Raw genomic sequence first — 45,466 nt, 5'->3', positions numbered from 1 at the left:
CCGCCGCGTGCGCGGCTCCGCGTCGCGCAGGAAACGGCGGAGACAACACAGCAGTGATCGAATAGTGTCAGGGATCAACCCGGTCGGTCACGGGCGAGGCTCAAAGTGACGAGCGCAGACCTCTAGCCATCAGCGGCAATCATGACCGCCGGCGGCTGTCAGCTGCCGGTCCGAGTAAACCAACAAATTCCGCATCCGTGGCCCCCCCAACCCCTCCCCGCAAGGGGGAGGGGAGCGGACCGCCGTTGTGGGAAGAGGACGCGCCAAAACCACCCACCCGCGTCGCTTTACCGGTTCTTAGCCATCCCCCCTTACCTTGCGCCCGCGGCGCCGGTTGCGCGCCGCGCATGAATGGAGGTTGCGATGGCAGAGCGGATGAAGGGCGAACGCGTCGTCTTCGAGCGCGGCATCCCGGCTTTCATGATGGGCATCGACGGCACCTGGCGGCGCAACTGCACCATTGAGGACGTCTCGGAGACCGGGGCGAAGCTGACGGTCGAGGGCTCGGTCGAAGGCCTGCACCTGAAGGAGTTCTTCCTGCTGTTGTCGTCGACCGGCTTGGCCTACCGGCGCTGCGAGCTGGCCTGGGTCAATGGCGACCAGATCGGCGTCACCTTCCTGAAGCAGGGCAAGAAGAAGACCAACAAGCGCGCCACAGCGGAGGCCTGACGGCGTACCGGGAGACACCTGCGGCATCCTGCATCGGGACGACGGCGCCGCCGTCGCACATTCGTCATCGCGCCGGGCTATCGCAACCGACCGAGACGATAGATGTTTTTGCGTGGTATGATTCGTGCGTACCACCTTTGATCGAGATTGCCTGAGATGCCCGTCAAGCCGCACAAAGCCATGGTCCTCGCCGCCGGTCTCGGATTGCGCATGCGCCCACTGACGGAGACGATGCCCAAACCGCTGGTGCGCGTCGCCGGCCGCCCGCTGCTCGACCATGTGCTCGACCGCCTCGCCGAAGCCGGGGTCACCGAAGCCGTCGTCAATGTCCACTATCTCGCCGACCAGATCATCGCGCACACGGCCGCGCGCAGCACGCCCCGCGTGATCATCTCCGACGAGCGCGACCAGGTGCTCGGCACCGGCGGCGGCGTCGTCAAGGCGCTGCCGCTGCTCGGCCACGAGCCGTTCTTCCACGTCAACTCCGACACGATGTGGATCGAGGGCGTGCGCCAGAACCTCTCGCGTCTCGCCGACGCGTTCGATCCCGAACGCATGGACATCATGCTGCTGATGGCGCCGACCGCGACCTCGATCGGCTACGCGGGTCAAGGCGACTACGCGATGCTCGCCGACGGGACCTTGCGCAACCGGCGGGAGCATCAGGTGGTGCCGTTCGTCTATGCGGGAGCGGCCATCATCTCGCCCGCGATCTTCGATGGCGCACCATCGGGCGAGTTTTCGCTGACGAAGATGTTCGACAAGGCGAACGAGCAGGACCGCCTGTTCGGCCTCCGCCTCGAAGGCGTCTGGATGCATGTCGGCACGCCGGCCGCGGTGGCGGAAGCGGAAGAGGCTCTGATGGAGAGTGCGGCGTAGCGGACTGCCCGTCGGGCGAATCAAGTCGGCGCATTGCGCGATTTGCTCCGCCTCGTCGGCGCCGACCCTGCGCTGGCATCGCTCAAATTATCTGCGTCGAGAAGCTATTTTCGTCCGCACATTCAACCCGATCCCGCTCGTCGCATTCGACGCGCACAAAATTCTTCTTTCGCTTTTGCAGAATTCGTGTTCTCTCATGCGCATCCCGCCTCGTTGCGAGGGGCGTATCGCGGTCGTCACGAACGTTGAGCGCGGGATGCGATGGCCTGTCAGAACCGCAGCGCGCTCATGCGCGCCGACGAACGGTTTTGGCAGGACGGCGAAATCGTAAGGTCCCGGCATCCCGATGCTGATGCCAAGCTCGCGCCGCTGCTGACGCCGCGCGCGGGCGACGGTGGCTACAAGCCGGCACACCGAGGAGAGGACGTATAAGCCGTCAACCCATCGCGCAGGGAAGGCCGGGTCGTTCCGGCTGAACCTGTGGTTCCTGCCCCGTGCACTCTTTCACGCACGGGGGCCACGGGCCTCAGCCGAGGCCCGGCCTTCCCTGCGCCCTTGCTTCGGATGAGGGCGAACGATTTGCATCACTCGGGCGCGACGGCGTCGCGGGAATGAGGACGCATGAGGCGCGGTCGGTGGCCTGCCTAAGATGGCGAATCGGGCGAAACTGCTTCCTCATATTCAGTGTCGTCCCGGCCAAGCCTGGCATCGCGCAGCGAGGCCAGGGCTTGGCCGGGACCCATATCCACAGGGGGGCGTGTTGCGTAGGCTAGCCATGACCATCGCGCCACAAACATCAGCCTGGGGCTATGGATCCCGGGTCGGCGCCTCCGACAGCGCTGACGCGCCGTCAGAGGCTTGCCCGGGACGACGGCGAATATGCGGAGGTCGCGTGATCACCTCACTTCATCCGAGTGGCGAACGTCATCCCGGACCGCCGCTTCACGCCGCGAACTGCCCCACCCGCAAGTTCTAGGCAGCCGCACCTGTCAACACCCATCCACACCCCCGATATGACCTGCGGCCGATCGCTCCCTATATAGACGCCTCGAGCAACCCGAATCGCAGGCCATGCGCGTCTTCACCGTTCCCATCTCGGCGCCGTTCCTGCGCAGCGTGATCGCGGCGCTGGTCGACGGCCGGCTGGTCGACGGCTTCGAGGCGCGCAGCGATCCCGCCCGGCTCGCGACCGCGACGCTGTATCTGCCGACGCGGCGCTCCCTGCGGGTGGCGCGCGAGATGTTCCTCGACGAGCTGAAGACCGATGCCGCGGTGCTGCCGCGGCTCGTGGCGCTCGGCGACATCGACGAGGACGAGCTCGCCTTCGCGGAGGATCGCGACGCGTTCCTCGGGCCGGCGCCGCTGGAGATTCCGGAACGGCTCGACGACCTGCAGCGCCGGCTCACCTTGGCGCGGCTGGTCGCGGCCTGGGCCAAGACGCCGGTCTCGGCGCCGCTGGTGATCGGCGGCCCGGCCTCGACGCTGGCCCTGGCCGGCGACCTGGCGCGGCTGATCGACGACATGGTGACGCGCGGCGTGTCCTGGGATGCGCTCGATGCGCTGGTGCCGGATCAGCTCGACAAATACTGGCAGTATTCGCTCGAGTTCCTGCGCATCGCGCGGACCGCGTGGCCTGCCTATCTGCAGGAGATCGAGCGCATCGAGCCGGCGGCGCGGCGCGATCTGCTGATCGCGGCCGAAGCGGCGCGGCTGTCGGCGCATCCCGATGGTCCCGTCATTGCCGCAGGCTCCACCGGCTCGATGCCGGCCACGGCAAAATTCCTGCTCGCCGTCGCCAAGCTGCCGCATGGTGCTGTCGTGCTGCCGGGGCTCGACACCGATCTCGACGAAGCCGCGTGGAGTTCGATCGGCGGCAGCAAAGATCGCGGCGGCCGCGTGCTGACGCCACCTGCCGTCAACCATCCGCAATATGCGATGCACCTGCTGCTCAAACGCTTCGGCCTGGAGCGGCGCGACGTGGTCCGTCTCGCCCCAACCGGCCGCGGCGGCCGCGAGGTGCTGATCTCAGAAGCGATGCGGCCGTCGGAAGCGACGGCGATGTGGCACGAGCGGCTGCGCCAGTTCGACATCGCCGCCAACATCGCCGAAGCAATGGACAATCTCGCTGTCGTCGCGGCCCCCAATCCGGAGATGGAGGCGCTGGCGATTGCGATCGCGATGCGCGAGGCGCGGCATCTCGGCAAGTCGGCCGCGCTGGTGACGCCGGACCGCGCGCTGGCGCGCCGCGTGATGGCGGCGCTGACGCGCTGGCATCTGACCTTCGACGATTCCGGCGGCGATGCGCTGTTGGAGACGCCAGCCGGCATCTTCGCGCGCCTCGCCGCCGAAGCCGCCGCGCGCGGACTGGAGCCGCCGACCTTGCTGGCGCTGCTCAAGCATCCGCTGTGCCGGCTCGGCCGCGCCGCGAATGGCTGGAGGAGTGCCATCGAGACGCTGGAGCTCGCCATGCTCCGCGGCACGCGGCCACAAGCCGGAAGCAGCGGGCTTGCGCGCGACTTCGCGCGCTTCCGCGACGAGCACACCAAGCTGCACCAGGGCGAAGCATCATCGCTGCACAAGGCCGAGCCGCGCGCGCGTCTCAGTCCCGAGCAGCTCGACCGCGCCGGCGGGCTGATCGCGCAATTGCAGACGGCCTTGGCGCCGCTCGAAAACCTCGCCTCGCCGCGCCCGCAGGATTTCGCCGAGCTCGCCGCGCGGCATCGCGAGGTGCTGATCGCGTTGTCGACCGACGATGTCGGTCTCAGCACCGCCTTCACCGATCGCGACGGCGCCGCGCTGTCGCGCTGCTTCGACGACCTGCTCGCGTCCGGCGAGCGCTGCGGCCTGATGGCGCCGCTGTCGGACTATCCGGATCTGTTCCATACCGCCTTCTCCGATCGGGCGGTGCGCCGGCCCGAGCGCCACGGTGCGCAGCTGCAGATCTACGGTCCGCTCGAAGCGCGACTGATGCAGGCCGACCGCATGATCGTCGGCGGCCTGATCGAGGGCATATGGCCGCCGGCGCCGCGCATCGATCCCTGGCTCAGCCGCCCGATGCGGCATCAGCTCGGGCTCGATCTGCCCGAGCGCCGCATCGGACTATCAGCACACGATTTCGCACAACTGCTCGGCGCGCCCGAGGTGATCCTGACGCACGCCGCAAAGTCCGGCGGCGCGCCGGCCGTGGCCTCGCGCTTCCTGCACCGTCTCGAAGCCGTCGCCGGCGCCGAGCGCTGGAAGGCGGCGACCGCGCGCGGCGAGACTTACGTCCGCTATGCCGAGGTGCTCGACCAGCCGGCTGCGGTGAAGCCGGTCGAACAGCCGGCGCCGAAGCCGCCGCTGGCAGCACGGCCGCTGCGCATGTCGGTGACCGCCATCGAGGACTGGCTGCGCGATCCCTACACCATCTTCGCGCGCTACATCCTGCGGCTCGATCCGCTCGATCCTGTCGACATGCCACTGTCGGCGGCCGATCGCGGCTCGGCGATTCACGAGGCGATCGGCGAATTCACGCAGACTTATGCTGATGCCCTGCCGCTGCATCCGGCGCATGCGCTGCGCGTCATCGGCGAGAAACACTTTGCGCCGCTGATGGAGCGGCCCGAGGCGCGGGCATTGTGGTGGCCGCGTTTCCAGCGCATCGCCGGCTGGTTCGCGGCGTGGGAGACCGCGCGGCGCGCGCAGATCGGCGCCATCACCGCGGAGATCCGCGGCGAGATCGGCATTCCCTTGGATCAGGGCCGCACCTTCATCCTGTCGGCGCGCGCCGACCGCATCGAACAGCGTGCCGAGGGCACCTACGCCATTCTCGACTACAAGACTGGCCAGCCGCCGACGGCCAAGCAGGTGCGCATGGGGCTGTCGCCGCAGCTCACACTCGAAGCCGCGATCCTGCGCGAAGGCGGCTTCGAGGGCATCCCGGCCGGCAGCATGATCAGTCAGCTCGTTTATGTCAGGCTGTCCGGCAACAATCCGCCAGGCGAAGAGCGCATCCTCGAGCTGAAGATCAACAAGAGCGACACGGCGCAGCACCCGGACCAGGCCGCGCAGGAGGCGCGCGCCAAGCTCGAAGCACTGATCCGCAGCTTCGAGGATGTCAATCAAGGCTACACCTCGCTGAACCTGTCGATGTGGGCGAACCGCTACGGCAGCTATGACGACCTCGCCCGCATCAAGGAATGGTCGGCGGCCGGCGGACTGGGAGTCGAAGAATGGTGAAGGCGCCCCGCCCCATTCCGCAGGCCGTGCGCGACGCGCAGACGCGCGCGTCGAATCCGGCGGCGTCGGCCTTCGTGTCGGCGAATGCCGGCTCGGGCAAGACGCATGTGCTGGTGCAGCGCGTGATCCGACTGCTGCTCGACGGCGTGCCGCCGGAGAAGATCCTCTGCATCACCTTCACCAAGGCCGCCGCCGCCAACATGGCCGAGCGCGTGTTCTCGACGCTCGGCCATTGGGTGACGCTCGACGACGACGCGCTCGACAGCGCGATCCAATCCACCGGCATCCCAAACCCCGACAAGAAGCTGCGGGCGTCGGCGCGAAAGCTGTTCGCCAGCGCGCTGGAGACGCCGGGCGGGCTGAAGGTGCAGACCATTCACGCGCTGTGCACGCGGCTGCTGCAACAGTTCCCGTTCGAAGCCAACGTGCCGGCGCGGTTCTCGGTGCTCGACGAGCGCGACCAGACCGAGATGATGGAGCGCGCCAATCTCAAGGTGCTGCTCGACGCCGCGCGGGCGCCCAACAGCGCGGTCGGCCGCGCGCTGCAGGTGGCGATGGCCAATGCGGCGGACTCGACCTTCAAGGATGTCGTGCGCGACGCCTGTCTCAGCCGCGATCATTTCATGGCCTGGACCGATGGCGCCGGGCGCGTCGAGGTCGCGGCGCAACAGCTCGGCGAGGTGCTCGGCATCAGCGCCGACGAGACGCTGGAAGCCATCGAGCGCGACATTGTCGACGGCCCCAATCTGCCACTGAGGGATTGGACCGACATCGGCGGCCGGCTCGACGGCGGCGCCAAGACCGATCAGAAGCAGGCCGAGCAGTTGCGCGCGGCGCTGGCGTTCTCGGGCGCCGATCAGGTCGATGAATATCTCCGCGTATTCCTGACCGAGGACAAGGAGCCGCGGAAGTCCCTGCTCACCAAGAAGTTCGCCGACGCCAATCCCGGCATCGCCGGCCTATTCGAATCGGAAGCGCGCCGGCTCGACCGCCTGATCGAGAAGCGCCGCGCCGCTGTCGTGCGCGACCGCACCGAGGCGCTGCTGCAGATCGCCACCGCGGCGGCTGCGAACTATCGCCGCGAGAAGGAGGAACGCGGTCTCCTCGATTATGACGACCTGATCGACAAGACGCTGGCGATGCTGAACCGCGTCTCGGCGGGCTGGGTGCACTACAAGCTCGACCGCGGCGTCGATCACGTGCTGATCGACGAGGCGCAGGACACGAGCCCACGGCAATGGGACATTGTCGCCCACATCATCGAGGAGTTCACCGCCGGCGCCGGGGCGCGCGACGGACTCACGCGTACGATCTTCGCGGTGGGCGACGAGAAGCAGTCGATCTTCTCGTTCCAGGGCGCCGACCCGCACGAGTTCGATGCGCGCCGGCGGCAATTGCAGAAGCGCTTCACCGACGCCGGGCTGTCGTTCGATCCGGTGTCCTTCACCTATTCGTTCCGCTCCGGGCCGACGGTGCTGCACGCGGTCGACCACGTGTTCCGCGAGCGCGAGGTCTACAGCAGCATCCACTCGCCTGACATCGGCCATCCTATCCACAACGCGCTGACCGATGCCGGACCGAGCATGGTCGAGCTCTGGAGCCTGTGCGAGCGCGACGACCGCAAGGAGATCGAGGGCTGGCGCGCGCCGTTCGACGGCGTCTCCGTCACCAGCCCCGAGGTCAAGCTTTCCCGGCGCATCCAGGCCGAGATCAAGCGGCTCATTCGTGTGGGGACGATGACCGGCCATGACGGTGCGCGGCGGCGGCTGAGCTATGGCGACATGCTGATCCTGGTGCGCCGTCGCGGCAACGCATTCGACGCGGTGATCCAGGCGCTGAAGCATGCCGGCATCCCCGTGGCGGGCGCCGACCGGCTCAAGCTGACCGAGCACATCGCGATCATCGACCTGATGAACCTCGCCGACGCGCTGCTGCTGCCGCAGGACGATCTGGCGCTGGCGACCGCGCTGAAGAGCCCGTTGTTCGGGCTCGACGACGACGATCTGTTCAAGCTCGCCTGGCAGCGCCGCGGGTCCTTGCGAGATGCGCTCGTCGCGCACGCGACAACGGACGAGCGGCTGCAGGGCGTGGTGCGCCGGCTCCAGCAATGCGAGCGCCGTGCCGCCGAGGACACGCCGTTCGCCTTCTATGCCTGGCTGCTCGGCGGCGATGGCGGCCGGCGACGCGTCCTGGCGCGGCTGGGTCACGAGGCCAATGACGCCCTCGACGAATTCCTCGAGCTCGCGCTGTCCTACGAGCGCAAGGCGCCGGCCGCGCTGCAGGGCTTCGTCGCCTGGCTGCGCGCCGCCGACACCGAGGTGAAGCGCGACATGGAGATCTCGCGCGACGAGATCAGGGTGATGACCGTGCACGGCGCCAAGGGCCTCGAGGCCTCCGTCGTCTTCCTGGTCGACACCACCTCGTCGCCGGCGGATTCGCAGCGGCTGCGGCTGATCCACGTGCCGCATGGCGAGCAGGAGATCGTGGTCTGGGCCGGGCGCAAGGCCGACGATCCGCAAGCCGTCGCGGCGGCACGCGTGGCGATGCTCAAGGAGACCGAGGACGAATATCGCCGGCTGCTCTATGTCGCGATGACCCGCGCCGCGGATCGGCTGGTCATCGGCGGCTGCATGCCGGGCAACATGAACAACGTCCGCGGCGGCAGCTGGTACGACCTGATGGCGCGCGGGCTCGATGCCGCGGGGCTGCAGATCGAGGTGATCGAAACCGAAGACGGACCGGTCAAGCGCTATGCGCGGGCCGAGGACATCGCGGAAACCGCTGCTGACGAAACGCGGCGCATGGTCGAGACGGCGGTCGAGCTGCCGGCTTGGCTGCGCACGGCGGCGGTGGAGGCGCCCGGCGAGGTCGCCGTGCTCAGGCCGTCCGATCCATCCGCCGACGAGCGGCCGGTGCGCACGGGCGAATCGCTGGCGGCGCGCAGTCTTGCGATGCAGCGCGGCACGCTGGTGCATCGCCTGCTGCAGTCGCTGCCCGACGTGCTGCCGGAGCGGCGCCGCGACGCCGCGCTGCGATATTTGATTCGCAATGCCGCCGACTGGCCGGACGACGACCGTGCGGGTCTCGCGGACCGCGTGCTCGCCGTCATCGAAGACCCGCGCTTTGCCGCGGTGTTCGCGGCCGGGAGCCGGGCGGAAGTCTCGATCGTGGGCCGCCTCGCACTGGCCGGCCAGCCGCCGGCGCTGGTCTCCGGCCAGATCGACCGACTGGTGGTGACCGAGGCCGAGGTGCTGATCGTCGACTTCAAGACCAACCAGCAGCCGCCCGCGGAGCTGGCCGACGTGCCCCCGGCCTATGTCCGGCAGCTTGCGCTGTACCGCGCCGTGCTTGGCCAATTGTACCCCGGGCGCGCCGTCCGGGCCGCCCTGCTCTGGACCGAAGCCGCTGAATTCATGGAGCTTCCGGCCTCCGCGCCGGACGCCATGCTGCCATCCGATCCCGACTGAGTGAGCCCGCTTGACCCGGCATCACGCCATTCCTACTTTGACATCCACGCTGAGGCGGCGCGTCCGCGCCGCTCCCTCCAACCGAACGAGGTAATCCCATGGCCGTTGGCAAGGTTTCCGACGCCGATTTCGAAAGCGAAGTGCTCAAGGCCGACGGCCCGGTCGTGGTCGACTTCTGGGCCGAATGGTGCGGCCCGTGCCGCATGATCGCGCCGGCCCTCGACGAGATCTCGAGCGCGATGGGCGACAAGGTCAAGATCGTGAAGTTGAACGTCGACGAGAGCCCGAAGACGGCCTCGAAGTACGGCGTGATGTCGATCCCCACCCTCATGGTGTTCAAGGGCGGCGAGATGGCCTCGCGCCAGGTCGGTGCCGCGCCGAAGGCGAAGCTGCAGCAGTGGATCTCGTCGGCGGTGTGACGCGTCGAGAACCATGATTTTTGGCGAGCGGCCGGCGGAATCGCCGGCCGTTTGCGTTGAGGGGTGTGAGTCAGCGTTTTCGGATGTCGCCATGCCCGCCCGCGCCCATCGCTCGCCCTCCCGCAAATCCGGCCTGCTGGCCATGGAGGCGCGCTCGGTGGATGCAATCCCGCGCGGCGAGGACTGGCAGTACGAGCCGAAATGGGACGGCTTCCGTTGCCTGCTGACGCGCGACGGCGCAACGGTGACGATGCAGTCGAAGGCCGGCGAGGACCTCGCGCGCTACTTCCCGGAGATTGTCGCTGCGGCGCGCGAGCTCGAGGCGACGAGCTTCATCCTCGACGGCGAGCTGGTGGTGCCGCAGGCGAAGTCGTTCTCGTTCGATGCATTGCTGCAGCGGATTCATCCCGCCGCCAGCCGGGTGAAGAAGCTATCGGTGGAGACGCCGGCGCTGTTCCTGGCCTTCGATCTGCTGGCGAGTGGCAAGAAGGAGCTAGTGACGCACACGCTGCACGAGCGGCGGCCGGCGCTGGAGGCGTTCGCGAAAGCGAACTTCGCGGATCATCCGACGTTCCGGCTGTCGCCGGCGACGAGGCGCTTCGCGACCGCGCAAAGCTGGCTGGCGCAGTCCGGCGGCGGCTCGGATGGCGTAATCGCCAAGCGCCTCGACCTGCCCTACCAGGCCGGCAACCGCGAGGGCATGCAGAAGATCAAGCGCTACCGCTCAGCCGACTGCGTGATCGGCGGCTTCCGTTACGCCACCAACAAGGGCGCCAACGGGCGCAAGCTGGTCGGCTCGCTGCTGCTCGGGCTCTACGACGATGACGGCCTGCTGCACCACGTCGGCTTCACCTCCGCGCTCAAGAAGGAGGAGAAGCCCGCGCTGACCGACAAGCTCGAGCCGCTGATCTCGCCGCCCGGCTTCACCGGCAATACGCCGGGCGGGCCGAGCCGGTGGTCGACCGAGCGCTCGGCGGAATGGTGTCCGCTGAAGCCGAAGCTGGTGATCGAGGTCTGCTACGACCATTTCTCCGGCGAGCGCTTTCGCCACGGCACCTCGATCCTACGCTGGCGCCCCGACAAGTCACCGCGGCAATGCACCTTCGAGCAGCTCAGGCAGAAGGTTGCTGATCCCTTGAAGCTGCTCGCGTGAGGTCAGCGGATCCAGCCGGTCGCGAGCGCAGCGGCAAACTCGCCGTCACCATTGGCGCGCGCGAGCGCGGCCATGGCCTGGTGATCATAGGGCACGTGGCGGAAGGTCACGCTCCAGCCGGCCGACCGCTGCTCCAGGATCGCGTAGCGCGCATCGGGCGTGCCCGCTTCGACGACATGCGGATGCGGCACGTCGTAGGAATAGCCGGGACTGCCGACGCTGCCGGGATTGACGATCAGCCGCCCGTCGCGCAGGCGCACCGCGCGGGCCGTGTGCGTATGGCCGCACAGGATCAGCGGCTGCGAGATATCAGCGGCAAGTTTCTCGATCGCATCGAGCGGCGCGCAAGTGATCGCACCGTCCTGAGCGACGCTCTCGAGCCAGTAGACGTTATCGTCATCGGGCGTCGCGTGACAAAGGAAGGCCTGGTCCCGATAGACGGCCGTCGCCGGGATCGCGCGCAGCCAGTCGAGATGATCAGCTTCGAGCTGGGCGTAGGCGGGTCGCTCCCAAGCCCCCATCTTCTCCGGCGGCCGATCGATCAGCCAGCGGTCATGATTGCCGCGCACATGCATCGCCTCGAGCGGCATCAGCAAGTCCATTGTCTTGCGCGCGTCGAGCGGACCACTGGCCATGTCGCCGAGGTTGACGATCTCGGTCACGCCTTGCGCCCGGATGTCGGCCAGCACGGCTTCGAGCGCGAGATGGTTGCCGTGGACGTCTGCGATCGCGGCAAAGCGCATGCGCTATTCCCCTCAGGTCGGCGGCGTGCCGTTGAGGTCGAGCACGTGCCCTGCGAGATAGAGCGACCCCGTGATCAGGATACGCGGCGGGACCTCATAGGCAAGCCGCGCGATGCCGGCGAGCGCGGACGCGACGTCATCGGCGATCTCGACGCGCATGCCGAGCGTGCGTGCGGCGGCGGCCAGATCAGCCGGCGCCATCGCCTTGCTCTCATTGGGTATCGGCACGACGATGATGTGCCGCGTCAGGCCCGCGAAATTGGCGAGGAACGCCGCCGCATCCTTATTGCCCATCATCCCGACGATCACGACGAGCTGCCGCGACACGCGTTCCTCGAGGTCGCCGATCGCCGCCGCAACGACGCGGCCGCCGTCCGCGTTGTGGCCGCCATCGAGCCAGATCTCCGCGCCCTGCGGGGCGATGGCGGTGAGCGCACCGCTCGACAGCCGCTGCATGCGTGCCGGCCATTCAGCGCCGACGATGCCGTCCTCGAACGCCTTGGTGGTGAGCTTGAACTGATCGACCGCGCGCAAGGTCGCGATCGCGAGGCCCGCATTGTCGAACTGATGCCGGCCGAACAGTTTTGGCGCCGGAAGATCAAGAAGACCACGATCGTCCTGATAGACGAGCCGGTTGCGCTCGACACTGACGTGCCAGCTCTCGCCGGCGGCAAACAACGGCGCGCGCTGGCGCCTGGCCTCACGCTCGATCACGGCCATGGCATCGGGCTCCTGCGCGGCCGAGATCACCGGACAGCCGCGCTTGATGATGGCGGCCTTCTCGGCCGCGATCAGCGCGCGGGTGTCGCCGAGAAATTCCATGTGGTCCATGCCGATCGGGGTCAGCACCGACGCTGCGACCTGCTCGAGCACATTGGTGGAATCGAGCCGGCCACCGAGGCCGACCTCGAGCAGCACGACATCGGCCGGATGCTTCGCGAACAGCACGAACGCCGCGACGGTCTTGACCTCGAAGAAGGTGATCGGCGCGCCGGCATTGACCCGCTCGCATTCCAGCAGCGCGGAGATCAGCACCTCGTCGTCGACGAGGACGCCGCCGCCGACCTTGCCGAGCCGATAGCTCTCGTTGATGCGCACCAGCCAGGGCGAGGTGAAGACGTGGACGCGCAGGCCCGCCGCTTCGAGCATGGCACGGAGATAGGCGACAGTGGAGCCCTTGCCGTTGGTGCCGGCGACGTGGATCACCGGCGGCAGCTTGCGCTCGGGATGACCGAGCTGGCCGAGCAGCCGGTGCATGCGTTCGAGCCCGAGCGAAATCTTGCTCGGATGCAGCACGGACAGCCGCGCGATCAACTCGTCGAGCGAGGGCGGTGACTTGGCGAGATCGTTCACGCGGTCGGCGCGACCGCCGGCGCATCCGCCGCCTCAACGGCCTTCGCCGGCGGCGGCAGCTGCGGCGCGGGCTTGGCGTGTTCGACAGCCGGCGCCTTGGTCAGCAGGCGACACAGCCGCGCCAGGGTCGGGCGCAGGTCATGACGATGCACGACCATGTCGACCATGCCGTGGTCCAGGAGGTATTCAGCGCGCTGGAAACCTTCGGGCAGCTTCTCGCGAATGGTCTGCTCGATCACCCGGGCGCCGGCGAACCCGATCAGCGCGCCGGGCTCGGCGATGTGGACGTCGCCGAGCATCGCGTAGGACGCGGTGACGCCGCCGGTGGTCGGATTGGTCTGCACGACGATGTAGGGCAGCTTGGCCTCGCGCAGCATCTGCACGGCCACCGTCGTGCGCGGCATCTGCATCAAGGACAGGATGCCTTCCTGCATGCGCGCGCCACCGGAGGCCGCGAACACGATGAACGGCGACTTCTTCTCGACCGCGAGTTCGAGGCCACGCACGATCGCTTCGCCCGCGGCCATGCCGAGCGAGCCGCCCATGAAATCGAAATCCTGCACGGCGATGACAACGCCCATGCCTTCGAGCTTGCCGAAGCCGACCTTGACCGCATCGTTCATGCCGGTCCGCGCCCGGGCATCCTTGATGCGGTCGGCATAGCGGCGCTCGTCACGGAATTTCAGCGGATCTGGCGTCACCTCGGGCAGGGCGACGTCGAACCAGGTCTCGTTGTCGAACATCGACTTCAGCCGCGCCACCGCGCCCATGCGCATGTGGTAGTTGGAGCCGGGGATGACGAACTGGTTGGCCTCGACGTCCTTGTAGAACACGAGCTGTCCGGAATCCGGGCACTTGATCCAGAGGTTCTCCGGCGTCTCGCGGCGCAGGATGTTGCGGATCTTCGGCCGGACCACGTTGGTAAGCCAGTTCATGTGTCGCTCCGTGTTGCGGTCGCCCGAATATATGGCGGGACGGCGGGGTCACGGCAAGACGGCCGCGACGCCCGGTCGAATAGTGGTTGACGGCCTATTCCGCGGCCTGTTGCGCCCCGTGCACGCCCCTTGCCAGCGCAGCGGCCAGATCGGCGACGGCGCTCACCGTCTTGGCGGTCGCGCGTCCCTCGGCATCGAGGCTGGCGCGGAGCGCGTCGACCAGGGCGGTGCCGACCACGGCGCCGTCGGCATTGGCGGCGATGGCGCGGGCGGTCTCCGGTGTCCGGATGCCGAAGCCGACGCAGACAGGCAGCGCCGTATGCCGCTTGATCCGGGCCACGGCGGCACCGACGGCGGAGGAGTCCGCCGCCGCCGCGCCGGTAATGCCGGTGATCGAGACGTAGTAGACGAAGCCGGAGGTGTTCGCGAGCACGGCCGGCAGCCGCTTGTCATCGGTGGTCGGCGTCGCCAGCCGGATGAAATTCAGCCCGGCCTTCAGGGCGGGAATGCACAGCTCGCTGTCTTCCTCCGGCGGCAGGTCGACGATGATCAGGCCGTCGACGCCGGCGCTCTTCGCATCATCGAGGAACTTGTCGACGCCGTAGATGTAGATCGGGTTGTAGTAGCCCATCAGCACGATCGGCGTGTCAGCATCGCTCTCGCGGAAGCTGCGCACCAGTTGCAGCGTCTTCCTCAGGGTCATCCCCGCCTTGAGCGCGCGCAGACCCGCCGCCTGGATCGACGGACCATCGGCCATCGGATCGGTGAACGGCATGCCGATCTCGATGATATCGGCGCCCGCCTGCGGCAGCGCCTTGACGATGGCGAGCGATGTCTCGGGATCGGGATCACCACCCATGACGAAGGTGACGAACGCCGAGCGGCCTTCCTGCTTCAACTGCGCGAAGCGCGCATCCATCCGTCTGGTCACGATGCCTTCGCCCTTCCTCGCAGGATATCGCCGACCTGCGGCACGTCCTTGTCGCCGCGGCCGGACATGTTGACCACCATCAAGTGGTCTTTCGGCTTCTTCGGCGCGAGCTCCATGACCTTGGCGATCGCGTGCGCCGGCTCCAGCGCGGGAATGATGCCCTCGAGCCGCGACAGCAACTGGAACGCCGCAAGCGCCTCCTCGTCGGTCGCCGACAAATAGTTCACGCGGCCGACGTCGTGCAGCCAGGAATGCTCTGGCCCGATGCCGGGGTAATCGAGACCGGCCGAGATCGAATGCGCCTCCTCGATCTGCCCGTCCTCGTCCATCAGCAGATAGGTGCGGTTGCCGTGCAGCACACCGGGGCGGCCGCCGGCGATCGAGGCGGCGTGCAGATGCGTCAGGCCGTGGCCCGCCGCTTCGACGCCATAGATCTCGACCGAGGGATCATCGAGGAACGGATGGAACAGGCCCATCGCATTGGAGCCGCCGCCGATGCAGGCAATCAGCGAGTCCGGCAGCCGGCCCTCGGCCTCCTGCATCTGCGTGCGCGTCTCGTTGCCGATCACCGACTGGAAATCGCGCACCATCATCGGATAGGGGTGCGGGCCGGCGACGGTACCGATGCAATAAAACGTGTCGTGGACGTTGGTGACCCAGTCACGCAGCGCCTCGTTCATCGCGTCCTTCAGGGTCTTCGCACCGGACTGCACCGGCACCACTTTGGCGCCGAGCATCTCCATGCGGATCACGTTGGGCTGCTGCCGCTCGACGTCGACCGCGCCCATGTAGACGACGCAATCGAGACCGAAGCGCGCGCACAGCGTCGCCGTCGCCACGCCGTGCTGGCCGGCGCCGGTCTCGGCGATGATGCGCTTCTTGCCCATGCGGCGCGCGACCATGATCTGGCCGAGCACGTTGTTGACCTTGTGCGAGCCGGTGTGATTGAGCTCCTCGCGCTTGAAGTAGATCTTGGCGCCGCCGAGATGCTCGGTCAGGCGCTCTGCGTAGTACAGCGGCGAGGGCCGGCCCACGTAGTTCTTTAGATAGCCGTTCATCTCGGCATGAAACGCGGGATCGGCCTTGGCCTCCGCATAGGCCTTTTCCAGATCGAGGATCAGCGGCATCAGGGTTTCGGCGACGAAGCGGCCGCCGAAAATGCCGAAGTGACCGCGGTCGTCCGGACCGCTGCGGTAGGAATTGGGAATGGCTGTCGTCATTGAACGCTCAACTCTTCAGCGGCCCGCGCCGCGCGAATGAAATCCCGGATCATGTCGCAATCCTTCACACCCGGCGCCCGCTCGACGCCCGATGACACGTCGACGCCGCCCGCGCAGGTGATCCGCACGGCCTCGGCGACGTTGTCGACGCTCAGGCCGCCAGAGACCATGAACGGGCGATCGAGCTTCAGGCCCTGTAGCAGACGCCAATCGAAGGTGGCACCGAGGCCACCGGGGCGGGTCGCATCCTTGGGCGCCCGCGCATCGAACAGGATGCGATCGCACACATCGGCATAGCCCGCCAGCGGCGCGAGATCGGCGGAGGTCGCGACCGGGATGGCCTTCATGACGGGCAGGCCGAAGCGCTGCTTGAGGTCACGGATGCGCGCGACGCTTTCACGTCCGTGCAGCTGCAGGAGATCGGGGTGCAGGGTCTCGACGATGTTCTCGACAGTCGCGTCGTCGGCATCGACGGTCAGCGCCACCTTGAGCGCGCGGCCCCTGACGTCACGACCCAGCTCACGCGCGGCCGTCAGACCGACATGGCGTGGGGACGGCGGAAAGAACACGAAGCCCACCATGTCGGCGCCCGCGTCGAGCGCCGCAGCGAGGGTGTCGGGCGTGGTCAGGCCGCAGATTTTGACGATCAGGGACATCGATGAACAACGCACGTCCGGGCGGAAAGGATCACCAGAAGCCGGCGGCTTCGAAGGCCGCCGAGCTTTGGCGCCTTCTACAACGCGGCGCCCTGCTTGTCTCGCCCATAAGGGGCGAAAAGGCGCGCCGGCGCTGCCGGAACCAGGGATTGTGCCGGCCCCTGATTTGCACGCGCCGCGGCGCTGAGCTGCGCCACCTGCGCGCGGGCCGCTTCGGCATCGGCCTGATGGCGGCGCGCGGCCCGGCGCCAGCGGCGCTGGCCGATCCAGGTGGCACAGCCACCCGCGATCACGCCCAGGATCGCGACGGCGATGATCAAGGCGAACAGCGGGACCGACGCCGCAAGCGCCGGATCAGTCGCGTTGAAGGGATCAAACGACACGGTAACGAAATGCCGATTGGCGACCGCGAAGATGACGAACAGCACCAGCAGCGGAAGGACGACCACGACAGTGAAGAATTTTCGCATGCGCTCGCTCGTGTCAGTCAGGCCGGATTCGCCTCGAAATCAGCCGCAGACGATTAGCACGGCCGGCGCGAGATGCTTCAATCGTCGGCGTCGTCAGCCGCGGCGCCGGCGGGATTGTCCCGGTTCAGCCGCTCGCGCATTTCCTTGCCCGTCTTGAAGAACGGGACGCTCTTCTGGTCCACCGGGACATGAGCTCCGGTCCGTGGGTTGCGCCCGGCGCGGGCCGGCCGATGCTTGACCGAGAAGGCGCCGAAGCCGCGCAGCTCGACGCGGTCACCGCGGGCGAGCGCCGCGACGATCTCATCGAGGATCGCATTGACGATGTTCTCGACATCCCGCTGGTAGAGATGCGGGTTGTGCTCGGCGATACGCTGAACAAGCTCGGATTTGATCATCGAGAAAATGTACCCGGGGAGACAAGTCCCATTTCCGTGAAAATATGCTGGACTGTCAAGACGCTAAATCATTCATCGCGGCCATGAATCGGGTTGCGAGGCCCGGTACGGGGCCTCGCCATGGCACACGCAAAACGGGAAGATCGCCCTGAGGATGGTCTTGGCGGGTTCAATTGCCCGGCGCGGGCGTCCAGAGCGCGAGCATGCCGTCGAGACCAATCCGATCGACCGCCTGGACCACGCCGGTGCGCTCGATCTGGCGGGCGATCCCGGAGAGGCCGACGGCATCGAGCGCGATCGAGGTCGCCGTTCGCAGGAAGGTCAGATCGCCGAACCGCGGCGTGAGCTTGTAGTCGCGCACCGGAAGGTCCTTCTTGACGTTCTTGTTGGCGACGAGCCACGCGACGGCGGCCTTCTCGTCGCCGAGCTCGTCGATGAGCTTCAGCTCGATCGCCTGCCTGCCGGTGAAGACGCGGCCGTCGGCCACCTTCTCCAACTGCTCATCGTTCATGGCGCGGCGGTCCTTCACCAGTCCGCGGAACCAGGCGTAGGAATCCTTGACCAGGGCGTCGAGCGCCGCGCGCGCTTCCGGGCTGGTCGGCTCGTAGCCGTTGGGGGCGGCCTTCAGCGGCGAGGATTTGACCTCCTCGATCTTCACGCCGACCGTCTTCAACAGCTCGCCGACATTCGGATACTGGAACAGCACGCCGATCGAGCCGACCAGCGAGCTCTGCTGCGCGACGATGTGATCGGCAGCGATCGCGCCGATATAGCCGCCGGAAGCCGCCAGGCCTTCCACGACGACGACCAGCGGCTTCTTCGCCTTCAATCGCACCAGCGAGTCGTAGAGCTGCTCGGAGCCGGCGGTGGTGCCGCCCGGCGAATTGATGTGAACGATGACGGCTTCCGCCGAGGAGTTCTCCAGCCGCTCCAGCGCCGCGACGCGCTCATGGTCGCTGCGGATCAGGCCCTCGATATTGACGCGGGCGATCGAGCCAGAGGTCGAGAGCGCGGTGCGGCCGCGCGGCGACATCGCCAGACCGATGGCGGAAAGAGCCGCAATCGCAATCAGCACCGCGACGACACGCCAGAACGTCAGCTTGCGGCGCAGCCTGCGGCGATCGACGATCACATCCGAATCAAGCGACATGGACAGCTCCTGGAAGTCTCGGCGCGTTTTGCATCCGCAGCCTGAATATCTCGTTATCCGATTACATCAATCGCGGCGCAATTTGAAGAAAGGAAGGCTTGCGGCGAAGCGGCCGGATGCCCGATCCGCCCGGAACAGAGCGCGCATCTCTGCCTCGCTGGAACAAAAAAAGCCCCGGCTTTCGCCGGGGCTTTGATCTGATCACGCGAACCGAAGGCTTACTTCGAGTCGCGGTTCTTGAGCGCGGTGCCCAGGATGTCGCCCAGCGTGGCGCCCGAATCGGACGAGCCGTACTGCGCGATGGCTTCCTTCTCTTCCGCGACTTCCAACGCCTTGATCGACACCTGCACCTTGCGGGCCTTCTTGTCGAACTGGATCACGCGGGCATCGACCTTCTCACCGACGGCGAACCGCTCGGTGCGCTGGTCGTTGCGATCGCGCGCCAGCTCGGAGCGCTTGATGAAGGTGGTGAAGTCGGTGCCGGTGATCTTGACGTCGATGCCGCCGTCCTTGACGTCGAGCACTTCGCAGGTGACGACCGCGCCCTTCTTGACATCGCCCGGCTCGGCGAAGGGATCGCCTTCGAGCTGCTTGATGCCGAGCGAGATGCGCTCCTTCTCCACGTCGACGTCGAGCACCACGGCCTTGACCATGTCGCCCTTCTTGTAGTTGTCGATGACCTGCTCGCCGGGTTGCTTCCAGTCGAGATCCGACAGATGGACCATGCCGTCGACGTCGCCTTCGAGACCCAGGAACAGGCCGAACTCGGTCTTGTTCTTGACCTCGCCCTCGACCACCGAACCGGTCGGATGCTTCTCGACGAAGACCTCCCACGGATTGCGCATCGTCTGCTTGAGACCGAGCGAGATGCGGCGCTTGACGCTGTCGACCTCGAGCACCTGCACTTCGACCTCCTGCGAGGTCGACACGATCTTGCCGGGGTGCATGTTCTTCTTGGTCCACGACATCTCGGAGACGTGGATCAGGCCTTCGATGCCCGGCTCGAGCTCGACGAACGCGCCGTAGTCGGTGATGTTGGTGACGCGGCCATGGAAGCGGGCCTGCAGCGGATACTTCGCCTCGATGCCCTGCCACGGATCGTCGAGCAGCTGCTTCATGCCCAGCGAGATGCGGTGCGTCTCGTGGTTGATCTTGATGATCTTGACCTTCACCGTCTGACCGATGCTGAGCACCTCGGTCGGATGGTTGACGCGGCGCCACGCGATGTCGGTGACGTGCAGCAGGCCGTCGATGCCGCCGAGGTCAACGAACGCACCGTAATCGGTGATGTTCTTGACGACGCCGTCGATGACCTGACCCTCTTCGAGGTTCTGCACCAGCTCCTGGCGCTGCTCGGCGCGGGTCTCCTCCAGCACGGTGCGGCGCGACACGACGATGTTGCCGCGGCGGCGGTCCATCTTGAGGATCTGGAACGGCTGCGAGTTGTTCATCAGCGGCGCGACGTCGCGGATCGGACGGATGTCGACCTGCGAGCGCGGCAGGAAGGCCACGGCACCGTCGAGGTCGACGGTGAAGCCGCCCTTGACCTGGTTGAAGATGACGCCGTTGACCTTTTCGTTGTTCTGGAACGCCTTCTCGAGCTTGCCCCAGCTCTCTTCGCGGCGGGCCTTGTCGCGCGACAGCACCGCTTCGCCGAGCGCGTTCTCGATGCGGTCGAGGAACACCTCGACCTCGTCGCCGACCTTCAATTCACTGTCACGGCCGGGCCCGGCGAATTCGCGCAGCGCCACGCGGCCTTCGGTCTTCAGGCCGACGTCGATGACGGCCATGTCCTTCTCGATCGCAACAACCTTGCCCTTGACGACGGAGCTTTCCTGCAGGTTGCCCTTGGTGAAGGACTCGTCCAGCATCGCGGCGAAATCATCGCGGCTGGGATTGTAGGAAGAAGCAGAGGTACTCGAAGCCATTTGTTCTCCAGATGCGGACATTCTCGCCAGCTTGGGTTGATCGGCGCATCGAATGGACAGTGCCTGGAGGTCCACAAATCCCCAGACGTCCGCGTGATGCGCGATAAGCGCAAACGACGCGGGCCGGCAGTGCCTGCACATGCGATACGTATGAAGTGCGTCCGGATGATCGGACTCGATTGAACCGCAATCGAGCTATCGATGGTCAAGGGCGGGAGCGGGCATTCCTCCAATGACGCCGGCGGAAATCAAACCCGCTGACGGCCCGCTCGAACGGCCTCGACGATATCGATGGCGGCCCGGACGCCGCCTTCTATATCCAAATGGGAGTTGTCAAGCAAGACAGCATCCGGGGCTTGTTTCAAGGGGGCGACGGCGCGGTTCTGGTCGCGCTCGTCACGCGCCAGGATGTCGGCCAGAATGGCCGCCTCGTCAGCCGGTTCCCCACGTGAAAGCGCCTCGAGGGTGCGACGATGCGCCCGGATGCGGGGATCGGCGACGACGTAGATCTTCACCTCGGCGTCCGGGCAGATCACGGTTCCGATGTCGCGGCCGTCGAGCACGGCGCCGGGCGGCTGGCTCGCGAACTGACGCTGGAAAGCCACCAGCGCCTCGCGCACTTTCGGCAACGCCGAGACCACGGAGGCCGCGGACCCGACCTGGTGCGACCTGAGCGCCGGGTTGTCGAAGGTCGAGGGATCCAGGGTCATGGCGACGTCCGCCGCCCGGGTCTCATCCTTGAGGTCGGTGCCGGCGGTCAGTAGCGCATGCGCGACGGCCCGGTAGATCACGCCCGTATCCAGGTGCCTGAGGCCGTAATGCGCCGCGAGACGCTTGGCCATGGTGCCCTTGCCCGAGGCAGCCGGGCCGTCGATGGCGATGATCATGCGAAATCCGCGCCCGCCTTGCACATCAGCGGGATGAAATCGGGGAAGCTGGTGGCGATGAAGGCGGTGTCGTCGACCGTGACCGGCTTATCAGACGCGAGGCCCATGACCAGCGCGGACATCGCGATGCGGTGGTCCATGTGGGTCGCAACCAGCCCGCCGCCCGGCACATGGCCCCTGCCCTCGACGATCAGATCGTCGCCGGTGATCTCGACCTGGACGCCGTTGACACGCAGCATGGCCGCGGTGGCCTCCAGCCGGTCGGATTCCTTGACGCGCAGCTCATGCAGGCCGCGCATCACGGTCGTGCCCTCGGCATAGGCGGCGGCGACCGCCAGCACGAGATATTCGTCGATCATCGACGGCGCCCGCTCCGGCGGCACCACGACGCCGCGCAGCTTGGAGGCGCGCACGCGCAGGCGCGCCATCGGCTCGCCGGCATCGCCGCGGACGTCGTCCTCCTCGATCGAGGCCCCCATCTCGCGCAAGGTCGTGAACAGGCCAGTCCGCAGCGGATTGGTCATGACGTCGGACAGCACGAGATCCGAGCCGTCGACGATCAGCGCGGCGACCAGCGGGAACGCGGCCGACGACGGATCAGCCGGCACGATTACCGGCGCGCCTGTTAGCTCCGGCTGGCCAGTCAGCGCGATGCGGCGGCCGTGGGTGCCTTCCGGCGTGGTCACGATCTCGGCACCGAAATGCTTCAGCATCAGCTCGGTATGGTCGCGGCTCGCCTCCTGCTCGATCACCGTGGTGACGCCGGGCGCGGCGAGGCCGGCCAGCAGCACGGCCGACTTGATCTGGGCCGAGGCGACGGGGGTGCGGTATTCGATCGGGACCGGGTTGCTGGCCCCCTGCAGGGTCAACGGCAGCTTGCCGCCCTCGGCGATGGCGGTGACCTTGGCGCCCATCAGCACCAGCGGGTCGAGGATGCGCCGCATCGGGCGGCTGCGCAGCGAGGCATCACCGTCGAAAACGGCCGAGATCGGGCAGCCGGCGACGGCGCCCATCACCAGCCGGCAGCCGGTGCCGGAGTTGCCGAAATCGAGCGGCGCGCTCGGCTGGGCGAAGCCGCCGACCCCCACGCCACGGACGGTCCACGCGAAGTCGCCGGTGCGTTCGACCTTCGCACCCAGGGCTCGCATTGATTGGGCGGTGTTGAGGACGTCTTCGCCCTCGAGCAGGCCGGAAATTCGGGTCTCGCCGACCGACAATGCTCCCAGGATCAGCGCCCGGTGCGAGATCGACTTGTCGCCGGGCACGCGAATCGTGCCCGAGAGGGGCCCGGAGGCGCGTGATTCCAGGGGAGTCGGGGCGATTGACGTGCTCACGGCAGGATCCTCGTGTTTCGGACGCGGCAGGTATCACAGCCCCCGCCCTCCGTCACGAGCGGTGATTTTCCCGTTGACAGCGCTATTGACAGCGGCGCGGCAACTAGCCAAGTGAGACACCGCTTTTCAGACATTGCCAGGACGCCTGCACGTGGCCAAATCCGAGCTCGGAACCAAACGCATTTGCCCGACGACGGGCAAAAAGTTCTATGACCTCAACAAGAACCCGGTGATCTCGCCCTACACCGGCGAGGTCGTGCCGATCGCGCCGGTGGCTCCGACCCGCGCGATGCGCGGCGAGGCTGCGCGTGCCGCTGCGGCGGCCGACGTGGTCGAGCCCGCCGAGGCCGAGGAGTTGGTGTCGCTCGAGGAGGCCGATGCCGAGGAGAACACCGGCAAGGTCAAGGCCGTCGTGCCGGAGACCGAGGACGACATCGAGATCGACGAGACCCTCGACGACGACGAGGATGATGATTCCACCTTCATCGCCGACGAGGAAGAAGGCGACGAGGACGTGACCGACATCATCGGCGATGTCGGCGGCGACGAAGAATAATCGTCGAAGACACTTGAGATCAGCCGCGAACTGTGGTTCACGGTGCTCCCCGGCGGTCACCCAGACCGCCGGTTCGGTTCAGGGGCCATAGCTCAGCTGGGAGAGCGCTTGCATGGCATGCAAGAGGTCGGCGGTTCGATCCCGCCTGGCTCCACCACGCTTCGCCCTTCGGGCTACGCGTGGCGCAGCCACGACGGAGCCCGAAGGGCGAAGCGTGGTGCCCGGCGAAGCCCCTTGGCGAAGCCGGGCTTTGAGAGGCCCGTCATCTTCTCCAGCTGGTGTTTTCTCGAGTCACGCCTGCCTACGGTTTACGACCTGATTTCGTACGCAGGCAGCCGGGATGACAAACTCCCTTCCCGATTGCAGAATGCCGGCCCGCAATCCTTCGCGGCGAGTGCCTTCGCATGTGGTACGTCTACATCATCCGCAGCCTCGCCTTCCCCGAGCAGGAATATGTCGGCGCGACAGCGGACATCAGACAGCGCCTGAAGGATCACAACGCTGGCCGGTCAGTTCACACGTCCAAGTTCATGCCGTGGATGCTGGTCTGGTATTGCGCCTTTCCGGACAAGCATCGCGCGTTGGCGTTCGAGACCTACCTGAAATCGCATTCTGGGCGGGCATTCTCAAAGAAGCGCCTGCTCGGTCCAGTCTGACCGCTCCTCACCCCTCCACCGCCGCATTCAAATGCTCCCGCAGGCGCACCAGCTTGCCGTGCAGGTCGGCCAGTTCCGCGAGCGAGCAGCCCGTCGCATCCAGGATCGCGGGCGGCACGATCGACCTTGCCTTGTCGCGTAGTCCCGCGCCCTGGGCGGTGAGGGTGACGATCACCTGACGCTCGTCCTCGGCCGATCGTGTCCGCCTGATGAAATGCAGCGCCTCCATCCGCTTCAGCAGCGGCGTCAGCGTGCCGGAATCCAGGAATAGCCGCTCGCCGATCTCCTTCACCGACAGGCCGTCGCGCTCCCACAGCACCAGCATCACCAGATATTGCGGATAGGTGAGGCCGAGACGGTCGAGCAAAGGCTTGTAGACCCGGTTGAAGGCATGGGCGGTCGAATAGACTGCGAAGCAGAGCTGGTTGCCGAGCTGGAGCGGCAGGTCTGCCGCGGACTTCTTTCGCATCGAGGTCACCACAGGTCGATCCTATCGGCATCTTGAGCCCGCACGCCTCGGGTCGACAACGGGCCCGGCGCCCCGATCACGAATTTTCTACCGAACAATTATATTGTTCACAATTCAATTGTGTGCAATATGACGCCACTGAATTCGTCCATCCAACCGGGAGACACCCCATGTCCGTGAACGTGCTCTACAAGACCAGCGCCAAGGCGACCGGCGGCCGCGACGGCGAAGCCGCGACCCTCGACGGCTCGCTCAAGGTCAAGCTCTCCACCCCGAAGGAGCTCGGCGGCGGCGGTGGCGCCGGCAACAATCCGGAGCAGTTGTTCGCGGCCGGCTATGCGGCCTGCTTCATCGGCGCGATGAAGTTTGTCGGCTCGCAGGGCGGCCCGAAGGTTCCCGCCGACACGTCGGTGACCTCGACCGTCGGCATCGGCCCGCGTTCAGAAGGCGGCTTCGGCATCACCGTCGAGCTCGCGGTGTCGCTGCCCGGCCTCGCCAAGGCCGACGCCGAGGCTCTGGTCGCCAAGGCGCACGAGGTGTGCCCCTATTCCAACGCCACGCGCGGAAATGTCGATGTCAAGCTGACCGTCGTCTGAGGCTGAATTCCGCCCTGCGGCAGCGTTTTCCCGCGTCCGCCGCAGGGCAGGCCTCGCGTTTTCGCGACGGCGCCATTCGGCGAGCCGCGTTTGCACCAGCGCCGTAGCAATGCTTAATGGCCGCGAGCTGAAACCAACCTCGCGACATCCGATGACACCCCAATTTGCTCCCGGCGCCATGGCCGGACTGCGCGTGATCGATCTGACGCGCGTGCTCGGCGGGCCCTACTGCACACAGATCCTGGCCGATCACGGCGCCGACGTGATCAAGGTCGAACCGCCGGCCGGCGACGAGGTCCGCGACTGGGGCCCTCCCTTCCACGACGAAGACGCTGCCTATTTCGTCGGGATCAACCGCAACAAGCGTTCGATCGGCCTCGATCTCGCTTCCGAGGGTGGCCGCGTCGTGCTGATGCGGATGCTCGAGACCGCCGACGTGCTGATCGAGAACTTCAAGCCCGGCACCTTGGAGAAGTGGGGCATCGGCAGCGACACGCTGCGCGAGACATTCCCGAAGCTGGTGCACTGCCGCATCTGCGGCTTCGGCGCCGACGGTCCGCGCGGCGGCAATCCCGGCTATGACGCGATCATCCAGGCGATGACCGGCATGATCGCCGCGACCGGCTCCTCGCAGAGCGGACCGATGCGGATCGGCGTGCCGCTGGTCGACATCACCACCGGACTCTATGCCGCGATCGGCATCCTGATGGCGCTGTCGGAACGGCAGCGCTCTGGGCTCGGCCAGTTCCTCGAGGTCACGCTGTATGAGACCGGCCTCGCGATCATGCATCCGCATACCGCAAACTACTTCATGCACGGCAAGCCGCCGTCGCTGACCGGCAACGAGCATCCGAACCTCGTTCCCTACGCGATCTTCCCAACCAAGACGGACGATATCTTCATCGGCGTCGGCAATGACGGCACCTTCCGCAAGCTCGCCAAGGAAATCGGCCGGCCGGAGCTCGGCACCGATCCGCGCTTCGCCCGCAACAAGGATCGCGTCGCCAATCGCGAGGCGCTGCGCGCCGAGCTCGCCGCCGTCTTCAGCCAATTCGAGGCGGAGCCGCTGTGCGACCGGCTGCTCGCGGCCGGCCTGCCGGCGGGACCCGTGCAGAAGATCGACCAGGCGCTGACCAATCCGCACACGATCTACCGCGGCGATGTCATCGAAAAGGACTGGTACAAGGGCGTCGCGTCGCCGATCCGGCTCGAACGCAGCAAGCCGACCCTGCGCTCCACGCCGCCGAAGTTCAGCCAGCATGCGCAGGAGGTGCTCAGCGAGTTCGGCTACTCGGAGCACGAGATCCAGGCCCTGCTGTCCCAGGGCACGGTGTGCGCCGAACGCAAGCGCTGAAGCGCCATCAGCCTGTCGTCTCCCCACGCTAGCGTCGCCTGGGGCATCGCCCCGGCGCCGCGCCGTCTCGCGCAAGTCGCGGCATTCCGCCGCGAAGCCGCGACGAACGCGCTTTCCGCTGACGATCCAACCGGTTATACATTCACAAAACTGTCATCTCGCGCTGCTACGGCCGCGACGCCGATGACGTTCCATGGGAGGTATTTTTTAATGTCACTTCGACAATTCTGGACCGCCGCCGCCGCGGCAGCCACGCTGGTCCTTGGCGCCGCCGCACCCGCGCATGCGGTGACGGAGATTCAGTGGTGGCACGCGATGACCGGCGCCAACAACGACGTCATCGTCAAGCTCGCCAACGATTTCAACACCTCGCAGACCGACTATAAGGTCGTTCCGACCTACAAGGGCAACTACGCCGATACGATGAATGCCGGCATTGCCGCCTTCCGCGCCGGCAATGCGCCGCATATCATGCAGGTGTTCGAGGTCGGCACCGCCACGATGATGGCCGCCACCGGCGCCGTGAAGCCGGTCTACAAGCTGATGCAGGACGCCAGCGAGAAGTTCGATCCCAAGAGCTACCTGCCGGCCATCACCGGCTACTATTCGACCTCGAAGGGCGAAATGCTCTCCTTCCCCTTCAACTCCTCATCCACCGTCATGTGGGTCAATCTCGACGAGCTGAAGAAGGTCAACGCCGAGATCCCGAAGACCTGGCCCGAGCTGTTCGAGACCGCCAAGAAGCTGAAGGCGGCCGGCCATCCGACCTGCGGCTTCTCCGGCTCGTGGGTCACCTGGGTCAATCTCGAGCAGCTCTCCGCCTGGCACAACGTGCCGCTCGCCAGCAAGGCGAACGGTCTCGACGGCTTCGATACCGTCCTTGAATTCAACGGTCCGCTGCAGGTGAAGCATCTCGAAAACCTGGTCGAGCTGCAGAAGGACAAGACCTACGACTATGCCGGCCGCACCAACACCGGCGAGGGCCGCTTCACCTCGGGCGAATGCCCGATCTACCTGACCTCGTCGGCGTTCTTCGGCAACGTCAAGGCGCAGGCCAAGTTCGCCTTCACCGCTGCGCCGATGCCCTATTATCCCGACGCCAAGGGCGCACCGCAGAACTCGATCATCGGCGGCGCCTCGCTCTGGGTGATGGGCGGCAAGAGCGCGGACGAATACAAGGGCGTGGCGAAGTTCCTGACCTTCCTCTCGGACACCGATCGTCAGGTCTATATCCACAAGGCCTCGGGCTATCTGCCGATCACCAAGGCGGCCTACGCGAAGGCCAAGGCCGAGGGCTTCTACAAGGATCAGCCCTACCTGGAGACGCCGCTGCTCGAATTGACCAACAAGGAGCCGACGGAGAATTCCCGCGGCCTGCGTCTTGGCAACATGGTGCAACTGCGTGACGTCTGGTCGGAGGAGATCGAGCAGGCTCTGGCCGGCAAGAAGACCGCCAAGCAGGCGCTGGACGCCGCGGTCGAGCGCGGCAACCAAATGCTGCGCCAGTTCGAAAAGACGGCCGTGAAGTGAGGCCAAGAGCCGGCAGGCCACCCGCGGCCTGCCGGCTCGCCGACCGACCATGCAGAAGAACGCCATCTTCCAATCAAAACTGCTGCCGTTCGTGCTGGTCGCTCCCCAGCTCGCGATCGTGCTGATTTTCTTCTATTGGCCCGCGATCCAGGCCGTTATCCAGTCGTTCCTGCTGCAGGACGCGTTCGGCCTGTCCACGAGCTTCGTCTGGTTCGAGAACTACGCCGACCTGCTCAGTCAGCCGGACTATTTTCAAGCCATTCTCCGCACATTCGGCTTCTCCTTCGCCATCGCACTCTCGTCGCTCTCGGTCGCGCTGCTGCTCGCGGTCATGGCGGACAAGCCGCTGCGCGGCGTCACGCTGTACCGGACGTTGCTGATCTGGCCCTATGCCGTCGCGCCGCCGGTGGTGGGCGTGCTCTGGATCTTCATGCTGCATCCGTCGCTCGGCGTGATCTCGCGCTATCTGCGCGCGATGGGCATCGACTGGAATCCGCTGCTCGACGGCGACCAGGCGGCGCTGCAGATCATCCTCGCGGCCGCCTGGAAGCAGATCTCCTACAACTTCCTGTTCTTCCTCGCCGGGCTGCAGAGCATCCCCCGCAGCGTGCTCGAGGCCGCCGCGATCGACGGCGCGCGGCCGATGCGGCGGTTCTGGACCGTGACCTTCCCGCTGCTGTCGCCGACCATCTTTTTCCTGCTGGTCATCAACATCGTCTACGCCTTCTTCGAGACGTTCGGCATCATCGACACGATGACCCGTGGCGGCCCGGGCAAGTCCACCGAGACGCTGGTCTACAAGGTCTACACGGACGGCCTGCTCGGCGGCAATCTCGGCTCGTCGGCCGCACAATCCGTCGTTCTGATGGTCATCGTCATCGTGCTGACGGCGATCCAGTTCCGCTTCGTCGAGCGCAAGGTGACCTACTGATGGTCGAGCAAGAAGGCATTCGACGCTACGTCGCGCACGCCATCCTGTGGATCGGAATCGCGATCGTGGCGTTCCCGGTGTATCTCGCGTTCGTCGCCTCGACGCAGGACAACGCGGTCATCGCCAACGGGCAGATGTCGCTGCTGCCGGGCGGGCACTTCCTGTCGACCTACTATCAGACCATCTTCGTCGGCACGAGCGGCTCGACCCGCGAGCCGGTGGCGACCATGCTGCTGAACTCGCTGGTCATGGCGCTGCTGATCGCCGTCGGCAAGATCGCGATCTCGATCATCTCGGCCTATGCGGTCGTCTACTTCCGCTTCCCGTTCCGCATGGCGATCTTCTGGCTGATCTTTATCACCCTCATGCTGCCGGTCGAGGTGCGCATCTATCCGACCTACAAGATCGTCGCCGACCTGCACATGCTCGACAGCTATGCGGGGCTGGCGCTGCCCCTGATCGCCTCGGCCACCGCCACGCTGCTGTTCCGCCAGTTCTTCATGACCGTGCCGGATGAGCTCCTGGAGGCATCCCGCATCGACGGCGCCGGGCCGCTCCGCTTCTTCTGGGACACCTTGCTGCCGCTGTCGCGCACCAACATGGCGGCGCTGTTCGTGATCCTGTTCATCCTCGGCTGGAATCAATATCTCTGGCCCCTGCTGATCACCACGCGCGACGACATGCAGACCATCCAGATCGGCATCCGCAAGATGATCACGACAACCGACGCGCTGACGGAGTGGCCGGTCGTCATGGCGACCGCCGTGCTCGCGATGCTGCCGCCGGTGTTCGTCGTGGTCGTCATGCAGCGCCTGTTCGTCAAGGGGCTGGTGGAGACGGAAAAGTGACGAGGGGGCGAATAGCGAATGGCGAGTGGCGAATAGGGATGTTCGCGCAACGGCTCGCTTCGTCCCCTTCCCTATTTGCTACTCCCCATTCGCTATTCGCTAGGTAACCCATGGCCAACGTCACACTCCGCAACGTCCGCAAGGTCTATCCCGGCGGCTTCGAAGCCATCAAAGGCGTCGATGTCGATGTCGGCGATGGTCAGTTCTGCGTGCTGGTCGGGCCGTCGGGCTGCGGCAAATCCACCCTGCTGCGGATGGTCGCGGGGCTCGAGACGATCACGTCGGGCGAGATCGACATCGGCGGCCGCATCGTCAATGCCATCGAGCCTGCCGATCGCGACATCGCGATGGTGTTCCAGAACTATGCGCTCTATCCGCACATGACCGTCTATAACAACATGGCCTACGGCCTGCGCAATCGCGGCATGGCGGAGAAGGAGATCAGGACGCGCGTCGAGGACGCCGCGCGCATTCTCGAGCTCGGCTCCATGCTCGAGCGGAAGCCGCGGCAGCTGTCCGGGGGCCAGCGTCAGCGCGTGGCGATGGGCCGCGCCATCGTGCGCCAACCCAAGGTGTTCCTGTTCGACGAGCCGCTGTCCAACCTCGACGCCAAGCTGCGCATCGCGATGCGGGTCGAGATCCGCAAATTGCAGCGCCGGCTCAACACCACCGCGATCTACGTCACCCACGACCAGCTCGAGGCCATGACGCTCGCCGACATCCTGGTGGTGATGAACGGCGGCAAGGTCGAGCAGATCGGCAATCCGCTCGACATCTATCAGAAGCCCGCGACCACCTTCGTCGCGTCCTTCATCGGCGCACCGCCGATGAACCTGATGCCGACCGATGGCGTGCGCGCCCAGTTGCACGGCGCCGACGCGGTTCCCGCAGAGGCGGGCCAGCTCGGCATCCGGCCTGAGGATTTCCAGCTCGGCGACACCGTTCCGCCGGGCGGGGTCGGGCTCGACCTCCGCGTCGAGGCGATCGAGCATGTCGGCGCCGAGACCTATGTCTACGGCGCGCGCCAGGATACGGGCAGCGATGACCGGCTCACCGCGACCGCCAACGACATCATCGTGCGGCTGCCGGGCACCGCCGCGCCGGAGATCGGCGCGCGGATTCGCGCCGTGGCGCCGCGGGCCAAGCTGCATCTGTTCTCGGCCGACGGCCGGCAGCGGCTGTCCGTTTAAACCCTTCCACAGGCTGGCCGTTCCGGCGCATTCGGGGTGCTTGAACGCGCCCCGGATCGTGCCCATATTGCTGCTCAAGGGGTGCCGTCAGGGCCCTGATACATCAAAGTCGCTTCGAGAGGACTTTGTAAACCATGTCTCGTGTTCCTTCGCTCTCCAGTCCGTTCCTGCTGGGCTTCGACGAGATCGAGCGCGTGCTCGACCGCGTCGTCAAAGGTGCCGACGGTTATCCGCCCTACAATATCGAGCGGTTCGAGCGCACCAATGGCCAGCCCGAGCGTCTGCGGATCACGCTGGCGGTGGCGGGTTTTACCCGCGACCAACTCGATGTCACCATTGAGGAAAACCAGCTCGTCATCCGCGGCCGGCAGCAGGACGACAAGACCAGGCAATACATTCATCGCGGCATCGCCGCGCGCCACTTCCAGCGCACCTTCGTGCTGGCGGAGGGAATGCATGTGCTCGGTGCGGACCTGAAGAACGGGTTGTTGTCGGTCGATCTGGCCAGGCCGGAGCCTGAGCGGATCGTTAAGACAATCGCTATCAATGAACACGAATAATGGTTTGATGGAACGAGTAGCGGACTCGACCGCTTGAGTCTCAGAAGGAGTCGAGACCATGACTGAAGGTAATGTCGCGTCGGAATCCCCCGTCTCCCTGGAGTCACTGGCGACCCTGGGCGAGGGCCACATCGCTTATGTGAAGCAGATCCGCTCCGAGGACGTACCGGGACTGTTTCCGCAGGCGCCGCACATCGCGCCGGGACTGAAGCTGTTCGCCTTGCATGCCGCCGACGGCACGCCGATCATGCTTACCGACAGCCGCGAAGCAGCGATTGCGAATGCGTGGAGCCACGAACTCCAGGCCGTGAGCGTCCACTGACGCAAAGGCCGAGCCGCAGCGCTTGCAGCGACCGCTCTCGTGAGACTCGATGCTCATGAGGAGCACGCGGCTCATGGACTGACACGAGGGCGGTCCCCGGAAACGGGGACGGCCCGTTTTTCTGCCCGGAACGATCGCCGCGCATGACCTTGCTGACAACACCCATGAGCGCGGCCGGGCTGCGTGCAGATCCTGCGCTCGCGGACGCACTGCTCGCGCTCAACAACGCGCATGCCTCCGAGCTGTCGTGGCTCACGCCCGAAACGTTCATGCAGCTGCTCGATCAGGCATGGCGAGCCTGGCGGATTGGCGAGGCCGATGCGCTGATGATCGCGCTGGACCACGCCGCCGCCTATGACAATCCCAATCACCGCTGGTTTCGCGCGCGCTACGATCGGTTCATCTATGTCGACCGCATCGTGGTGGCGCCGGCCGCCCGCGGCCGGGGCCTGGCGCGGCAGCTCTATGAGGAGCTGATTCGGGAAGCGACCGCGGCGGGCCACGACCGCATCGTCTGCGAGGTCAATCTGGATCCGCCCAATCCGCAGTCGGACGCGTTTCATGCTGCGCTCGGCTTCGCGCCGCTGGCGGCGGCCAGCATCCATGGCGGCGCCAAGACGGTGCGCTACATGGCGAGATCATTGCGATAGCCGGGAAGGACGAAGCGGCTGCCGAAGTGCTTTTGAGAAATTTGTTTCCGTCGATGTCCGTAACGGTCGATTTGACAACCAGATACAATCCGACCCGGTTTAAGGCGAAGGTGTCCAATCCTTAAGTTGTCCCTGTTGCGGCACGCGCTAGTCCGCTGTGTGACGAGCATGTGTAGGGATGGCAAATGCATGGATCACGGCTTGATGCAGGCGTCTTTCGAGAACTTGCACTCGGGACCCTACCGAACCGGCACGTCTTTCTTGACAGTCCTCCGCCGGGGCCGAGCCCTTACTACGTCATCTGCAACAGCGTGCCGAAAGCGGGGACGTACCTGCTGGTCGAACTCGTCAGAGCGCTGGGCGGTCATGTCGATGTCGGCTATCACACCTACACGTCATCGATCAGCAAGCTGAATCCCGACGGTTCGCTCGACTACGGACGCGCGCTTCCGGCCCCGCTCTGGGCGTCGGCCCTGCGCTCCGGCTACTCCTGCGCCTCGCACACCGAGTATTGTCCCTATCTCGAGCAATATCTCCTGGGCAGACCGGAACACAAGATGCTGTTCATCGTCCGCGACCCCCGCGACATCGTCGTGAGCTGGGTCGACTTCGTCTACCACTCGGCGGCCTACCCGAAGATGCGGAAGTGGAACGCCTATCTGCGGTCGGCCGGATCGGCCGCTCACCCCGACGACGCCTCCCGAATCACATCGACCCTCCTCTCTTTGCCCCGATCGGGCATCAAGAAGTTCATGAGCTGGCTGGACTCGCCAGCCTGCCTGACCGTGAAGTTCGAAGAGCTCTATTCAGAGCTCGCGATCGACGACGTGGCGCGGTCGTCGTTTCCTGTCCTTAACCGCATCTGCGACTACCTGGGACTTCCGCGCAAGACGGCCGCGGAGCTCGACGTGCTCGGCCGCGGCCTGACGTCGTCGGGACGCGGCCGGAAGGTCGGCATCTACAAGGAGCGAATGATGCCGCATCATTTCGACCTGCTCCGCAGCGAGGCATTCCAGGAGCTCGTCGTCGAGTTCGGCTACGAGCCGACGCCGTTGCCCACGTGCGCTCGGACGAACGGGCTCGGGGCCGCGCGGAGGCTCGTCAGCAGGCTTTCTCGGTCGTTGCAGGGCGGCGCGATACGACGTCAGGCCGCGGAAGCGGGCGGCAGCGCCAGCACCGAATAGATCGCCTGGGCGTCGCGCGAGGCGCGGAGCTTCTTGGCGACATCCTGGTCGCGGAGCAGGCGGGCGATCCGCGCCAGGGCCTTCAGATGGTCGGCACCGGCGCCTTCCGGCGCCAGCAGCAGGAACACGAGATCGACCGGCTGGCCGTCCATGGCTTCGAAATCGATCGGCCGCTCCAGCCGGGCGAACAGGCCGAACAGCTTCTCCAGCTTCGGCAGCTTGCCGTGGGGAATCGCGACGCCGTAGCCGACGGCCGTGGTTCCGAGCTTCTCCCGCTGCAGCAGGACTTCGAACACGTTGCGCTCGTTCTGCCCGGTCAGCGCAGCCGCGCGCGCTGCCAGCTCCTGCAGCGCCTGCTTCTTACTGATGACCTTCAAAGCCGGCACGATCGCCTCGGGTGCGACCAGATCGGTAATCGGCATAGGGCGTTCCGAGGTGATTGAACCGTCAGGGTGCGAAATAGGTCGGGACAGACCGGCGTCAAGAAGCTGAGGCGGCAGGCGGGCTTAACCCGTGTCCGATGGGTGGGGCTTCTACCCCAACGCAACGGCCGTGCCAACACCCGCAAGCGTGTTCCCGCAGCCTATCCTTAAAGATCGCCGGAGCGTGGCGGCCTGAAGGCGCCAGCGCCCCAACCGCTTGATCGCATCTGTTCATTGCCGTGGCGTGACGTCGCAACCGGTCGGCCAACCGCCTGATCGGGAACCGGTTTTCGCGCCGCCGGAAGATCCCTGGAACGCATCCGCGGGACTACGGCTTCACCGCCGGCGGATCGACCCAGCCGATATTTCCGTCGGCGCGGCGGTAGATGATGTTCACCCGGCCGCTGGAGCCGTGCTGAAACACCATGCAGGGTGCCCCCGAAAGATCGAGCTCCATCACGGCTTCGGACACCGACAGGCGCTTCAACGCCGTGGTGTTCTCGGCGATGATCACCGGGCTGTAGCCGGTGATCTCCTCGTCGCCCTCGGCCGGCGCCTCGATCACGTAGCTCGGCGCATCCAGCACCGCGCCGTCGAGATTGGCGAGCGCTGCATTGGCGGCATGGGATTTGCGCCCCGAGCGGTCCTTCAGCCGGCTCTTGTAGCGGCGTAGGCGCTTCTCGATCATCAAGAGCGCCTGGTCGGCGCTGGCATAGGCGTCCGGCGCGTTCGATTCGGCCTCGAGCGTGATGCCCGAATCGAGGTGCAGCGCGCAATCGGTCTTGAACCCGAAACCGTCCTTGGAGAGCGTGACATGGCCGGAATAGTTGCCGTCGAAGTATTTTCGCAAGACCTCGTCGGTGCGCTCGCTGACGCGCCCACGCAGCGCTTCGCTGACGCTGATGCTCTTTCCGGAAATCCGCAGGGTCATGTGCCGCCTCGATTCATGTGAACCAAGTATGACACTAAGCCTATTTGGTGAAGGCGCAATCTTGCGCAGCGGTCAAACTGACGCGGTATCCCGGGTGCGGTCGGCGCTGGCGGGGGCCGAGAGGGCATGCGCCAGCATGCTCTGCTTATCGCGGCGGCGCTGCACCGAGGACGGGATCCGCATCGCCTCCCGGTATTTCGCGACCGTGCGGCGGGCGATGTCGATGCCCGCGGCGCGCAGCTTCTCGACGATCGTATCATCGGAGAGAATTGCGGAGGGATCTTCCGCATCGATCAGTTGCTTGATGTGGTGACGCACGGCCTCTGCCGAATGCGCCTCGCCGCCATCGGCCGATGCGATCGAGGCGGTGAAGAAATATTTCAGCTCGAACGTGCCGCGATTGGTCGCCATGTATTTGTTGGCGGTAACGCGCGACACGGTCGATTCGTGCATCTGGATCGCATCCGCAACGGCCTTCAAGTTGAGCGGACGCAGATGCGCGACACCATGGGTGAAGAAGCCGTCCTGCTGGCGCACGATCTCGGTCGCCACTTTCAGGATCGTGCGGGCGCGCTGATCGAGCGCGCGCACCAGCCACGTCGCGTTCTGCAGGCAGTCGGTGAAGTAGGACTTGTCGCCGTCCTTTCGGATCGTCTTCGACAGCTCGGAGTAATAGACCTGATTCACGAGGACGCGCGGCAGCGTGTCGCTGTTGAGCTCGACCAGCCAGCCGCCGTCGGGACCGGGACGGACGTAGACGTCGGGCACCATGGTCTGCGTGCGCGTGGTGCCGAACTTCAGCCCCGGCTTCGGATCGAGCCTGCGGATCTCGCCGATCATGTCGACGAGGTCCTCGTCGTCGACGGCGCACAACTTGCGAAGGGCAACGAAGTCGCGCTTCGCCAGCAGATCGAGATGCTCGACCAGCGCCTGCATCGCCGGGTCATAGCGGTCGAGCTCGCGCAGCTGGATCGCGAGACATTCGCTCAAGTTGCGCGCGCAGATGCCCGGCGGATCGAAGGTCTGCAGCACGCCGAGCACGGCATCGACGTCGGCCTGCTCGGCGCCGAGGCGGTCGGCGGCCTGGCCGAGGTCGGCCGGCAGATAGCCGGCCTCGTCGACGAGATCGATCAGGTACTGGCCGATCATGCGGTCCGCCGGCGCGGTGAAGGCCACCGCCGCCTGCTCGGCGAGATGATCCGACAGCGTGGTCTCGGCCGCGACAAAGGCTTCGAGATTGTAGTCCTCGTCACCGGAGGCGCCGCCACCCCATTCGGTGTAAGTGGTCGGCGCTGCGTCCTGCGCGGTGCGCGCGGCGGCCTCAGCCGGCTCCTCGGAGAACACGTTGTCGAGCCCGGTGTCGAGCGTCTGTTCGATCTCCGTACGGGTGCCGAGATCGCGGCTCATCCAGTCTTCCTGGGCGCCCTCGAAGCTCTCGCCGCCGCCGCTCGCGCCCTCGCCGAAATCGTCGCCGTTGGCTTCGCTGCCTTCCGAGAACTCGGCGCGCTCGGACATCTGCTGCTCGCCGGCGACCGGCGCTTCCGGACCGTCGCTCGCGCGCTCCAGCAGCGGATTGCGCTCCAGCTCCTCTTCGACGAACGTGGAGAGGTCGAGATTGGACAGTTGCAGCAGCTTGATCGCCTGCATCAGCTGCGGCGTCATCACCAGCGACTGCGACTGGCGGAATTCTAATCTCTGCGTCAACGCCATGGGAGCAAGAACATTCCCTTACTGGTCCAATTCTTGCTTATCCTAATCCGCGCACGATGTACACGGCTTGACGAATAAGAAAAACGGAGTATGGCGCGCGGAGAAGACGAGGTTACCGGCCATCGCGAACCTGCTGGAAACAACGTCAATCGTAGCGTTTCCGCCTGATGTCGCGCAGACGACAAAAGCCGACAAGCACCGCGTCGGCAATCCTACAGCCGGAATTCCTCACCGAGATACAGCCGGCGCACGTCGGGATCGGCGACGATCTCCTCCGGGCTGCCTTCGGTGAGAATCTGCCCAGCATAGACGATGTAGGCGCGGTCGGTGAGGCCGAGCGTCTCGCGGACGTTGTGGTCGGTGATGAGCACGCCGATGCCGCGGTTGGTGAGATGGCGCACCAGCTGCTGAATGTCGCCGACCGCGATCGGATCGATGCCGGCGAACGGCTCGTCGAGCAGCATGTAGTTCGGGCGCGTCGCCAGCGCGCGCGCGATCTCGACGCGGCGGCGCTCGCCGCCGGACAGCGCGATCGACGGCGACTTGCGCAGCCGCGTGATGGTGAATTCTTCCAGCAGCGCGTCGAGCTCGCGCTCGCGCTTCTTGCGCGACGGCTCGACCACTTCGAGCACGGCGCGGATGTTCTGCTCGACGGTGAGGCCGCGGAAGATCGAGGCCTCCTGCGGCAGGTAGCCGATGCCGAGCCGCGCGCGCTGATACATCGGCAGCCGCGTGACGTCATGGCCATCGAGCTCGATGGCGCCGCGATCGGCCTTGATCAGGCCGGTGATCATGTAGAACACGGTGGTCTTGCCGGCGCCGTTCGGCCCGAGCAGGCCGACGGCCTCGCCGCGGCGGACATAGATCGACACGCCGCGCACGACCTGGCGGCTGCCAAAGCTCTTCTCGATCGAGTGCACGGCGAGGAAGCCCGGCCGGCGCAGCAGTTGCGGACCGCCCCCCGCGCCATTGTTGCGCGGCTTGGCTGGCATCGGCTGCGAGGCCGGCCGCTTGCGCTGGATCTGCTCGGTGTTCTGCGGCGAGCGCGGATTGATGCGTGGCACCGTTTCATCGCGCACGGAGTCGGCGAGCGCGGCGAGCGGATCATCGCTGTAGGAATTGCCGAACGGATCGTCCATGGCCGTGATGTCGTCGCGCCGGCGCGAGGAGCCTCGCTGGCCGCGCTTGGCGGGACGCCCACGAAACATGCCGAGTAGATCCACCATCCCCGCTTCGCTTACGCCCTTCGAGGCTGCCCGTCATCGACCGCAGCGCTGGCTCGCCCGCCCACCGCGAGCGAACGCATCTCACCTCTCGCGGATCACAGGGAGCGCGAGGCCGGCCAAAGCGCGGGAGGCCGCGCTCCGGAGTTCGTCGTCTGACGGCGAAGTCGCGGTCGCCCCACGCAGGCGACCGATCGCAAGATCGCAATCGTGTCCGGCATCACTCTTTCGCAGCCACGCAACGGGTTCCACGGCCTCCCGTTGCATCGGTCCTGCGACAGAACCGCCCGCTCGCTAGATAGAGGCAGCAGCGGCGCGGTTCAACTGGGCCGCCGGTGTTTTGCTAAATAATTGAAGTCACTTCGATTTGCCTGGACCGAGCTGCAGCGGCCCGGCGCCGCCCGGCGCCGAGGCCGTCGACGGGCCGCAGCCGCCGCCCGCGCCCGCGCCCGCCTGCGGCAGCAGCACCTGCACCCCGCGCCCGCTGTCCGACTCGACCCGCGACACGCCGGTCGTCATGTCGACCGTCAGCCGGTCGCCGCGCATCACGTTCTTGCACTGGGTCAGCACCACGCCGCCCTGCATCGAGATCATGTTGGTCTTGGTGTCGTAGACCGCGGTCTCGCCGGTCACGACCTGGTCCTTCTGCGTCACCTTGACGTCGCCGCGCGCCTCGAGACGGCGAATCGCCGAGCTGCCATCCGGCCCTGGCGTCGCAGCCGGCGTCGCCTTGGTCGCCTTGGCGCCGCCCTGCTGGGCGCCGCCGTCGTAGAACACCACCAGCGACTTCGAGGTCATGGTGGTATCGCCCTGCACGACCTTGACGTTGCCGGTGAAGGTCGCCTCCTTCTTCTTGTCGCGCATCTCGAGCGCAGCGGCCTCGATCTGGATCGGCTGGTCGCGGTTCTGGGAAAATCCCTGCAGCGCGTTCGGAACACCGGTGGTCGCGCTCTGCGCCTGCGATGAGTCGGCAAGCGCGAGCAACGCCAGCGCGGCGAAGCCGGCGCCGCGAATCGCTACGGGAATGAAACGACACGTCGTCATGAGCTCACTTCACGTTGCGGGCCGGACGGCCGGGATCGGCGCTCGCCGTCGTGGCCGGAGCGGCATTCATGTTGTCGAGGTTCATCATCACATTGCCCTCGAAGCGGATGACCTCGCCATTGTCGGTGATGCGCAGGCGGTCGGCAGAAAGCGTACCGTTGGTGAGCTTGACGTCGACGCGCTCGTCCGAGCTCACGGTGCCCTTGGCCATGTCGACCGAGGCGCGGCTCAGACGCGCCTCGTAGCCCGTCGACGTCGTCAGCAGGATGTCCTTCGTCAGCTCTAGCTGCTGCTGCTTGGTGTCGAACACGCCGGTATTCGCCTTCAAGGTCACCGTCGACTGATCCTCCATCAGCACCTTGGCGCGGAGGATGTTGAGCTCGACGTGATCGGGATCGGTGAGGTCCTGCACCGCGCTCCGGGCGACGAGATCATACGGCCGCTGGTCCGGGGTGAAGCCGGTCAGATGCGGCGTCTCCATCGTGATCTTGCGGCCGGAGATGACGAGGTTGCCGGTGAGATTCGGGGTGTTGATCTCCATGTGGAACGGATTGAACAGCGCGATGCCGATCACGACCGCCATCGCCAGTCCCACCGCCGCCGGCACCGCGACCCGCAGCACGCGCACGAAGCGGCTGTGGCGCGCCGCGACCGCGAAGCGCGCCTGCAGGGTGGGATCATAGGCGGGGTTGTGGACCGAGTTCACCAGGGCTCCGACGGACACGGGATGCGCGCGAAACAGCACCCATCCTACCATGGGGGGCCCCACCATTGCAGCCTGGAACTGGCGCTAAATCGCGACGCAGGGGCCTCGCGATCATTACGAGACATTAATGATCGTGAACGCGGCTGCGATTCGCCCCCCTCAGGAATGCGCGAAGATGTCCTCAGCCTCGAATCCGCCCAGATCGAGCGTCGCCCGGTGCGGCAGGAACGCGAAGCAGGCCTGCGCCAACGCCAGCCGCCCTTCGCGCGCCAGCATCCCGTCGAGCTTTTCGCGCAGCGCATGCAGATGCAGCACGTCGGAGGCAGCATAAGCGAGCTGCGGCTCGCTGAGCTGCTCGGCGCCCCAGTCGCTCGACTGCTGCTGCTTGGAGAGATCGACATTGAGCAGCTCGCGCACGAGGTCCTTGAGACCATGGCGGTCGGTATAGGTGCGCGCCAGCCGCGAGGCGATCTTGGTGCAATAGACCGGCTGCGGCATCACCCCGAACGCGTGAAACAGCGCCGCGACGTCGAAGCGCGCGAAGTGGAAGATTTTGGTGATGTCCGGGTTGCCGAGCAGCGCCTTCAGGTTCGGCGCATCGGTGTGCCCCTTGGGGATCTGCACCACGTCGGCCGAGCCGTCGCCGGGCGACAGCTGCACCACGCACAGCCGGTCGCGGTGCGGATTGAGCCCCATGGTCTCGGTGTCGATCGCCACCGAGGTGGTGTAGCGGGAAAGATCGGGCAGGTCGCCGCGGTGCAGGCGTACGGTCATGGCTCTCAAAACCTCGTCGAATCGAAATCGGACGCGACGGGCCGGAGCAACGCCGCGGGAAGCGCTCGGGAACCGGCTGTAGCCCGGCGCTGGTAACCAACCGGCAAACCCGCCGGGCCGGTCCGGAGATCAGCCGTGGGAATGCCAGCCCCGCCGCCCGGGCGCAAGGGCCGGACAGGGCCAGGTGATCGCATCTGAGGTGGCGCCGGCAATGTCTCCGCGGCCGTTCGAGGCGGCGCCTTCGTCATTGAGGCGGTCGACCCGCTGGTTGCATCGCGCCAGATCGCACCCAATCGATCGATGCAACTCTTGCATTGATCGATGCCGCCTTTGGCTTGGACAGAAAATGCCACTGGCCGTACGCGTGATATTGTCGCATGACTTCGCATCTGGAGTGCAGCGACCCAAGGCGGCCTGCAGCATCTGCCCAACAACAACGACATAATCAATTGAGGAGGAAGCCAAGATGAAGGCACTTACAGGTATCATTGCGGCCGCTGTGCTGGCGGTCTCGTCGCCTTTGGCGACCGCGCGCGATTTCCGCTCCGCCGATGTGCACCCCGCCGATTATCCGACCGTCGAAGCCGTCAAGTTCATGGGCAAGCAGCTCGCAACCGCGAGCGGCGGCAAGCTTGGCGTCAAGGTGTTTCCGAACGGCGCCCTCGGCTCCGAGAAGGACACGATCGAGCAGCTCAAGATCGGCGCGCTCGACATGATGCGGATCAACTCGTCGCCGCTCAACAATTTCGTGCCGGAGACCGTCGCGCTGTGCCTGCCCTTCGTGTTCCGCGACACGCAGCATATGCGCAATGTCCTGGACGGGCCGATCGGCGATGAGATCCTGGCCGCCATGGAGCCCGCCGGCCTGGTCGGCCTGGCCTATTACGACAGCGGCGCGCGCTCGATCTACACGGTCAAGGCGCCGGTGAAGTCGCTCGCCGATCTCAAGGGCCTGAAGATTCGCGTCCAGCAGTCCGACCTCTGGGTCGGCATGATCCAGAGCCTCGGCGCCAACCCGACCCCGATGCCCTATGGCGAGGTCTACACCGCGCTCAAGACCGGCCTCGTCGACGCCGCCGAGAACAACTGGCCGTCCTACGAGTCCTCGCGTCACTTCGAGGCCGCCAAGTTCTACAACGTCACCGAGCACTCGCTGGCGCCCGAAGTCCTCGTGATGTCCAAGAAGGTCTGGGACACCTTGAGCAAGGAGGATCAGGCGATGATCCGCAAGGCGGCCAAGGACTCCGTGCCGGTCATGCGCAAGCTCTGGGACGAGCGCGAGCAGACCTCCCGCAAGGCCGTCGAGGCCGCCGGCGTCCAGGTCGTGACGATCGCCAACAAGCAGGAATTCGTCGACGCGATGAAGCCGGTGTACCAGAAGTTCGCCGGCGACGAGAAGCTCTCGAGCCTCGTCAAGCGCATCCAAGACACCAAGTAAGAACCACATAAAAATAGGGACCGGGTCCGGCGTCGCCGTGCGGCGGCACCGGACTCAGGCCAGGGAGGGCCGGGAATGACAGATCCTCATGTTGGAGACCACGAGCAGCAGGAGGGACGTCCGTCGACCGGCCTGCTCTCGCGGATCAACGCCGTCATCGCGCGCGTCGGCATGTATCTGTCCGTCGCCGGCCTGCTCGTCATCGTCACCATCGTCTTCTACCAGGTGTTCGGACGCTACGTTCTCAACTCCAGCCCGACCTGGACAGAGAATCTGGCGCTGGTCCTGATCCTCTATGTCACGCTGATCGGCGCCGCCGTCGGCGTTCGCGACGCCGGCCATATCGGCATGGACAGCCTCCTCGTGATGCTGCCGGATCATATGCGGGAAAAGATCGAGCTCGTCATCCACGTGCTGGTCGCGATGTTCGGCGTCGCGATGGCCTACAACGGCTGGATCCTCGGCGCCTCCGTGGGCACCGTGAAGATCGCCAATCTCGGCCTGCCCGAAGTCGTCCGCTACGTGCCGCTGATCGCTTCGGGAATCCTGATCGTCATGTTTTCCATCGAGCACATCATGGCTCTCTTGCGCGGCGAAGAGGTCGTCCCGTCATGGAACTGATCATTCTCGGCGTCACCTTCTTCGGCTTCCTGGTCCTCGGCGTTCCCGTTGCGTTTGCGATCGGCCTTTCGGCGATCTGCACCATCCTCTATGAAGGCCTGCCGGTTGCCGTCATCTTCCAGCAGATGATGTCGGGGATGAACATCTTCTCGTTCCTCGCCATCCCGTTCTTCGTCTTCAGCGGCGAGCTGATGCTGCATGGCGGCGTCGCCGACAAGATCGTGCAGCTCGCCAAGAATCTCGTCGGTCACATCCGCGGCGGGCTCGGCATGTCGAACGTCGTCGCCTGCACGCTGTTCGGCGGGGTCTCCGGCTCTCCCGTGGCCGACGTGTCGGCGATGGGCGCGGTGATGATCCCGATGATGAAGAAGGAAGGGTTCGACACCGACTACGCCGTCAACGTCACCACCCACGCCTCGCTGGTCGGCGCCCTGATGCCGACCAGCCACAACATGATCATCTATGCGCTCGCCGCCGGCGGCAAGGTGTCGATCGGCGCGCTGATCGCCGCCGGTCTTCTTCCGGCGCTCGTGCTGATGGTCTGCATGCTGGTCGCCGCCTACGCGGTCGCCGTGAAGCGCGGCTATCCCGCGGGCAAGTTTCCCGGCTGGGCGGAGGTGTTCCGCTCGTTCGCGGCGGCGCTGCCCGGCCTCTTGATCGTCGGCATCATCCTGGCGGGCATCCTGTCCGGCGTGTTCACGGCCACCGAGTCCGCGGCCGTCGCCGTCACCTACACGATCCTGCTGACGTTCTTCATCTACCGCACCATGACCCTGCAGAACTTCCTGCGGGCTGCCGCCAAGGCCGTCAAGACCACCGGCGTGGTGCTGCTGCTGATCGGCGTGTCCACGATGTTCCAGTACCTGATGGGACTCTACGAGGTCGCCGATTTCGCCGGCGATCTGATGAGCAAGGTCTCGACGCAGCCCTGGATGATCTTCCTGCTCATCAACATCATCCTGTTCCTGCTCGGCACGTTCATGGACATGGCGGCGACGATCCTGATCTGCACCCCGATCTTCCTGCCGATCGCGATGAAGGCCGGCATGGATCCGGTGCAGTTCGGCATGCTGATGCTGATCAACTGCGCGCTCGGCCTCAACACCCCGCCGGTCGGAACCACCCAGTTCGTCGGCTGCGCCATCGGCGGCATCTCGGTCGGCGCCGTCATGCGCACCATCCTGCCGTTCTACGCCGCGCTGATCGCCGCCCTGATGTTCGTGACCTACGTCCCCGCCTTCTCACTGTGGCTGCCGCGCCTGTTGATGGGCTACAAGGGATAGCTGGACTGGGCGGTCGTTGGCGTGACAGCCACATGCTCCGCTGTCGTCCCGGACAAGCCTGCCGACGCAACGCGTCGGCGGGCGCAGATCCGGGACCCATAACCACCGAACGGAGTGGGGCACGCGGAACGTGCCGACTGCCCATTTCAGACATCACGCGGTATGGGTCCCCGCGTTCGCGGGGACGACACCGGTTATGAGTGGAAGGGTCGCGTAAGAAATTCACTACGGGATTAAGTCGATCAAGGGCGCCGGCTTCTTGCTCCAGACATTTCGTCACCTTTAGCCTATGGCTGCTCTGGAAGGTCGACCCGGCAAACACCGACTCATCATCATAGATATTCGTGCCTTTGCTGGATCAAATTCGCGATATCTAGAGCATCACCACCAGCCTATGGTGTGGCCGACGCTGGCGGCGCCAGTGATAGCAGTGATCAGGGTGGCAACGGCCACAACAACCTTATTGAAGCTGTCGAACCTGTCGCGCGAGCTCATTTCCGATCTCTCCCGTATTGGGGCCAGTAGCGCTAACCGATGCAGGCGAGCGTCAACCGCTACGGTCGGCGCTGCAACGCACCAGTAATGTGCTGATCATCATGCGGAAGTTCGGGCCTAACGTCGGGCAGGTAAGAGTAGAAAGGGCCAGAAACCTAGTTTTTGCCTTTTATGGCTGCCCACAACTTGCGGGCACGCGGCCGCACGGTACTTTCATTGGCATTGTGGCCCTTGGCCGTGAGCCACGTAAGCATGACCTGTTCGATGTCAGCTTGCTTCTCTGGTTTCAGGTCGCCCTCGTATAGCTGTCGGCATATCTCGACCCATAGGTCATCCCACCACTCAGCCGGTGGACGACCGCCAGCTACGAGCGGAACAACTTCAGGCTTCACGGCTTCCACCGGCAAAATCTTCTCGATCGCGGCACGATCAAACTTCACGCCGTACGCAAAGATCTGAATCTTGCTATCCAGCCAAGTGGAAAAGTCGCCGGAATCCCATTGTTGTTTTAGCGCGATCTCTCCGTGAGCCCACCAAAACGCACGGGGAATGTCCCTATCCTCGAACTGCTTCTCATTTATTTGAAGGCGTTCAGCACGAGCACGGATAAGTCCATGGTTAGCTCGCTCACAGATCCGCCGCGTTGCGATCGAAAGTTGGAGGCTCTTTAACATCTGCAAGGCGCGACTTGCGCTGATCCATTCAATTTCATCGCTCTTTGGATTCTTATGTAATTCGTCCCACTCGTCGCTGAATCTCTTTAGATTACCGTATCCGTACGCTGATGCCATTGTTATCGCTCCCTGTGCGGCAGCAAAGCCTGGACCGTCACCTGCACCAGATGTGATCTACTTCAGAACTCCAACAACATTTCAATGATATCTGCGCAGCATGATCCCCGCCAGGTGCGGCGATTGATAAACACTTCGGCTACGGCTTCATCCCGCCAGGATTGTTGTGCAATCAACCCAGATTTCTGTCACGGCAGCCCCCCGAGGGACCGACGTTTGACGGCTGCGATAATGGTTTCGAGGACTACCTGTTTGAGGCAGCCCGTCGAGTTATTATGTCGCATGCTGAAACGTTGCGCCGTCGAGGCTGGGCAAGAACTCAGTGTTCACGGTAAGATTTGGGGGCATGACGAATCGGCCGTTCAAGAGCGGCGA

42 protein-coding genes and 1 tRNA gene are annotated in these 45,466 nt (G+C 65.7%); 22 read left to right on the top strand and 21 right to left on the bottom strand.

Features of this window, described 5'->3' with window-relative positions; genetic code table 11:
• Window positions 1-363: 363 nt before the first annotated feature.
• From QX039_RS32730 to QX039_RS32705, 6 genes are all read left to right on the top strand, one after another.
• Entirely contained in the window at window positions 364-669 is a 306-nt protein-coding gene (locus QX039_RS32730) for a PilZ domain-containing protein (RefSeq protein ID WP_008963143.1), read from the top strand.
• A gap of 156 nt (window positions 670-825) precedes the next feature.
• Window positions 826-1,548: a nucleotidyltransferase family protein gene (locus QX039_RS32725; RefSeq protein ID WP_315741224.1), complete on the top strand. Its 723-nt coding sequence runs from the start codon at window positions 826-828 to the stop codon at window positions 1,546-1,548.
• A gap of 1,071 nt (window positions 1,549-2,619) precedes the next feature.
• Entirely contained in the window at window positions 2,620-5,766 is a 3,147-nt protein-coding gene (gene addB, locus QX039_RS32720; protein ID WP_315741225.1) for a double-strand break repair protein AddB, read from the top strand.
• Window positions 5,760-9,233, top strand: a complete 3,474-nt coding sequence (addA, locus tag QX039_RS32715; RefSeq protein WP_315741226.1) for a double-strand break repair helicase AddA — start codon at window positions 5,760-5,762, stop codon at window positions 9,231-9,233. Before addB ends, addA begins: the two co-directional genes overlap by 7 nt.
• Before the next feature lie 98 nt (window positions 9,234-9,331).
• A complete protein-coding gene (gene trxA / locus QX039_RS32710; RefSeq protein WP_015663255.1) occupies window positions 9,332-9,652 on the top strand; it encodes a thioredoxin in 321 nt (106 codons plus the stop codon).
• Between the two features lie 142 nt (window positions 9,653-9,794).
• The gene (locus QX039_RS32705; RefSeq protein ID WP_315741258.1) at window positions 9,795-10,805 is read left to right on the top strand and encodes an ATP-dependent DNA ligase; all 1,011 of its coding nucleotides are present in this window, start codon (window positions 9,795-9,797) and stop codon (window positions 10,803-10,805) included.
• A gap of 2 nt (window positions 10,806-10,807) precedes the next feature.
• Here QX039_RS32705 and QX039_RS32700 read toward each other — a convergent pair whose 3' ends face one another.
• The 12 genes from QX039_RS32700 to aroA all read right to left on the bottom strand — a co-directional run bounded on the left by QX039_RS32700 (window position 10,808) and on the right by aroA (window position 22,807).
• The gene (locus QX039_RS32700; RefSeq protein WP_315741227.1) at window positions 10,808-11,548 is read right to left on the bottom strand and encodes a metallophosphoesterase family protein; all 741 of its coding nucleotides are present in this window, start codon (window positions 11,546-11,548) and stop codon (window positions 10,808-10,810) included.
• Window positions 11,549-11,560: 12 nt separating this feature from the next.
• Window positions 11,561-12,901: a folylpolyglutamate synthase/dihydrofolate synthase family protein gene (locus tag QX039_RS32695; RefSeq protein ID WP_315741228.1), complete on the bottom strand. Its 1,341-nt coding sequence runs from the start codon at window positions 12,899-12,901 to the stop codon at window positions 11,561-11,563.
• Complete coding sequence (accD, locus tag QX039_RS32690) at window positions 12,898-13,836, bottom strand: acetyl-CoA carboxylase, carboxyltransferase subunit beta (protein ID WP_315741229.1); 939 nt, start codon at window positions 13,834-13,836, stop codon at window positions 12,898-12,900. Before accD ends, QX039_RS32695 begins: the two co-directional genes overlap by 4 nt.
• Window positions 13,837-13,930: 94 nt before the next feature.
• Window positions 13,931-14,767, bottom strand: a complete 837-nt coding sequence (gene trpA, locus QX039_RS32685) for a tryptophan synthase subunit alpha (protein ID WP_315741230.1) — start codon at window positions 14,765-14,767, stop codon at window positions 13,931-13,933.
• Entirely contained in the window at window positions 14,764-15,987 is a 1,224-nt protein-coding gene (gene trpB / locus QX039_RS32680; protein WP_315741231.1) for a tryptophan synthase subunit beta, read from the bottom strand. Before trpB ends, trpA begins: the two co-directional genes overlap by 4 nt.
• Entirely contained in the window at window positions 15,984-16,643 is a 660-nt protein-coding gene (locus QX039_RS32675) for a phosphoribosylanthranilate isomerase (protein ID WP_315741232.1), read from the bottom strand. Before QX039_RS32675 ends, trpB begins: the two co-directional genes overlap by 4 nt.
• 77 nt (window positions 16,644-16,720) lie before the next feature.
• A complete protein-coding gene (locus tag QX039_RS32670) occupies window positions 16,721-17,113 on the bottom strand; it encodes a lipopolysaccharide assembly protein LapA domain-containing protein (RefSeq protein WP_315741233.1) in 393 nt (130 codons plus the stop codon).
• 77 nt (window positions 17,114-17,190) lie between these two features.
• Window positions 17,191-17,508, bottom strand: a complete 318-nt coding sequence (locus QX039_RS32665; RefSeq protein WP_315716888.1) for an integration host factor subunit beta — start codon at window positions 17,506-17,508, stop codon at window positions 17,191-17,193.
• A gap of 169 nt (window positions 17,509-17,677) precedes the next feature.
• A complete protein-coding gene (sppA, locus tag QX039_RS32660) occupies window positions 17,678-18,658 on the bottom strand; it encodes a signal peptide peptidase SppA (protein ID WP_315741234.1) in 981 nt (326 codons plus the stop codon).
• A gap of 218 nt (window positions 18,659-18,876) precedes the next feature.
• The gene (gene rpsA, locus QX039_RS32655; protein ID WP_315741235.1) at window positions 18,877-20,586 is read right to left on the bottom strand and encodes a 30S ribosomal protein S1; all 1,710 of its coding nucleotides are present in this window, start codon (window positions 20,584-20,586) and stop codon (window positions 18,877-18,879) included.
• A gap of 248 nt (window positions 20,587-20,834) precedes the next feature.
• Window positions 20,835-21,473, bottom strand: coding sequence for a (d)CMP kinase (cmk, locus tag QX039_RS32650; protein WP_315741236.1), 639 nt, complete (start codon window positions 21,471-21,473; stop codon window positions 20,835-20,837).
• A complete protein-coding gene (gene aroA / locus QX039_RS32645; RefSeq protein WP_315741237.1) occupies window positions 21,470-22,807 on the bottom strand; it encodes a 3-phosphoshikimate 1-carboxyvinyltransferase in 1,338 nt (445 codons plus the stop codon). The genes cmk and aroA overlap by 4 nt, the downstream gene beginning before the upstream one ends.
• 151 nt (window positions 22,808-22,958) lie before the next feature.
• On the opposite strand from aroA, the gene QX039_RS32640 reads away from it, so the two are divergent.
• From QX039_RS32640 to QX039_RS32630, 3 genes are all read left to right on the top strand, one after another.
• A complete protein-coding gene (locus QX039_RS32640) occupies window positions 22,959-23,363 on the top strand; it encodes a TIGR02300 family protein (RefSeq protein WP_315741238.1) in 405 nt (134 codons plus the stop codon).
• Between the two features lie 81 nt (window positions 23,364-23,444).
• Window positions 23,445-23,520: transfer RNA gene (locus QX039_RS32635), tRNA-Ala, on the top strand.
• A 247-nt stretch (window positions 23,521-23,767) separates the two neighbouring features.
• Window positions 23,768-24,019: a GIY-YIG nuclease family protein gene (locus tag QX039_RS32630; protein ID WP_315741239.1), complete on the top strand. Its 252-nt coding sequence runs from the start codon at window positions 23,768-23,770 to the stop codon at window positions 24,017-24,019.
• Between the two features lie 7 nt (window positions 24,020-24,026).
• On the opposite strand, the gene QX039_RS32625 is transcribed toward QX039_RS32630, so the two are convergent.
• A complete protein-coding gene (locus QX039_RS32625; protein WP_315741240.1) occupies window positions 24,027-24,488 on the bottom strand; it encodes a MarR family transcriptional regulator in 462 nt (153 codons plus the stop codon).
• Window positions 24,489-24,658: 170 nt separating this feature from the next.
• Here QX039_RS32625 and QX039_RS32620 point away from each other — a divergent pair, with 170 nt between their 5' ends.
• The 10 genes from QX039_RS32620 (at window position 24,659) to QX039_RS32575 (ending at window position 33,653) form a co-directional block, all read left to right on the top strand.
• Window positions 24,659-25,084 carry an organic hydroperoxide resistance protein gene (locus QX039_RS32620; RefSeq protein ID WP_315741241.1) on the top strand — a complete coding sequence of 142 codons (426 nt, stop codon included), beginning with the start codon at window positions 24,659-24,661 and terminating at the stop codon, window positions 25,082-25,084.
• Between the two features lie 151 nt (window positions 25,085-25,235).
• The gene (locus tag QX039_RS32615; protein WP_315774169.1) at window positions 25,236-26,438 is read left to right on the top strand and encodes a CaiB/BaiF CoA-transferase family protein; all 1,203 of its coding nucleotides are present in this window, start codon (window positions 25,236-25,238) and stop codon (window positions 26,436-26,438) included.
• Window positions 26,439-26,648: 210 nt separating this feature from the next.
• Window positions 26,649-27,968 carry a sn-glycerol-3-phosphate ABC transporter substrate-binding protein UgpB gene (gene ugpB, locus QX039_RS32610; protein WP_315758162.1) on the top strand — a complete coding sequence of 440 codons (1,320 nt, stop codon included), beginning with the start codon at window positions 26,649-26,651 and terminating at the stop codon, window positions 27,966-27,968.
• Between the two features lie 49 nt (window positions 27,969-28,017).
• A complete protein-coding gene (ugpA, locus tag QX039_RS32605; RefSeq protein ID WP_315741244.1) occupies window positions 28,018-28,899 on the top strand; it encodes a sn-glycerol-3-phosphate ABC transporter permease UgpA in 882 nt (293 codons plus the stop codon).
• Window positions 28,899-29,747 (top strand): sn-glycerol-3-phosphate ABC transporter permease UgpE, encoded by an 849-nt coding sequence (ugpE, locus tag QX039_RS32600; protein WP_315741245.1) that lies wholly within the window; start codon window positions 28,899-28,901, stop codon window positions 29,745-29,747. The genes ugpA and ugpE overlap by 1 nt, the downstream gene beginning before the upstream one ends.
• Window positions 29,748-29,857: 110 nt before the next feature.
• Entirely contained in the window at window positions 29,858-30,937 is a 1,080-nt protein-coding gene (locus tag QX039_RS32595) for a sn-glycerol-3-phosphate import ATP-binding protein UgpC (protein ID WP_315774171.1), read from the top strand.
• 134 nt (window positions 30,938-31,071) lie between these two features.
• Window positions 31,072-31,497, top strand: coding sequence for an Hsp20 family protein (locus tag QX039_RS32590; protein ID WP_006613108.1), 426 nt, complete (start codon window positions 31,072-31,074; stop codon window positions 31,495-31,497).
• Between the two features lie 58 nt (window positions 31,498-31,555).
• On the top strand, window positions 31,556-31,819 hold the full coding sequence (locus QX039_RS32585) for a DUF1150 family protein (RefSeq protein WP_009026315.1): 264 nt from the start codon (window positions 31,556-31,558) through the stop codon (window positions 31,817-31,819).
• Window positions 31,820-31,962: 143 nt separating this feature from the next.
• Window positions 31,963-32,469 (top strand): GNAT family N-acetyltransferase, encoded by a 507-nt coding sequence (locus QX039_RS32580; protein WP_315774173.1) that lies wholly within the window; start codon window positions 31,963-31,965, stop codon window positions 32,467-32,469.
• Window positions 32,470-32,780: 311 nt separating this feature from the next.
• Window positions 32,781-33,653, top strand: a complete 873-nt coding sequence (locus tag QX039_RS32575; RefSeq protein WP_315774174.1) for a hypothetical protein — start codon at window positions 32,781-32,783, stop codon at window positions 33,651-33,653.
• Here QX039_RS32575 and ptsN read toward each other — a convergent pair.
• The 7 genes from ptsN to QX039_RS32540 all read right to left on the bottom strand — a co-directional run bounded on the left by ptsN (window position 33,614) and on the right by QX039_RS32540 (window position 40,463).
• A complete protein-coding gene (ptsN, locus tag QX039_RS32570; RefSeq protein WP_315716874.1) occupies window positions 33,614-34,075 on the bottom strand; it encodes a PTS IIA-like nitrogen regulatory protein PtsN in 462 nt (153 codons plus the stop codon). The genes QX039_RS32575 and ptsN overlap by 40 nt on opposite strands.
• Before the next feature lie 328 nt (window positions 34,076-34,403).
• Window positions 34,404-35,006: a ribosome hibernation-promoting factor, HPF/YfiA family gene (hpf, locus tag QX039_RS32565; RefSeq protein WP_315741249.1), complete on the bottom strand. Its 603-nt coding sequence runs from the start codon at window positions 35,004-35,006 to the stop codon at window positions 34,404-34,406.
• Window positions 35,007-35,078: 72 nt separating this feature from the next.
• On the bottom strand, window positions 35,079-36,716 hold the full coding sequence (gene rpoN, locus QX039_RS32560; protein ID WP_315741250.1) for an RNA polymerase factor sigma-54: 1,638 nt from the start codon (window positions 36,714-36,716) through the stop codon (window positions 35,079-35,081).
• Window positions 36,717-36,928: 212 nt separating this feature from the next.
• A complete protein-coding gene (gene lptB, locus QX039_RS32555; RefSeq protein ID WP_315741251.1) occupies window positions 36,929-37,942 on the bottom strand; it encodes an LPS export ABC transporter ATP-binding protein in 1,014 nt (337 codons plus the stop codon).
• Between the two features lie 354 nt (window positions 37,943-38,296).
• Window positions 38,297-38,983 carry an LptA/OstA family protein gene (locus QX039_RS32550; RefSeq protein WP_315741252.1) on the bottom strand — a complete coding sequence of 229 codons (687 nt, stop codon included), beginning with the start codon at window positions 38,981-38,983 and terminating at the stop codon, window positions 38,297-38,299.
• Window positions 38,984-38,987: 4 nt separating this feature from the next.
• Entirely contained in the window at window positions 38,988-39,689 is a 702-nt protein-coding gene (gene lptC / locus QX039_RS32545) for an LPS export ABC transporter periplasmic protein LptC (protein ID WP_315716868.1), read from the bottom strand.
• 159 nt (window positions 39,690-39,848) lie between these two features.
• Window positions 39,849-40,463: a ribonuclease D gene (locus QX039_RS32540; protein WP_315741253.1), complete on the bottom strand. Its 615-nt coding sequence runs from the start codon at window positions 40,461-40,463 to the stop codon at window positions 39,849-39,851.
• A gap of 466 nt (window positions 40,464-40,929) precedes the next feature.
• Here QX039_RS32540 and QX039_RS32535 point away from each other — a divergent pair, with 466 nt between their 5' ends.
• The 3 genes from QX039_RS32535 to QX039_RS32525 all read left to right on the top strand — a co-directional run bounded on the left by QX039_RS32535 (window position 40,930) and on the right by QX039_RS32525 (window position 43,805).
• Window positions 40,930-41,901, top strand: coding sequence for a TRAP transporter substrate-binding protein (locus QX039_RS32535; RefSeq protein WP_315741254.1), 972 nt, complete (start codon window positions 40,930-40,932; stop codon window positions 41,899-41,901).
• Window positions 41,902-41,976: 75 nt separating this feature from the next.
• Window positions 41,977-42,522 (top strand): TRAP transporter small permease, encoded by a 546-nt coding sequence (locus tag QX039_RS32530; protein WP_315741255.1) that lies wholly within the window; start codon window positions 41,977-41,979, stop codon window positions 42,520-42,522.
• Window positions 42,513-43,805 carry a TRAP transporter large permease gene (locus QX039_RS32525; protein WP_315741256.1) on the top strand — a complete coding sequence of 431 codons (1,293 nt, stop codon included), beginning with the start codon at window positions 42,513-42,515 and terminating at the stop codon, window positions 43,803-43,805. The genes QX039_RS32530 and QX039_RS32525 overlap by 10 nt, the downstream gene beginning before the upstream one ends.
• 650 nt (window positions 43,806-44,455) lie before the next feature.
• On the opposite strand, the gene QX039_RS32520 is transcribed toward QX039_RS32525, so the two are convergent.
• Entirely contained in the window at window positions 44,456-45,091 is a 636-nt protein-coding gene (locus QX039_RS32520; RefSeq protein WP_315741257.1) for a hypothetical protein, read from the bottom strand.
• Window positions 45,092-45,466: the final 375 nt, after the last annotated feature.

Origin of the sequence: Bradyrhizobium sp. SZCCHNR1043, from assembly GCF_032489675.1 — a bacterium.
Taxonomy (GTDB): domain Bacteria; phylum Pseudomonadota; class Alphaproteobacteria; order Rhizobiales; family Xanthobacteraceae; genus Bradyrhizobium.
This window is presented reverse-complemented; position numbering and strand designations above follow the sequence as displayed.

Bases quoted from the DNA above. Each gene is read 5' to 3' on its own strand.
- QX039_RS32730 (WP_008963143.1), top strand. From the start codon at position 364: ATGGCAGAGCGGATGAAGGGCGAACGCGTCGTCTTCGAGCGCGGCATC.
- QX039_RS32725 (WP_315741224.1), top strand. From the start codon at position 826: ATGCCCGTCAAGCCGCACAAAGCCATGGTCCTCGCCGCCGGTCTCGGA.
- addB (WP_315741225.1), top strand. From the start codon at position 2,620: ATGCGCGTCTTCACCGTTCCCATCTCGGCGCCGTTCCTGCGCAGCGTG.
- addA (WP_315741226.1), top strand. From the start codon at position 5,760: ATGGTGAAGGCGCCCCGCCCCATTCCGCAGGCCGTGCGCGACGCGCAG.
- trxA (WP_015663255.1), top strand. From the start codon at position 9,332: ATGGCCGTTGGCAAGGTTTCCGACGCCGATTTCGAAAGCGAAGTGCTC.
- QX039_RS32705 (WP_315741258.1), top strand. From the start codon at position 9,795: ATGGAGGCGCGCTCGGTGGATGCAATCCCGCGCGGCGAGGACTGGCAG.
- QX039_RS32700 (WP_315741227.1), bottom strand. From the start codon at position 11,548: ATGCGCTTTGCCGCGATCGCAGACGTCCACGGCAACCATCTCGCGCTC.
- accD (WP_315741229.1), bottom strand. From the start codon at position 13,836: ATGAACTGGCTTACCAACGTGGTCCGGCCGAAGATCCGCAACATCCTG.
- trpB (WP_315741231.1), bottom strand. From the start codon at position 15,987: ATGACGACAGCCATTCCCAATTCCTACCGCAGCGGTCCGGACGACCGC.
- QX039_RS32675 (WP_315741232.1), bottom strand. From the start codon at position 16,643: ATGTCCCTGATCGTCAAAATCTGCGGCCTGACCACGCCCGACACCCTC.
- QX039_RS32670 (WP_315741233.1), bottom strand. From the start codon at position 17,113: ATGCGAAAATTCTTCACTGTCGTGGTCGTCCTTCCGCTGCTGGTGCTG.
- QX039_RS32665 (WP_315716888.1), bottom strand. From the start codon at position 17,508: ATGATCAAATCCGAGCTTGTTCAGCGTATCGCCGAGCACAACCCGCAT.
- sppA (WP_315741234.1), bottom strand. From the start codon at position 18,658: ATGTCGCTTGATTCGGATGTGATCGTCGATCGCCGCAGGCTGCGCCGC.
- rpsA (WP_315741235.1), bottom strand. From the start codon at position 20,586: ATGGCTTCGAGTACCTCTGCTTCTTCCTACAATCCCAGCCGCGATGAT.
- cmk (WP_315741236.1), bottom strand. From the start codon at position 21,473: ATGATCATCGCCATCGACGGCCCGGCTGCCTCGGGCAAGGGCACCATG.
- QX039_RS32630 (WP_315741239.1), top strand. From the start codon at position 23,768: ATGTGGTACGTCTACATCATCCGCAGCCTCGCCTTCCCCGAGCAGGAA.
- QX039_RS32625 (WP_315741240.1), bottom strand. From the start codon at position 24,488: ATGCGAAAGAAGTCCGCGGCAGACCTGCCGCTCCAGCTCGGCAACCAG.
- QX039_RS32620 (WP_315741241.1), top strand. From the start codon at position 24,659: ATGTCCGTGAACGTGCTCTACAAGACCAGCGCCAAGGCGACCGGCGGC.
- QX039_RS32615 (WP_315774169.1), top strand. From the start codon at position 25,236: ATGACACCCCAATTTGCTCCCGGCGCCATGGCCGGACTGCGCGTGATC.
- ugpB (WP_315758162.1), top strand. From the start codon at position 26,649: ATGTCACTTCGACAATTCTGGACCGCCGCCGCCGCGGCAGCCACGCTG.
- ugpA (WP_315741244.1), top strand. From the start codon at position 28,018: ATGCAGAAGAACGCCATCTTCCAATCAAAACTGCTGCCGTTCGTGCTG.
- ugpE (WP_315741245.1), top strand. From the start codon at position 28,899: ATGGTCGAGCAAGAAGGCATTCGACGCTACGTCGCGCACGCCATCCTG.
- QX039_RS32595 (WP_315774171.1), top strand. From the start codon at position 29,858: ATGGCCAACGTCACACTCCGCAACGTCCGCAAGGTCTATCCCGGCGGC.
- QX039_RS32590 (WP_006613108.1), top strand. From the start codon at position 31,072: ATGTCTCGTGTTCCTTCGCTCTCCAGTCCGTTCCTGCTGGGCTTCGAC.
- QX039_RS32585 (WP_009026315.1), top strand. From the start codon at position 31,556: ATGACTGAAGGTAATGTCGCGTCGGAATCCCCCGTCTCCCTGGAGTCA.
- QX039_RS32580 (WP_315774173.1), top strand. From the start codon at position 31,963: ATGACCTTGCTGACAACACCCATGAGCGCGGCCGGGCTGCGTGCAGAT.
- ptsN (WP_315716874.1), bottom strand. From the start codon at position 34,075: ATGCCGATTACCGATCTGGTCGCACCCGAGGCGATCGTGCCGGCTTTG.
- hpf (WP_315741249.1), bottom strand. From the start codon at position 35,006: ATGACCCTGCGGATTTCCGGAAAGAGCATCAGCGTCAGCGAAGCGCTG.
- rpoN (WP_315741250.1), bottom strand. From the start codon at position 36,716: ATGGCGTTGACGCAGAGATTAGAATTCCGCCAGTCGCAGTCGCTGGTG.
- lptB (WP_315741251.1), bottom strand. From the start codon at position 37,942: ATGGTGGATCTACTCGGCATGTTTCGTGGGCGTCCCGCCAAGCGCGGC.
- QX039_RS32550 (WP_315741252.1), bottom strand. From the start codon at position 38,983: ATGACGACGTGTCGTTTCATTCCCGTAGCGATTCGCGGCGCCGGCTTC.
- QX039_RS32540 (WP_315741253.1), bottom strand. From the start codon at position 40,463: ATGACCGTACGCCTGCACCGCGGCGACCTGCCCGATCTTTCCCGCTAC.
- QX039_RS32535 (WP_315741254.1), top strand. From the start codon at position 40,930: ATGAAGGCACTTACAGGTATCATTGCGGCCGCTGTGCTGGCGGTCTCG.
- QX039_RS32530 (WP_315741255.1), top strand. From the start codon at position 41,977: ATGACAGATCCTCATGTTGGAGACCACGAGCAGCAGGAGGGACGTCCG.
- QX039_RS32525 (WP_315741256.1), top strand. From the start codon at position 42,513: ATGGAACTGATCATTCTCGGCGTCACCTTCTTCGGCTTCCTGGTCCTC.
- QX039_RS32520 (WP_315741257.1), bottom strand. From the start codon at position 45,091: ATGGCATCAGCGTACGGATACGGTAATCTAAAGAGATTCAGCGACGAG.